Genomic DNA, 57,553 nt, shown 5'->3' with positions numbered 1-57,553 from the left:
CCTCGTCGGCGCGGCGATCATGCTGTGGCCGCGGGCGCCGCGACGTTAGCGCCGCGTCGCCCGGATCCCGCTGATGGGTCTGACGGGGAGAATTTGAACCGCAGAGGCACAGAGGGCACAGAGGGGAGAAGAAAGAGATTCGTTTCTGTCACTCTGTGACTCCGTGGCTATTCTATCGATGACATCGGGGGACGAGCCTGGGGCGGTGCGGTGCTGGCGAGTCGCTCCTCGACTCCCCACCTCGAAACATCCCTCGCAAGGTCCCCTGCGCCCGGGCCTCGTGACGGCGGGCGGGTGAATAAGCGCGACAAGAATCATGGACGCCGTCGCTGCACGCCCGCAGCGCTCCGAGCTGCCGGCGCGGCGCTTGGCGAACTCTGGCGCAGGGGCCTGGATCAATCCGTCGAGGGTGCCAACGGCGCGAGAACGCCAGCGAATCCCGAATTTTCTTATCTCGCGGTGCTCTGCGCGCCCTGGCGCCGTCGCGTAAAAATTCTTTTCCTGACGTCCTGATCGCCTCGGTTGGCTCGTATCCGCGCCGTCCAGTCACCGCGTCCGACGACCGGCGAGCCTGGATTTCTGCAGCCGCTGGGGCGCGCGATGACCTGGTCGCCGGCGGATCCATTTGGTCGCGTTAACGTTCTCATTTCGAACGAGGCTCAAGCAGTTCAATCTCACGGGCGGCAGAGCCCGTCTGAGCCCCGGTCGATGTCGGATATTGCGCTACCCAACATCACCCAAAAAACGCGGTTGTTGTGACTTCGGAATAGTCACGTCGGCTCGCAAAACACCGCGAAATGCAGGTTCGCCTTGACGGGCTAGCCAACATGAAACAATAACTATCCTCGTCGCAGTGCCTGACCGAACACGGACCGAGCCCACTCGCTCCGTGGACCTCGAGAGCGAGATTCACCGGAGGGCAACCGCGGCGGTACCTCGGCAGCCTTCACCGCGCGGCGAGCGCATCCGATCAACGAAGGGCAGCGTCGAGCTGTAGAGAGATCGGCTTTTTACCTGGTTAACATAATGAGGAGAATCACATGAGATTCGCATCCAGGCAACTCTTGCTTGCCGCCGCGACGGGCCTTCTCGCCGTGTCCTGCGTCGGCCTGGCGGAGGACTACGAGGACGAGGAAGGCGGCGTGCTCGACGAGGGCCTCACGATCGACCCGAGCGCGGTCTACACGATGGTCGGCGTGCAGAGCAACAAGTGCGTGGAGATCCGCGGCGGGAGCACGGCGAGCTCGGCGGCCGCGCAGATCGCCTCGTGCCGCAGCGGCGACACGAGCCAGCAGTTTCGGGTGGAGTCTGCGGGGAGCAACTACTACCGGCTGCGCAACGTGAAGAGCGGTCTCTGCCTCGGGGTCAACGGCTCGTCGACGTCGAACGGCGCCACCATCGTCCAGTCCAGCTGCGGCAACGCCACGAGCCAGCAGTTTTCTATCACGGACGTCTCCTCGACCGTCCAGCGGTTCACGAACCGCGCCAGCAACAAGGTGCTCGACGTCATGGGGCGGTCGACAGCGGATGGCGCCAGCCTCCACCAGTGGAGCTGGGCCAACGGAGACAACCAGAAGTTCTCGCTCAAGGCTGTGGGGGGCTCGTCGAGCTCCTCGACGTCGTCGAGCTCGTCGAGCTCGTCGAGCTCGACGACGACCTCGAGCTCCTCGACCACCGGGACCGGCGGCGCTGGCGGCGCTGGCGGCGCTGGCGGCGCTGGCGGCGCTGGCGGCGCAGGGGGTGCCGGGGGGACCGGCGGCGGCACCGGCGGTTCGGGCGACGTCGGCGTCGCCCCGGCGTCCGGCTGCGGGCTCGGCTACAGCCAGCTCCCGAACGGCAAGGGCGGCGTCAACGTCGAGCCCGTCTGCATCCCGAAAGAGATGAACTTCAATATGGCCGCGTCGCTGGAAGCCTTCAAGACGACGGTCTATCCGCTGCTGCAGACCAACTGCTCTGGGTGCCACAGCTCGACGGGCAAGGCCCAGGCGCCCCTCCACTCCGACGTCGATCCGGCGCTGGCCCACGAGTACGCGCTCACGCGCGTGAACTTCAAGAAGCCGGCGGACTCGAAGCTCGTCGTCCGGATGGGCATCGACCGGCACAACTGCTTCGGCTCGAGCTGCAGGGACGCGAACACGCAGATGCTCTCCGCCGTCACGGCGTGGGCCAACGCCGTCGCGCCGAGCCTGCCGACGACCCCGCGCCCCGTCGCGGCCGGCGAGCAGGTCACCGAGGCCCAGGTCAAGTCGTGGATCGCGACGGACAAGGCCACCGTCCCCGCGGCGGACGCGGAGTTCATCAAGTACGCCTCGCTGCACGAGATCCACAACAAGGGCGCCACGGCGGAGGAGATGAACGTGGCCCGCGTCGGCCTGTCGAAGGCGCTGAACTCGACGGCGCGCTGGGCTCCCAGGATCGTGAACCCGGTCGACATCAACGGGAAGGGCATCGTCTACCGCTTCGATACCCGCAGCTACTGGGGCTACAACAAGGGCGTCACGAAGCTCCACTTCGGCGGGTCGGACGACGACGTCTTCTTCGGGAGGACCAGCGTCAACTACCTGGGCGAGCCGGTCGGCTCCGACGTCACCTTCCGGGAGAAGTACCGGTATACGTCGGACGTCCAGGTGGATCCGAGCTTCGCGCGGCTGGTCTGGGGGCGCGTCCTCGCCGGCAACGTCGAGGGCGCCACGGACGGCGGCGTGCTGCCGCCCTACGTCGACGGCTTCAAGACGGATTACATCGAGGCGAGCCAGCTCGTCTACACGCTGACCCGTCCGGACGTCTACAACGCGATCATGGCGATCCCCTGGTATGCGCACGACCTCGAGACCGAGCTCGGCGTCATCAAGGACCAGGGGATGAAGTCGTACGAGTACATGCTCACGAAGCAGGCCATCACGGTCGACTCCCGCATGTACTTCAGGGCCAAGACGCGGCGCGGCGGGTACTACTGGAAGACCTGGGACGTCTTCACCGGGCAGCTCGACGGCGGCGTGAACACGATCGAGCAGGCGTGGGAGACGGGCCAGATCCGGTTCCCCTTCTGGGCGCACCCGATCCCGAAGTTCATCAGCGGGACCGGCATCGGCGGCTCGGCGAACAACTGGAGCTTCATCGCGACCCTGGCTCAGCCGCAGGGCACCGAGCCGCCGGGGTGCGATGGGCAGCCGAGCTACGCGGGCGGCGGCTACGTGAACTGCCGCTACTACACCGGGACCGACGGGCTGCAGCAGTCGGCGGAGGAGGTCATCTGGGATCTGCCGAACGGCCTGCAGGGGTACTCGCTGTGGGGCGGCTTCAACCAGCGCCGCGTGGACGCCTTCGTCAACATCGTGCGTGATCCGCGCATCCAGCGGAACGCGTCGGACGCGCAGATCAACAGCACGGTGGGCTTCGCCACCCAGGACCGCCGCCTGAACACCGGCAGCTCCTGCATCGGCTGCCACGCGGACGGCATGAACCGCGGCAACAACGATCTGCGCGACTGGCTGGACGCCGGCGGCGAGCGCCTGCCGAAGGGCGAGCACGGGGTCGACGGGTGGATCAACGACGCTGCGGTCGTGTCGCAGGTCAAGGAGCTGTACCCGCCCTCGAGCGTCATGCGGTCGCGCATGGAGGACGACCGCCGCGTCTTCCTCGCGGCGATGGCGAAGATCAAGAGCGAGATGGTCCTCGGCGCGGACAAGAACGTGTACGTGGAGCCGACGATCTGGACCATCGAGTGGGCGCAGAACTTCTACAAGTACGCGCCGACCCGCTCCAACTGACGCAGCGAAAGGCCCTGTCGGACGGCCGCCGCCCGGCGGCTCGTCCGGCAGGGCCCAGCCCGCCGTCGCTGCATCGACCCCCCATCAATTCATCGATCCTCCGTCCGGCCGACCGCGAGCAGCGCCGAGCGCGCCCGCGAGCCCTCACCTCGCCGCTGGCTCTGGCGCGAGGTCGCTCCCGTCGCTGCGCCACGTGGTGATGCCAGGACGAGCCATGCGTCTGCGGCCGCGCTGCCGGCGCACGATTCGAGGAGCTGCTCCGGCTTCTACAGGTAGTCCAGGCGGGCCGCGAGATCGTGCACCGGACGCCGCGCGGCCCTGACCGCCCCCGACGATTGCCGCTCAGCGCGGCTCTCTTTATGTTTCTCACGAGCAAAGCGCAGCGGCCAAAAGGCTCGCCGCGCAGGTTCCGGGCTCGACCACGGAGCGGCGCTGCGGCGGGGCTGTAGAGGGGGCGTCATGGAGGTCAAGGGCTTCGCGAGTGCGGCTTCGAGCGGGTTCATACGTCGCGACGTCTACAGCCTCTCCCCGGAAGGCCCTGAGATCGCGGCGCTCAGGCGGGGGATCGCCGAGATGCAGCGTCGATCTCGGGTCGATCGCCGCGATCCGACCGGCTGGGTCTACCAGGCCGGGATTCACGGGTGGCCAGACGGTGGAAATCCGCTCCCCGGATGGAACGCGTGCCAGCACAGCAGCTTTTTCTTTCTCTCCTGGCACCGCATGTATCTCTCCCGATTCGAGCGGATCCTGAGGTCCGCCTCCGGAGATCCGGGCTTTGCGCTCCCGTACTGGAACTACTCCGCCGCCGGCAATCGCGCGATACCGGCCGCGTTTCGAAAGCCCGGGGATGCGTCCAACCCTCTCTACGCCGAGGAGCGCGCGGCGGGCATCAACCAGGGAGCCCTTCTCCCCCCGTCTGCGGTCACGTTTTCGTCGGCCTTCCGTTTGACCAACTTCAGCGCTCGGCCCGGGACGCGCGTGAGCTTCGGTGGGGGTGCGCTCCGGCAACCCGGGCAAGGCGGAGCTCGCGCCGGGGAGCTTGAGCGGCAGCCGCACAACGTCGTCCACGGCATGGTGGGCGGTCAGGATGGCTGGATGAGCTACACGGACACGGCCGCGCAAGATCCCATCTTCTGGCCGCACCACGCGAACATCGACCGATTGTGGAAGCGCTGGCTCGACCAGGGCGGAGGGCGCGGCTACCCAGGACGCTCGGAGGACGAGGAGGCCTGGTGGCGCCTCAGCTTCGATTTCGTCGACGAGAACGGCAGCCTCGTGCGGATGACGGGCGAAGAGATCACCGACACGGTCCTCCAGCTAGGCTACCGCTATGACGATGATCCGCCGCCGCTCGCGACGGTTCGCCTCGCTGGAGAGAGCAGCGCTGCTGCCAGGAGCCCGGAGCTCGCCGCGGCCGTCCGCGGGACCAGCAGAGCGCCGATCGCGCTCGGGGCCGAGCCGGTCTCGGTGCTGGTCGAGATGTCGCCCGAAGACGTCGCCGTCCTCAGGACCCTCGCGACGAAAGAGCTCGTCGAGACGCAGATCGTCCTGAGCCTCGAGGACATCGCGTTCGAGCGGAACCCGGGCGTCACCTATGAGGTTTACCTGAACCTCCCCGAAGGGACGCCGCCGGACTACCAGAGCCATTACTACGTCGGCAACATGGGGTTCTTCGTCGCGCGCGGCCACGGGCACCTGCACGGGCCGGCCACCGTCGACCAGGCCTTCGACGTCACGGCCCACGTGCGCACGATGGCCGAGCGCGGCGAGTGGGCGGACGTTTCACCGAAGGTGAGCTTCATCATGCGTGAGCTCATCCCGCCGGGTGGCGCAGAGAACATGTCGGCCGCAGCCGCGGGGAGATCCACGCCAGTCGTGCGCGTAACTATCCGGCGCGTGGTCATCGCGACCGCGTGAGCCCTCGGGAGGTCGCGCATGGGCACCATGGAATCCTCGGTTCGGAGCGCCGCACCCTGCGCGAGCAGTTTCAGGTCCTCGCCTATCGGTCGCTCGTCCGGTGACCGTTCCGGGGACGGCCTAGCGCGGCGGTGCGCGCGGCCGGAGCTCGGCGTCCCGCGCGCCGGCTACAGCGTCAGCTCGGCCTCGACCCTGTGCCGGGTCGCCTGCTCGTAGTCATAGGCATACCCCAGCAGGCGGGGCTCGCTCCAGAGGGGGCCGACGAAGATCAAGCCGAAGGGGGCGCCGTTCTCGTACTGGCCAGCAGGCACGACCACCCCGGGCAAACCGGCGATGTTGATCGCCGATTCCGTGGTCGCCGCGTAGGTGTCCGCGCTGAAGAGCTCCGGGATCACCTCGTAGGTCTGCGGAAACGCCAGGGCATCCAGATCGTGCTCGGCCATCACGGCGTCGAAGAGGCTCAGGTACTGGCCCCGGAGGGCCCAGAAGCTCGACAGATCGGGCGGATCCTCCGGGTGAAGCAGCGAGTCCGCGAGGACAGGGAGCTTCTCGACGTACCAGAACAGCGGGCCGCCATCCTCTTGAAACGGAGATACCCCCGCGATGAGCGACAGCTCGTCGATCGAGCCGACCACGCCCCCGTCGAACGTCAATCCCGCGAGGTATCGCTGGAAGTCGTGGGCGAGCGACTCCGTGCCTCGCATGTCGTAGGGCTCGCCGGGCAAGGCCAGCTCGGCGAACCCGCTGCCGGCGAAGGGATCGTCGACGACCGTCGCGCCCTGGCGCTCGAGCTCCAGGACGGCGCGCGCGTAGAGATCCTCGGTCTCCGGCGACAGGGCGCTCGAGCGAAAGCCCGGGCCGTACAGCCCGATCCGCTTCCTGCGAAGGGCACTCTTGCTGAGCTCGCTCGTGTACCCGCGCGGGGGCAGCCGGCCATCGGAGGCGCTCGTCTTGGGGTCCTCCGGGCTGTAGCCGGCGAGCACGTCCATCACCAGGGCGGCGTCGAGGACGGTCTTCGCGATCGGCCCTGCGACGTCCCTCGTGCTGCCGGCCAGCGGCACGATGCCCGCCGTGGGGACCAGGGCGAACGTCGGCTTGACGCCGACGAGGCTCTGCGCCGCCGCGGGGTTCTGGATGGAGCCCCCCGTCTCCTCCGCGAGGCCCAGCACCGCGAAGCTGGCGGCCACCGCCGTGGCGGTCCCGCTGCTGCTCGCGCCGGGAGCCAGGTCCCTGTCGACGGCGTTGTACGTGGGACCTGCCCAGCTGCTGTTGGCCCGGGTCCCGTCGTCGCTGAAGGCCGGGATGTTTGTCTTTCCGAGGATGATGGCGCCCGCTCGAATCAGCCGCTCGACGACGACGGCGTTCTCGATCGGGAAGAGATCGACGCCGCCCGCCGCGGCGCTGAGGGGCGCCCAGCCGGCCGTCGACGGCAGTCCGACGACGTCCATCGATTCCTTGATGACCACCGGGATCCCCGCCAGCGGGCCGAGCGGCTCGCCTTTCCTCCGCTTCCTGTCGATCGCGCGCGCCTCGTCGAGCGCGCCCGGGTTCAAGAAGGTGAAGGCGTTGTAGGACGGCTCGTACTGCTCGATCCTGTCGAGGTAGGCCTGGGTCAGGGCCTCTGCGGTGTAATGTCTGTTCCTGTACGCCTTCTGGATCTTCGAGATCGTGAGCTCGGTCACGTCGATGTGGTGGGCGCGGACGGGGCCCGACGCCGCGCCGGCGTCGCCGGGGTTCCCCAGGACGACGCCAAGCAACATGGCGGCGATCCACTCGCCGCCTGGACGTTTGTGCTTCTTCATGAAGGATCGCTCGCTCTCGGTTCAAGACGCAAAGCGCGTCAGTTTATCGAGCTGTACTCTACAAGAAAATTCGTTCCGAGGCTGCTCGACTTTCGACGCGTACGTCCAGCGGCCCGGCGTCACTTGATGATGGCCGGGTCCTCGATCGTGAAACACTCGATCGAGGACGCCGCGTATTTCAGCGCGTTGTACCAGAACTGCGAGATCTGAAAGACCTGCGCCGCTGATCTCTCGTAGCAGGGGCTGTTCGGGTCCATGTACATCTGGGGATTGATGCACGCCGCCGTCCCGAGCCACTGGCCCGAATAGGTCACCCACTCGTCGCCATACGCGACGACGTGGCCTTTGCCGACCTCCTTGTGGACCGCGAAATTGTTCGTGCCGTCGGTGCAGTCGACGGTCGCCGTCGTCGATTTGATCGAGCGCGCGATGTAGGCGCCGACGCTCTGGATGTCCTTGCCGATCGGCGTGTCCTGGTTCCAGGTGCCCACGCTCCCGGGGAGGGGGCCGCCGAGCGGCACCGGGCCGCCCCAGCAGTTGCAGTTCGCGCAGTTGGTCCGCGCAGGATCCAGCACGCCGTCGGCGTTGAACTCGATGTCCGTGAACGAGAGGAGCTGGTTGGTCGCCGTGACGTCGTGGATCATGCACCCCTGTCCATTGCACTGATAGCCGCTCAGCGCGATGAGACCACCTCCGTTGTTGACCCAGTCCTCGAGCGCCTTCACCTCGTCAGGCGTGAACTGCCAGGGCTGCCCGTCGTCGTTCTGCGCGCCCTTCGTCACCATCCACTGGAGGAGGATCACGTCGTACTTGGCGAGGAACTCCGGCGTGAGCGTGGGCTTCTCCATGTTGTAGTTGTCGACCTGGGCCGTGCTCTGCGTGTTGAGCCAGTTCTGGAGCGCCGTGGTGCTGTCGCTGCTGCACGGGCCCCAGACGCCCTCATGGCCGATCGACGCGATGTTGATGCAGGTGCAGTTGCCCTCGTCATCGCAGGTCGTCTGATGCCCGGCGTCAGCCGGCGGCTCGCCGCCCGGACCCGAGCTCGTCAGCCCGATCTCGCCGCCAAAGTCGCCGCTGCTGCTGCTGACGGCGCCGGGGCCGCTCGCGCCTTGCCCGCCCTCGCCATTTCCCGTGTTGTTGCCGTTGCCGCCGCCGCTCGCCGAACAAGCGATGACCGGCAGCCAGGAGGCCGTGAGCGCAGCGCAGAAGCGAGTCACGAAACGAAGTCTTGCCATGATCCAGAGACTATCATTCCCGCGCTGGCCGGAGGCCTGAAAGCGCGAGGCAGCCCTCTGCCCGCAGCGGCCCCGCCAGCCCCCCCGCGCGGCAGCTCCGGCGTGAGCGCTGCCCCATCCTCTACCGACCGGAGTTGCGGTTCGGCAGCGTCACGAACATGGCGGTCGGTCTGCGCGGCGCGTCAGACGAAGAGTTGCGCGCGGGTGGTGTGGGTGAAAGAAATTGACGCGAGAGGAACGGTCGAGAGGGTCCGAGGAGAATTGAAATTCAACGAGGGGGCTGCCGAGAGGGTCCGGGGAGAATTGAAATTCAACGAGGGGGCTGCCGAGAGGGTCCGGGGAGAATTGAAATTCAACGAGGAGGCTGCCGAGAGGGTCCGGGGAGAATTGAAATTCAACGAGGAGGCTGCCGAGAGGGTCCGGGGAGAATTGAAATTCAACCCGACGCCGCCCCGCGGCGGGGCGGCGCTGGCCGACCGCCTGGTCGAGGCGCGCGCGAGGGCGCTCCGCGTGCAACGCCCATAAATCAATGATTCCAATGGCTTGCGCGGATTCCACGGCCGGCCGCGGCCCGCGCCGGGTTCCGGGGGAGCCGCCGCGGCCTACACTGCCGTCGCATGTCCCCCGCATCGCCCACGCCGCCCGCCGGGGCCGACGCGATCGCGCTGCTCGAGCGCGCCCGCGAGCTCGCGGCGCTCGTGCTCGCGCCGGCCGCGAACGCCACGGATCAGGCCGACAGCGTCCCCCGCGAGCACCTCCGCGCGCTCGCGGGCGCCGGTCTCCTCGGGATCGCGACGCCCGCGCGCTACGGCGGCCTCGGGGCGTCGGCGCGGGTCGCGCGCGAGGTCCTGGAGATCCTCGCCGGCGCCTGCGGGGTGACCGCGTTCGTCCAGATGCAGCACGCCACCGCCGCGTGCCCGCTCATCGCGCGCGGCGACAACGAGGCGCTCAAGGAGCGCGTCTTGCCTCGCCTGGCCTCCGGAGAGCGCCTCTGCACCGTGGGCTTCTCGCACGTCCGCCGCCCGGGCCCGCCGATGGTCCGGATCGAGCCCGACGGCGACAACGTACGACTCGACGGCACCGTGCCGTGGTTGACCGGCCACGGGCTCGCCGACGACGCGGTCATCGCCGGTACGCTCCCCGACGGCCGCCTGATGTACGTGCTGACGCCGCTCTCGGCCGGAGACTCCATCGAGGCGTCCGCGCCGCTCCGCCTGAGCGCGATGAACGCCTCGGCCACGGTGTCGCTGACGCTGCGCGCGCTGCGCGTCGGCCCCGAGCAGGTGATCGCCACCGTGACGCGCGAGCAGCAGGCCGCCCGCGACGTGGCGGGCCTGCTGACGCCGGCGGCGCTGTCCCTGGGCGCGGCCGGCGCCGCCGCCGCCCTGCTCGCGTCGCTGGCCGAGCGCCGCGGCGACGCGCAGCTGGCCGGCGCCGCACGGGCGCTCGAGGAGGAGCGGGAGGCCGCCCGCGCCGAGGTGAACGCATGGGCGGACCAGCCGGAGGCCGAGGGGTACGCCGAGCACGCGGTCCGCGCCCGCGCCTCGTGCGTCGATCTCGGCGTCCGCGCCGCGCACGCGGCGGTCGCCGCGACCGGCGGCAGCGCGAACCGCCTCGACCACGCCGCGCAGCGCCTCTTCCGCGAGGCGATGCTCTACTCGCTCACGGCCCAGACGCGCGATCTGCAGGCGGCGACGGTGCAGCGGCTGCTCGGCCGGGGCGCCGGCGCGATGGACCGCGCGCGGCCGTGAGGGCAGGGGCCGCGCGGCGCCCTACGCCGGTTCCTGGGGAGCCGCGCGACCTTCTTCGATGCGGTCCGCGCCGCCTTCGGCGTACGCGCCGACGAACTCCCGCAGCTTCCGGGTCTGGTAGCCGCGCGCGAGCGAAGTGAGCTGCTCGATCCAGGGCGTGAGCCGCGGGTCGTGCAGCCGGAGCCGCTCCGCCTCTTCCAGGATCCTGTGGACGAGCCCCTTGCTCGCGAGCGCCGACAGCGTGGCCAGGTCATCGGCCGAGGGCGGCGTGAGGCGCCCGCCGTCGCCGTCGCCGTCGGCGGCCCGCTCGGCCGGCGAACCCTGCGCGGGCGCCTCGTCGCGGCGGAGCCACTCGACGCCGAGGAGGCGCGATATCTTGTCGAGGAGGGCGCCCGCCTGGATCGGCTTGGGGAGGAAGTCGTCGCAGCCGGCAGCGGCGCACTTCTGCTGCTCGGCCTCGGAGACGCTCGCCGACGAGGCCAGGATGGCGACGCCCCGGAGCTCGGGCATGCGCCGGAGGCGGCGCGTGGCCTCGCAGCCGTCCATGCCCCGCATGTACACGTCCATCAGGATGAGCGCCGGCGCGCGCTCGGCGGCCACGCGCAGCGCCGCTTCGCCGCCGTCCGCTTCGCACAGCTCGAAGCCGAGCGGGCCGAGGAGCCCGCGCGCCACGGCGCGATTCTGGGGGTTGTCGTCGACGATCAGGATCGTGCGGCGCTCCCCCCGATAGCCGACGATCGCGTCCCACCGCCGGGCCTCGCCCGGGCTCGCCGCCTGCTCCGCCGGTCGCGCCTCGGCGAGCGGGAGCGTCACGGTGAACGCGCTGCCCTCGCCGACCTCGCTCTGCACCTCGATCGCCCCGCCCAGCTGCTCGACCAGCTTCTTCGTGATGGCGAGGCCGAGCCCGGTGCCCTCGCTCCTCGCGCCCTGCTCGCCCACCTGCTCGAAGGGCTCGAAGATGCGCGACAGGTGCTCCGCGGCGATCCCGGGACCGGTGTCCTCGACGCGGAAGCGCACCATCCGCCCCGCGGGGACGCGCTCGTCCAGCACCTCGACCCGGAAGAGCACGCCGCCGCGCTCGGTGAACTTGATGGCGTTGCCGAGGAGGTTCAAGAGCACCTGCGTCAGCCGCTTCTCGTCGGCGCGGACGGCCTCGAGCGCCGGGCCGCGTAGCTCGTGGGTGAACGCGATCCCCTTGGCCTCGGCGCGCACCCGGCACAGGTCGACGACCATCTGCACGAGCGCAGGCAACCGGACCACCGTCACGACGGCGTCCATCTTGCCCGCCTCGATCTTGGCCAGCTGCAGCAGATCGTTGATCAGCGAGAGCAGGTGCTGGCTCGATTTCTGGATGACGCTCAGCCCGTCCCGCCACGCCGGCGGGAGCTCGGGCGTCCGCTCCAGGATCTGCGCGTAGCCGATGATGCCGTTGAGCGGCGTGCGCAGCTCGTGGCTCATGCTGGAGAGAAAGTCGCTCTTGGCCTGGCTGGCGCGCTCCGCCGCCTCCTTGGCGACGCGGAGCTCGGCGGTGCGCTCCTTGATCTTGGCCTCGAGGTCCCGGTAGAGGAGGGCGTTCTCCACGGCGATCGCGGCCTGCGCGGCGAGCATCGACAGGAGCTCCACCCGCCGCTCGGGGAACGCCGCGGGCACCTCGCGGTGCTCGAGGTAGAGCACGCCGAGGAGCCGCCCTCGATGCGAGAGCGGCAGCGAGAGGAGCGAGAGGACGGGGTGCGCGGCGAGGTACGGGTCGGCCGCGAAGCGCGCGTCGGCCCGGGCGTCGTCGGCCACGACCGGCTCGCTCGTGCGCGCGACGTAGTTCACGACCGTCCTCGCGATGTCCGCGCTCTGCGAGAGCGGCTCGGACAGGCCCGTCTCGATGCGGCCTCCGTGGACCGAGAGCCGCGCCACCAGCGAGAGCTCCTCGCCCTCGGCCAGCAAGAGGGCGCCGCGCTGCGCCCCGGCGCTCTCCAGCACGAGCTCCATCAGCCGGCCGACGACCCGCTCGGGGTCGAGCTCGCTCGACAGCGCCCGCGCCGCGCGCACCGCGGTGTTCACGTCGAGCTGCGCGCCGCCGGCGACGCCGGTGGTGGTCAGCGTGGAGACGCCTGTCGCGAGGCGGCGCTCCGCGGCCGAGGGCTGGGCCGGCGCGCGCAGCAGGGCGGGCCACCTCGCCTCCAGGTGGGCGACGACGGCGTGCGCGCCCCAGCGGAGATAGGCGTCCCGGGCCTCGCGCAGGTACAGCGCGCCGATGCGGCGCCTGCCCGCCTCCAGGTGGAACTCGGCGGAGAGCTGGGCCGCGAGGGCCTCGATGTGCAGGAAGCGCTGCCCGCGCGCGAGCTCGATGGCCTCGTCGTACCTGGCCATGGCCTCGTCGGTCTTGCCTTGCACGCGGGCGTGCTCCGCCTCGAGGAGGCGCAGCTTGTGGAGGAAGTTGTCCGCGCTCCCCTCGGCGAAATACCGGAGTCGCGCGAGGCCGTGCTCGATGTGCTCGCGGAGCCTGGCCCGCTCCTCCGCGTCCGTGACCTCCAGCCAGCACCTCGCGGCCGCGAGCGCGAGCCAGAGCGGCACGTCGGTCACCGGCGGAAAGCCGAAGATGGACATGCGGAACTGCTCGGCCTCCCGAGCCCGCGCGAGCGCCATCGGAGCGGCGCCCGCGGCGAGGAACAGGTGGGCCTCGAGGATGCGCGCAAGCTCGGCCGCCATCACGTCCCCGTCGGCCAGGAGGGAGCGGGACCCTCGTGAAAACGGCTCTTCCGAGCGGAGCCTCCCCGCGCCGTCCGCGGTCGACAGGAGGCCGCACCACGAGGCGACCGCCTCGAAATAGTGGGTCCCGAGCGCGGTGCCCGCGCGCTGCATCAACCCCCAGCGGGCCGCGCGGTGCGCCTCGATCTGGCCGAGCGGCTGGCCGCGCCACACCCGGTAGTAGAACAGGTCGCCTTCGAGCCCCCAGCTCGCCCCCTGGAACGAGCCGACCTTCAGGCCGGTCGCGCAGGTCCGCTCGAAGATGGGCGCCATCTCGTCCGCGGGGCGGACGTAGGCCGTGTACTGGCCTTCGAAGGACAGGCACTCTGCGAGGAAGGGGGACGCAACGCGCTCGGCCGCGCGCACGCCGGGCCCGACCCAGCTCGCGGCGCGGCGATAGAGCCCCGTGGTGAGCGACCACACGTTGGCGAAACAGACGATGATGAAGGGAGAGACCGGCGTGAGCACGCCCTGCCGCCGCACCCGGTGCACGGCGCGGACGATCACGAGCGCGGACAGGATCGGCTGGCCGCCGATCGCCGCGCAGACCATCAGGTGCATCGTCAGCGCGTCGACGAGCACGTGCGCCGGCGATGGATCGGGGGGCATCCGGTCGAACGCCTCCGGATCGCCCTCGAACCATCGATCCAGCTCGGCGGACTCCTCGAGGAGCGCGGCGCGGCGGGCCTCGTCGGTGTCCGGAAACACGACGTCCTGCTCCGCGAGCGCGGCGAGCCCCAGCTCCACCCCGCGCGCGAACTGGCCTGCTGCCTGGATGCAGCGGACGCGGAGCTCCTGCACCGAGAGCCTGGCGAGCGCCGGCAGGGGCATCGCGAGCAGCCGCGCGGACCGCGCCTCGACGTCGTCGAACTCCCGCATCAGGAAGGCGGCCTCGAGCCGCTCCAGCGCGAGCTCCGCGGACAGCGCCGGGTGCTCGCGCCACGCGTCGTCGCCGAGCAGCGCCTGCCCCGCCTCGGCGAGGCTGGCGAGGAGCCGGTGCGAGCTCGCCGCCTTCGCGGCGCGCGCGGCCTCGAGGTTCAGGCGCGCGAGCGACGCGCGCTCGTCCTCGGCGTCCATCCGCGCCGCGCCCAGGTTCAGGTGCCGCACAAGCTCCAGGAGCTGCTGCGGTGTGCCGCCCTGCGCCCGGTGCCGCGCCCAGAGCCGCCGGCCGATCTCCAGGTGCGCCAGGACGCGCTGCTCCGGCGAGGCGCGCTCGTAGCTCGCCTGTTGCACGCGGTCGTGCAAGAAGCGGTATTCCGCGTCCGGCGCGCCTTCTCCGCTCTGCCCCAGCGCCTGCGCCGTCCGGTAGGCTCCGTCGGCCGGCACCAGGAGCTCCTCCTGCAGCGCGGGCCACAGCGCCCCGGTCACCCGGGCGCGCTCCCACCCGCTGAGCCGCTCCAGATCGTGGAGGTGGAACGTGTGCCCCGCGCACGCCGCGAGCCCCAGGAGCTGCTGGGTCGCCTCGGGCATCTCGCGCACCTTGTCCGTCAGGAAGGCCACGACGTTGTCGGTGATCTGCGCCTGCTCCAGGTCCTTTTGCTCCCAGCGCCACGCGCCGCTCTCCGGGTCGCGGACCACCTTGCCCTGCTTGTGCAGCGAGAGCAGCAGCTGCTCCATGAAGAACGGGTTTCCTCGGGTCTTGTGCCACAGCACCCGGGAGAGCGGCTCGACCCCCGTCGCCTCGCTGTCGAGCGCCCGCGCCGCCCACGCCTGCACGTGCGCTTCCGACAGGGGGCGCACCGACATCCTCGACACCCTCGCTCCGCTGTCTTCCACCGACGAGACGAGCCTCCACAGCGGGTGCTCGGGGGGCGCCTCGTTGTCGCGGTAGGCCGCGATCACCAGGAGATCGCCGCGCTCCGCGTCGGTGAGCAGCGTCTTCAGGATCTCGAGCGTGGCGCTGTCGGCCCACTGCATGTCGTCGAGGAACATCACGAGCGGCGCGTTCGGCGCCGTGACCGCCCGCACGAAGTCGAGCCAGGTGAGCCGCTGGCGGGCGAGCACCTGATCGCCCTGCACCGGCGGCACCGGCGCGAGCTCGCCCATGATCCGGTCGAGCTCCGGCACCACGTCGGCGATGAGCCGCGCGTTCTCGCCGACGTCGGCCTCGATGCGCTCCCGCCACGCGCTGAGCACCGGCTTCGGGCTCGCCAGCCACTGCTGCATGAGCGCCCCGAACGCCTGCGCCATGGCCGCGTACGGCGTCGACCGCGCGAGCTGGTCGTGCTTGCCCGAGATCAAGAGGCCGCGCCCTCGGGCCGCGATGTCCCCGTAGACGGTGCGCACCAGCGCCGTCTTGCCGATGCCGGACGGCCCGCCGATGAGCACGAGCTCCGCCGCGCCCTCGGCGGCGCGGGCGAAGCACGCGCCGAGGAGCTCGCGCTCGCGCTCTCGCCCGACGAGGACGTCGGGCAGCCGCAGCTTGTGCGAGAAATCCCTGCTCCCGAGCGGGAACCGCTCCACCGCGCCGCGCTCGCGCCACAGGCGGAGCGCGCGCTCCAGGTCTTCCGCGGCGCCCCGGGCCGTCTGGTACCGCCGGTCGGGGTTCTTCGCCAGGAGCCTTCCCGCGATGGCCGCGACGCCCGGGGGCACCTCCGGGGCGACCAAGTCGAGGGCGGGCGGCTCCCTGGCCAGGTGCGCGTGCACCAGCGAGAGGGGGTCGCGGTCGGTGAACGGCAGCCGGCCCGAGAGCGCCTCGAAGAGCGTCACGCCGAGCGAGTACAGGTCGGTGCGCGCGTCGATCGCCCGCGCCGTGCGGCCCGTCTGCTCCGGCGACATGTACGCGAGCGTCCCCTCGAGCCCTTCGGGGATGCTCGCCGCCGTCGCCTCCAGCGGCAGCGACGAGGCGATGCCGAAGTCGAGCAGCTTGACCTGCGAGTACGCCGCATCGACGAGGACGTTCTGCGGCTTGACGTCCTTGTGGGTCACGCCCGCCGCGTGCACGGCCTCGAGGACCCGCGCGAGGAGCGCGCCGAGCCTCAGCCCCGCGTCCACCGGCAAGCGCCCTCGCTCGGCGAGGACGCGATCCAGCGACCGGAGGCCGGGGTCCTCGAGCGCCAGGCCGACCGCGCCGCCCTGCTGCACGAGCTCCCGCGCCCGCGGCACCCCGGGCACCGCCCCGAGCTGCGTCAGGATGTGATGCTCATGCAGGAGGCGCCCCGTCACGCGCGAGCTCGGCTCGGGCGTCGCAGGGAGCTTGAGCACCACCCTGTCGCCCGAGGGGCGATGGACCGCGCGGCACACGCGGGTCTCGGTCCCTTCGTGCAGCACCTCCCCCACAGCGTAGTCTCTGAGATCCATCCCGGTTCAGCTCCTCTTCGGGTCCGGCGGAGATGCCGGGGAACGACGATTCATCAGGACATCAGAGCTCGCGCTCGCGTCGACGCCGGCCGCGCGTCCGCAGCGCGTGCTCCACGCCCGACTGCAGGGTGGCCTTGGTCACGACGTGATCGAGGTGGAGGTCGAGCCGCACGAGCGTCTGCGCCGCCTCGGCGCGGACGCCGGTGACGACCGTTCGCGTGCCGAGCAGCGACAGCCCCTTCGCCGCTTGCACGAGCATGTGCGCGACCGTCTCATCTACCGATCTGACGCCGGTGATGTCAATGATGAGGTGGTCCGCCCCGCGCTCGTTCGCGCCGTGGAGCGCGGTCTCGACCGCCTGCCTGGCGCGCTCGACGTCCACCGTGCCGACGAGGGGCATCACGAGGATGCCATCGATGATCGGGATGAGCGGGGCGGAGAGCTCGAGGAGCCGCTCCCGCTGGGCCGCGATGATCTGATCTTGCAGCGCGGCCCGCGCGGCTTCGGCGCGCTCGCTCTGGAGCAGCTGGTCGGAGAGCCGAGCGTTCGTGTCGCGCAGCGTTTGCACGGCGTCCGCCAGCGCCTCCTCGGCCCTGGCGCGCTCCCGGATCTCCTCCGAGAGCCTCCGATTCTGCTCCTCGACGGCCCGCGTCGCGCGCCGGAGCGAGATCTGCGTGTGCACCCGCGCGAGGAGCTCGGTCTTCTCGAACGGCTTGGTCACGTAGTCCACGGCGCCCACGCGGAAGCCCTGGATCCTGAACTTCGCTTCGGCGAGCGCCGTCATGAAGACGACGGGGATGCTCCGCGTCGCCGGGTCGGCCTTGATGCGCTGGCACGTCTCGAACCCGCTGAGGCCAGGCATCAGCGCGTCGAGCAAGATGAGATCTGGCTGAGTCAGGCCGGCCAGCTCGATCGCCTCCTCGCCGTCGCACGCGACGGCGACCTCCAGCCCATCGGAGATGAGCGCGTCCGACAGCACGTTCAGGTTGTCCGCGCTGTCGTCCACGATGAGGACGAGCCCGGCGGGCCGAGATTCTTGCGCTTGCATAGGTGTCTGCCAGTCTCAGGGGGCCCGAAGGCGCCTCCTGGGCTTGGCCGGCGAGTCCCGCCGGACGGCGAGCGAGCAAACGCACGCGCGGTGAGCTGGCATCCCTGTCACGGAAGGCATCTTTCTGGCATCTTGACGTTCGTACCATGGGATGGCCGGCGTTAACACGTCTTTTGTAGGCTGTAGGCGGCGGGCGATTGGGCGGGGGTAGGCTGAGTCACACCGGGCGTCCCATCATGCACGCACGCCCACGTCGGTCACGCGTCGGTGCGCTGCTGCCGGCTGACCTCGGCGTGGCCAGTGCCGAGGCGGTTCGGACGCCCAGCGCGGCCTCATTGCCGTCGCGTGTGGCCGCCGCAAAGATCGGCTGTCGGCTGATCGATGGCGTGGGTCAAGGTGGGTGCGAGAGCGCTCGACCCCATGAGCCGATCGAGGGGCCGGTGGGCCTCGACGAATCAGGGGATCGCCGCATCGCCGCGTCCCGCAGCCGACCGCGAACGATGCCGTGGGCACGAGCGGGATAGAGAATGGGTCGAGTGCCATGCTCGCGGGGTCCCGCTCGGTCTGGTTCTCTTCAAACGCTTCTTGGTCTCTCGCTGTGGCGGAAGTGGGGTGAGGTGAAGCCGGACGGGGTTGAGGGCAGGCGTCTGTTCATGGTGCGATGCGGCGTGCTTCGTAGATGTCGCTCCCGCCGGAGCGCTCCGAGGAGAAGAAAAGGATGGACCCGTCCGGCGACAGGTAGGGATCGTTCTCGCGCGCGTCGGGAACGTTCACCTCCTCCAGCGGCTGCGGCGGTTCGAAGGCGTCGTTGGTCCCCGGCCGTCGCGCCCAGTACAGGTCGTCCCCTGAACGGAACAGGATCTGCCGGCCATCATCGAACAGGAAGGGCGCCAGCTGGTCGCCCGCGTCGTTCAGCTCGGCGAGCGGGACGAACTCGCCCCATTCGTCCTGCGGGCGCTCGCGGGACGCGATCGCGAGGTCCCAGCCCTGGGTATCAGGCCCGTTCAGCCCGACCACGACGCGGAGCTCGGGCAGATCGACGTGCGGGTTCATCGCCTGCGTGCCGTCGTCGTGACCGGGATTGAGCGCGTCGACGTAGGAGGGCTCGCCCCAGGGGGCGTCCCGGCTTGCGCGCTCGGACATCCAGATGCCCGCTCGTTCCGCGCTGCCGCGAAAGAACCACATCCTGAGCCCGTCGTTCGAGATGGCGGGCGTGTCGTCATTGTCCTCGGTGTTGAGGTTCTCCGCGAGATCGAGGGTCGGCGTCTCCCAGGGCGAGTCCAGGCCCGCCCGGCGCGAGATCCAGATATCCTGGCTCGTGCCGCGCTCGGACATGAAGTGGATCTCGAGCAGATCGCCCGTCAGCGTCGGGTCTTCGTCCCTGGCGATGTCGTCGTTGAGCGTTGCGACCTTCTGCGGCGCCGTGAACCGCGGTCGGTCCGGCGCGAACACGCCGATGACGACCTGCTGATCCTCACAGGCAACCCCGCCGAGCGCGAGCGCCAAACGCCAGGACAACCGCCAGGACGCGCCGAGCCAGCGGGAGCGCCGCGCCGACGAGGTGCATTCGGGCAGATCGGCGGAGGGGGTGGGCCGAGCGGATTTTTGTTCGGACATGGAAATCTGGAGGCTTCAGGCACAAGGAGCATAGGACGCCTGCCCACGATGTGCGCCGCAGATCTTGCTGGAGCCGACCTGACCCAGGTTGGGGTGAGCCGACCCAGGTTGGGGTGAGCCCAGATCTTGCTGGAGCCGACCCGACCCAGGTTGGTGTGAGCCGACCCAGGTTGAGGCCGGGGGCACCCGGCTTCCCAGGTTGGGGCGCGGGGGCGCGAGCAGACGGCGCTGCGACCCCCTGATGAAGGAGCCATCCGCGACGTTCGTGCGGCTTCTGGAGCGCTCGTCGGTATCGGCAGAAGCCCGCGCCGGATCCTCGGGCCGTACTGTTCTCCGGGGTGAATGCGCGCGCGCGTCGCGGCATCTAGCACCTCGTCGCCTGAGCTCCGCCCGCGTCCAGGAGCGGGGTAGCGCTCGGGATATCTGTTGCCAATCAGCGAAAGATGGAGCGCATGGGATACGAAGGCACCGGGGTGTGGCATGGGCTCAGCGGGGCCGCGATGCTAGGAATGATGCTGGCGATCGGCTGCACGATCGAAGTGGGGGGCGGCCAGGGCGGCGGCGGCGGAGAGCCGGCGACGGGCGGCGGCGGCCAGGGCGGCATCGGCGGCGGCGACGGAGAGCCGGCGACGGGCGGCGGCGGCGGCGAGCCGGCTACCGGCGGCGGCGGCGGCGGAGAGCCGGCAACGGGCGGCCAGGGCGGCGGCGGAGGAGAGCCGGCGACCGGCGGCGGCGGCCAGGGCGGCATCGGCGGCGGCGGAGGAGAACCGGCGACCGGCGGCGGCGGCCAGGGCGGCATCGGCGGCGGCGGAGGAGAACCGGCGACCGGCGGCGGCGGCGGCGGCGGAGAGCCGGCGACCGGCGGCGGCGGCGGCACAGCTGTTTGCGTGCCGGGGTCACAGCAGAGCTGCTACTCGGGGGGCCCCGGGACGCAAGGGGTAGGGCTCTGCACCGCCGGCGTCCAAACCTGCCTGCCAGACGGCTCTGGCTATGGCTCGTGCACCGGCGAGGTCACGCCATCGGCCGAAGACTGTACCACGAACGCCGACGAGGACTGCGATGGCATCGGGCAATGCTCGCCTGCGCCGCTGTGGTCCGCCGGTCTGGGCGGCGCTGGCAGCGACGCCGCGTACGCCGTCGCAACCGACGCCGCCGGCAATCTCTATGTGACGGGCTGGTTCGAGGGGACGGTCGATTTCGGCGCGGGGCCGCTCGTGAGCGCAGGAGCCAACGACGTGTTCTTGCTCAAGCTCGACCCGGCAGGCCATGCGATATGGAGCAGGCGGTTCGGCAGCAGCGATTACGGGGAATCAGGAACCAAGATCGCGCTCGACGCGAGCGGCAACATCCTCCTCGGCGGGAGCTATGGCGGCGCCTTCTTCGACGGTCCGCCGCCCGTCGACTTCGGCGGCGGCCCGCTCCCCTGGAACTATGATTTCTCCACGAGCGCCGTCTTCTTGGTCAAGCTCGATCCGGACGGGAACCACCTCTGGAGCCGCGGGCACATCGTCCCGACCGGCGCGTTCTCGGTCAACCTACGAGACATCGCAGTCGATGCCGCGGGCAACTCCGCTGCACTGCTCGCCTACCCGAGCTCCGTCGATGACGGCATGAGCTTCTTGACGTTCAACGCGGCGGGCGAGTACATGTGGGGGTTCACCCATCGGACGTTCGTCAGCTCTCCAGGCGGCGTCGCCATGGACAGCGCCGGCAACGTTCTGGTGGCCGTGGCGCACGCGTCGGGCGCGGGGACATGTCCCTGCGACTACGCCTTCCGCGTCGAGAAGCGGGCCCCTGCGGGCACCGTGCTCTGGCGAAAGGTCGTGTCCGGACCGGACGCCTGGGACGACGGTGGCGAGGCAAAGGATATCGCCGTCGATCCCGAGGACAATCTCCTGATCGTGGGCCGCAGCCTGGGAAATCTGGATCTGGGCGGTGGACCAATCCCCGCCGGGACGCACTTCGTGGTGAAGATGAGCCCGCTCGGCGACTACATCTGGCACCGAGAGGCACCGAGTGACGCCGTGTTCGCGGACTCCGCCGGGAACGTCATTGTCCTGGGAGAAGGGTCGCTCGTCAAGCTCGATGCTTCCGGCGCGGAGCTCTGGCGCCGCACGTTCACGGGCACGCCCGCCACGATTCGAGGCCTGACGACCTATCACGACGACGGACTCGTGCTCGTCGGCGACTTCACGGGTACAGTCGACTTCGGCGCCGGCCCGCTCACCGCCGCAGGCAGCGACGGCTTTGTGACGGTCCTAGCTCCCTGACGTACGCGATCGCGCTTGCGTCAGGGGTGACGGATCCTGGTGTCCGCGAGCTCCCACGACGCCTGAGCTGGCGCTCGCTGCGCCATCCCACCCCGCGCCGTCCTGCCAACCTGGGTCGGGTCGGCCAACCTGGGTCGGGTCGGCCAACCTGGGTCGGGTCGGCCAACCTGGGTCGGGTCGGCCAACCTGGGTCGGGTCGGCCAACCTGGGTCGGGTCGGCCAACCTGGGTCGGGTCGGCCAACCTGGGTCGGGTCGGCCAACCTGGGTCGGGTCGGCCAACCTGGGTCGGGTCGGCCAACCTGGGTCGGGTCGGCCAACCTGGGTCGGGTCGGCCAACCTGGGTCGGGTCGGCCAACCTGGGTCGGGTCGGCCAACCTGGGTCGGGTCGGCCAACCTGGGTCGGGTCGGCCAACCTGGGTCGGGTCGGCCAACCTGGGTCGGGGCGCGGCCAACCTGGGTCGGGTCGCGGCCAACCTGGGTCGGGTCGCGGCCAACCTGGGTCGGGTCGCGGCCAACCTGGGTCGGGTCGCGCGCACCACTGCACACTTCCAGCCTGACCAAGCTGGCGATCCGCGATCCCCGCGCATCCCGAGAAAGCGCGGACTTCGAGCGCGCGCCGAGGAGCCCTCCAGGCAGACCAGACGCCGCTCGGCCGGGGGAGGGGGGGCAGGGTGAGCGAAAGGGCGCGCTTCTTGACGAAGTAGGTTAGAGTGCGCGCCATGCCTGATTTCGCCAAGCTCGCCGCCGCGTGCACGATGGCCCGCGGCCTCGCCATGGACGCCGTCCACGCCTGCTCCTCCGGTCACCTCGGCCTGCCGCTCGGGGCCGCCGAGATCGGGGCAGCTCTCTATGGCGACCTCCTCCGTCACGACCCGAGCGAACCGCACTGGCTGAACCGCGACCGCTTCGTCCTGTCCGCCGGCCACGGCAGCATGTTCCTGTACGGCTGGCTGCACCTCTCGGGCTACCCGGTGTCCATCGACGACATCCGCCGCTTCCGGCAGTGGGAGTCGAAGACGCCCGGCCACCCGGAGTACCACTACACCGAGGGCGTCGAGGCGACGACGGGCCCGCTCGGTCAGGGCGTGGGCAACGCGGTGGGGCACGCGGTGGCCGCCAAGATGCTGGCCGCCCGCTACAACACCCAGGAGCACACGATCTTCGATCTCACCGTCTGGTGCCTCGCCGGCGACGGCTGCCTCCAGGAGGGCGTGGCCGCCGAGGCGGCCGCCTTCGCGGGACACTTCAAGCTCGACAACCTGATCCTCATCTACGACGCCAACGACGTCACCCTCGACGCCATGGCCGTGAAGACCCAGAGCGAGGACACGGCCAAGCGCTTCGAGGCCTACGGCTTCGAGGTGCTCCACATCGAGCAGGGCAACGATCTGCAGGCCGTCCACCGGGTGCTCGGCCAGGCGCGGGCGTCGAAGAGCGGCAAGCCGAAGTTCGTCGTGGCCCACACCCTGATCGGCAAGGGGATCCCCGAGGTCGCCGGGACGCAGAAGGCGCACGGCGAGGGCGGCGCCAAGTTCGTGGACGCGGCGCGCAAGAACCTGGGGCTGCCGCCGGAGCACTTCTACGTGAGCGAGGAGGTCAAGCAGTTCTTCGCGAAGCGCAAGGAAGAGCTCGGCAAGGCGCGCGCGGCGTGGGAGTCGACCTTCCAGGCATGGCGCGCGAAGAACCCGGAGCTCGCGCAGAAGCTCGACGAGGGCACCTCGCGGAAGGTTCCCGCCGATCTCGACGCGCGCGTCCCCGCCTTCGCCGCCGGCACCAAGGTCGCCACGCGCAAGGCCGGCGAGACCGTGCTGCAGGCCGTCGCCGAGGCGGTGCCCGCGCTCATCGGATCGAGCGCGGATCTCTACGGCTCGACGTTCAACTACATCGCGTCGAGCACCGACTTCGATCCGGAGCACCCCGGCGGCCGGAACATCCGCGCGGGCATCCGCGAGCACGGCATGGGGGCGATCCTGAACGGCATCGCCTACCACGGCGGCCTGCGCCCGAGCGGCGCCACGTTCCTCGTGTTCGCGGACTACCTGCGGCCGAGCATCCGCCTGGCCGCGCTGTCGCACCTGCCGGTCATCTACATCTTCACGCACGACTCGGTGGGCGTGGGCGAGGACGGGCCGACGCACCAGCCCGTCGAGACGGTCGCCGGGCTGCGCGCCATCGTCGATCTCGACGTCATCCGGCCGGCGGACGCCGAGGAGACGGCCGGCGCCTGGATCGCCGCGCTGGAGCGCACCGACGGGCCGACGGTCCTCGCGCTCACGCGGCAGGCCGTCCCGATGCTGCCGGGCGACGCCGCCGCGAAGCGCGAGGGCGTCCGGCGCGGCGCCTACGTCCTCGTCAAGGAGACGGCGGCGCTCGAGACGATCCTCATCGCCACGGGCAGCGAGGTGCAGCACGCGGTCGAGGCCGCCAAGCGGATCGGCCCCGGCGTCCGCGTCGTCTCGATGCCGTGCGTCGAGCGGTTCGCGCGCCAGGACCGCGGCTACCGCGAGGCCGTGCTGCCCGCGGCGTGCACGCGGCGCGTCTCCATCGAGGCCGGCGTCACCTTCGGCTGGCACCAGTGGGTGGGCTCCAAGGGGCTCGCCCTCGGGATCGACCGCTACGGCACGAGCGCCCCCGGCGACATCGTGATGGACCGGCTGGGCATGAATCCGCAGGCCGTCGTGCAGGCGGTACAGGACCTCGTGCCCTGAGCCTCGGGAGCGCCGCTCGCCGAGACGCCAAGGACGCCAGGGAGCAGCGCTCTCTCGGCGTCCTTGGCGCCCTTTCCTCTGCTGTTCCGCCGGTCGCCGGCCGGCTATAGTCCGCCGCGGTGCGCTGCCGGCTCTGCGCTTCACCGCTCGCTTACATCCATGGTCACGCCGCCTGCGTGAACGGCCGCTGCCCGATGTTCGGCGCCAACCAGGCCGAGTGCTGCAGCGGCGAGACCGCGGAGAGCTGCCCTGCCGCGGCCGACGACGGCGCTGCGCCGCGGTCGCCGACCGGGAGTCCGGGAGGGCGCTCGCCGTGAGGCGAGCCGCTCGATCCATGAGAGCGCTGGACGCCGCGCTCCGCGGAGCTACATGCCGCCCGTGCCGTCGGGCGACCTGATCTCGCAGCTCCTGGCGCTCTTCGCGGTGCTCGGGGTCGGCGTGCTGCTGCGCGCGCTCGGCCGCGGCGGCCAGGCGGACGCGGCCGTGCTGAACCGGCTCGTCGTCGACGTGACCACGCCGGCGCTGATCGTCTCCGTGCTGCGCCGCTCCGGCATCGGCCACGGCGCGTGGGGCGCCGTCGCCGCATCGACGATCGCGCTCTTCGCGTGCGCCCTCGCGGGCGTCGCGGTCGCGCGCGCCCTCGGGCTCCCGCGCGCCACGCAGGGCGCCGCGGGCCTCGTCGGCAGCTTCTCCAACACCGGGTTCCTCGGCGTCCCCGTCGTGCTCACCCTCTACGGGCGGGCGGGCGACGCGGCGGGGACGGCGATCCTCGTCGACAGCATCGTCACGATGCTGATGCTCTGGACCTTCGGCGTCGCGCTCGCCGCGCGCATGGGCGCGGGCGGCGACGTGGACGCGCGGAGCTTGCTCCGGGTGATCCTGCACCCCAACGTGCTGTCGATCGCCGCCGGGCTCGCGCTTTACGCGCTGCCGATCCCCTTGCCGACGTGGGTGGAGCGCGCGCTCGACGCGCTCGGGAGCGCGACCCCCACGCTCGTGTTCCTCGCGCTCGGCCTGAGCCTCGACCTGCGCTCGCTGCGCGGCCGCGTGCGGCCGCTCGTCGCCGTCGCCGCGGTGAAGCTGCTCGTGGCCCCGGCGGTCGCGCTCGGCGCCGCGGTCGCGCTCGGCCTCCGGCGGCCGGTGTCCGAAGTGGCGGTGCTGCAGTCGGCCATGCCGACGTCCATGGTGTCCGTCATCGTCGCCGCGCGGTACGGCTGCGATGGCCAGTTCGCCGCGGCCACCGCGGTCGTGACGACGCTCGGGGCGCTGGCGACCCTGCCGGCCGTGATCGAGGCGCTGCGCCGGCTCCTCGCGTGACGCGCGTGACGCGCGTGACGTCGGAGGATCGCGGGCGAGGCCGCTTCAGATGGCGATCCTCGCCCGAGGTGCTGCCCCGGTAGCGCGGCGCCGTCCAGCGAGGGCTCGGCGCGCGCGGCCGAGATCAGCGTGGATGCCTCCAGGCCGCAGCCGGCGCGCTCACGCGCCGACCTGATAGACGCGCTGGTAGCCCGCCTCGACGTCGGTGATCGTCACCTCGACGATGCCGTGCGAGGTGATCGCGTACTGCTCCTCGATCAGCGGCCCCTCGTTCGTCATGCGCTGCACGGGCACGGCGGCGAGCTCGGCGGCGCGCTCGCGGAGCCGCCGGTCGAAGGGGAACACGACCTCGTTGAACGCCGTGATGTCGCCGTGGGGCACGCCGAGCCGGTCGAGCGCGGCGCACTCGACGAACCGGTAGCGGCCGACGTTGTGCGCCGCGCGGTACACGCGCCGCGAGACCAACGGCGCCTCGTGGCTCGACGGGACGCGCGCCTCCCGGTCGAAGATCGGGTCGAACACCACCTCCTCCCCGCCGCTGCTCTCCCGGAACACCCCGAAGTGGCGCGACAGCCGGTCGGACAGCTCGAAGCCCGCGTCCTCGTCGACGGCGATGGCGAGCCCCATCGCGATCGCCGCCGAGGGGTAGGGGGAGCGATGGACGCGGCGCCCGAAGCGCTCGCGCAGCGTCCGCGCGACGACAGGCAGCGAGCTCGCGCCGCCGACGACGTAGATCCCCGCGATGTCGGCGAGCGCCTCGCCCGCGCCGGCGTCGAGGCGCGCGATCACCGGCTGCATCGCGGTGATCGTCGCCTCCACGAGCGGCACGCACCGGTCGTAGAAGTCGGAGGCCGAGATCGTCACCTCGTGCGCGGGCGCGAGCTCGCCGAGGCACGCCTCCAGGTCGATCACGATCCGCCGGGAGTTCGGGTTGAGCCGCTCCTTCGCCTCGCGGCACTGGTCCGCGAGCGCCGTGAGCGCGCGCGCCGGCAGCGCCTCGCGCTCGATCTTGGCCGCGGCGAGCGCCATCTCGCTCAGCGCGGCGTCGAAGTCGTCGCCGCCGAGGTGGTTCAGCCCCGCGGTCGTAACGGCGTCGTGGCTCCGCCCGGTCATGTGGACCAGCGAGGCGTCGAACGTGCCGCCCCCGAGGTCGTACACGACGATGTGCTCGCGCTTCGACGTGATGGTGCTGCGGTAGCGGTGCGTGTACTCGAAGCCGGCGGCCGAGGGCTCGTTCAGGAGCGCGATGACCTCGAAGCCGGCGCGGCGGAAGGCGTCGAGCGTCACGAAGCGCTGCGTCCCGTGCGCGTTCGCCGGGGTCGCCACGACGCAGATGAGGCGCCCGTCGTCGTCCTTCTTCTTGGGCCGGTTCGACCGGTGCAGCACGGCGTCGCGGAGCGACCTCAGGAACAGGGTGAGGAGATCGAGCACCCGGAGCTTCGTCCCGCCGATCTCGACCTCGAAGTCGGGCGACGCGCGCGGGCCCGAGAGCACGCGCTTGAACGAGCGGAGCACGGTCCACTCCGGGTCCGAGGCGACCGCGAGGGCGTCGAAGCCGAACCGGAGCTCCCCCTGCCGCTCGGCCGCCACGGAGGGGTAGAAGTCCACGGGGTCCCCCGCCGTGTCCTGGAAGCTGATGACGGGGTAGTTCCCGCGGTCGCAGCACGCGACCACGGTCCGCGTGGTCCCAAAATCGATCCCGAGTCGCAAGGCGGGTCTCCTCCGGCCCGCATGCTGCCACACTCGGCCGCCCGCGGTGCAGATCACCGCCCGAGCGCGCGGCGCCCCGCGCCGGATCAGGCCCGGCTCAGCACCGTAGGTTGGCTGCGCGCGCGCCGCGCGTCCTCGGCATGCCGGCCTTCGACGTCGCCCTGGGCGCCAGGCGGCTCTTGGGCGGCGCTCCTCGCGGCGAGCCGGTTGCAAGTTGTAAAATTCTCGTAAGATGAAAACGAACGCTGAGCGAGCGCGGGGTCGCCCAGGTGTCACAGGCGGGGAGGCTGGATCGTCGTCAGGTGGAGGGGCCCGCGGGCCCCGGACAAGGAGAACCACCGTGAGCGACAGGACCGCTGTGAAATACGAGCAGGAGATCCCGGACGTGCTGCAGGCGCTGGCCGGCGTGCACAAGGCGATGGACAAGCACGGCTTCGACAGGAAGATCATCCACCTCGTGCAGCTGCGCGCGTCGCAGATCAACCAGTGCGCCTTCTGCGTGAAGATGCACACGCGGGAGGCGCGCCAGGACGGCGAGACGAACGAGCGGCTGGACCGGGTGATCGTGTGGGAGCACGTCGGCGATTTCAGCGAGCGCGAGCGGGCCGCGCTCGCCTGGACCGAAGCGCTGACCGTCCTCGATCGTCGGACCGACTATGCGGCCTTGCGCACGCGGCTGCGGGAGCACTTCTCCGAGCAGGAGATCGGCGTCCTGACCTCCGCCGTCGCCATGATCAACCTGTGGAACCGCATCCAGGTGTCGAGGCACTGAGATGACCCAAGAGGACGACGTCGCGGCGTTCGAGGCCACGAGGCCCATGCTCCTCGGCCTCGCCTACCGCATCCTCGGCTCGCGCGCGGAGGCCGAGGACGCGGTGCAGGACACGTTCCTGAAATGGCAGAGCGCCGACAGGAGCGCGATCGAGAACCCGGCCTCGTGGCTCACGACCCTGTGCACGCGCCGGTGCATCGATCTCCTGCGGGCCGCCCGCAACGCCCGTGTCGACTACGTGGGAGCCTGGCTGCCAGAGCCGATCCACGCGTCGACGGCGGGCGAGCCCGGCGAGCGGCTGTCGCTCGCGGCGTCGCTCCAGACGGCGTTCCTGCTGGTGCTCGAGCGCCTCACCCCGAAGGAGCGGGCGGCGTACCTGCTCCACGAGGTGTTCGACGTGTCCTATCCGGAGATCGCGGCGACGCTCGGCCTCCAGGAGACCACGTGCCGCAAGCTTGTCTCGCGGGCGCGCGCCAACGTGGCGCAATCGAAGGTGCGGCACACCACCCCGCTGGACCGGCAGGAGCAGCTGCTCGCCGCCTTCCAGACGGCCGTGGCGAGCGGCGGAACGGAGCAGCTGTCGGCGCTGCTCTCGGACGAGGTCGAGCTCTGCGCCGACGGGGGGGGCAAGGTGCCGACCCTGCGCGAGGTCCTGCGGGGCAAGGCCGAGGTGCTCGAGTTCGTCGGACGCGCCCTCCACGCGTACTGGGGCGACTACACGTGGGAGGCGACGGACATCAACGGGGGCCGGGGCGTGGTCCTGTGGAAGGACGGCTCGGCCGTGGGTTGCGTGTCGTTCGCCTACGACGAGCAAGGCGCGGCGACGAACGTCTACATCGTGCGCAACCCCGACAAGCTGGCCCACCTGGGCGAGGGCGGCGGCGTCGTGCGGGGCGAGGGCGGAGGCGGGGTCGCGCCGGGAGGCGCGGGCGAAGCCGGCTGATCGGGCGGATCAGCGCCTGGGCGAGCGGCGCGCCAGGGCTGTCGGCGTGACGCCGAGGACGCGGCGCATGCACCGCGCCATGTGGCTCTGGTGCGCGAACCCCGCCTCGATCGCCACCTGGCTGGCGGGCAGGTCGCCGCGCGCGAGCAGCGCCTTCGCGCGCTCGACCCGGCGCTGGACGACGTACTCGTGCACCGGCAGGCCCGTCGACCGCTTGAAGAGGGTCTTGAGGTGCGAGGCGCTGATCTCGGCGACGTCGGCCAGCCGCTCCAGGGACAGGTTCTGGTCGAGGTGCTCCTCGATGTAGGCCGTGACGCGCCGCAGCTGCTGCGGCGACAGCCCGCGTTGCGACCGGGCCGGCGCGGCGAAGCGGCCGAGCAGGTGCACGGCGAGGGCGAGGCCGAGGCTCTCCGCATAGAGGAGCCCGTTCGGGTGGCCGGCCATGCGCTCGGCGTCGAGCGCCCAGGCGATGTGCTCGATCTGCGGATCCCGGAGCTGGTGGCGCAGATCGAGGCCGGCCATGTCGGGGTCGCGCCCCATGTCCATGGCGGCGCGGCGCACGAGCGACGCGGGCAGCTCCAGCAGGAGCGAGGTGTTCGGGTCGTCCTCGTGCCAGACGTCCGCGAACCCGGCGGGGAGGACGTCGGTGTCGCCGCGCGTGTAGAGGAACCGGTGGACGCCGCACGAGCCGCGGACCGGCGGGCCCGTGAGCATCCTCAGCCGGTGGTTGGACGAGGGCTCGAGGGCGACCACGCCGCCCGGGGTCTCGAGGACATCGACGCGCGGCCCGAGGCGAGGCCGGGGCGCGCTCGCCGCGTGGTCCTGTGTGCCGGTGGCTCGCATCGACGGCGAGTATCCACCGGCGTCCGGCCGCGCGCCAGGCCACCGGCGCGCGGGCGCCCCTCAGCGCGGGCCGCGCGGGGCGACCCGCCGCTGGCCGAACGTGCTCTCCGCGCGTCCAAACGTGCGCGACGGGCCGGCGCGCGGACCGCATCCATGGCGAGCACCAACGCCCGCCATGGACGGCGGGCGCGCCAACGGAGGACATCCTATGAGTGAAGTCTCGGTTATCGGCCTGGGTCGCATGGGCATCGCGCTCGCCGGGGCGCTGCTCCGGAGCGGCGCCCGCGTCACCGTCTGGAATCGGACGAGCGCGAAGGCCGAGCCGCTGGTCGCGGAGGGGGCGGCGCTCGCGTCGAGCGTCGCAGCCGCCGTGCAGGCGAGCTCGGTCGTCGTGGTCTGCGTCGCCGACTACCAGGCCACGTACGGGCTGCTGGAGGCGACCCAGGTTGCCGCCGCCCTCGCCGGAAAGGTGCTCGTTCAGCTGAGCACAGGGACGCCGAAGGACGCGCGCGACGGGGAGGCGTGGGCGAAGGCGCGAGGGGCCGATTACCTCGACGGCGCCATCCTGGCTATCCCGAGCCAGATGGGAAAGCCCGAGAGCAGCATCATCGTCTCGGGTTCGGCCACGGCGTTCGAGAAGAGCAAGGCGCTCCTCGAGCGCATGGCCGGCACCGTGTCGTACCTCGGCGGGCAGGTGGGCTCGGCGTCGGCCCTGGACCTGGCCTTCATCTCGTTCGTCTTCGGAGGGCTGGTCGGCTTCTATCACGGCGCTCGCATCTGCGAGAGCGAGGGCCTGCGCGTGGGCGATTTCGGTTCCATGATCGCCGACGTCGCGCCGGCCGTGGGCGGGATGATCAAGCAGGACGGCGACGCGATCCAGGTCGGGACCTACGAGAGCCCAGAGAGCTCGCTGGAGATGTGCGCGCGAGGCGCCGAGATCGTCCTGCGACAGGCCCGGGAGGGGAGGATCGACGCCGTGATTCCGGCGTTCACCCAGGGGCTCTTCCGGAAGGGCGTGGCCGCGGGCTACGGCGCCGAGTCTCCGGGCGCGCTGATCAAGGTGCTGCGGGCGGCAACCTGAGTTGCTGAAAGGACGGGTCATGAAGAGCTACGCAGGGAAGAAGGCGGTCGTCACCGGTGGGACCCACGGCATGGGGCTTGCCACGGTCAAGGCGCTCCTCGACGGAGGCGCCGAGGTGTTGCTCACCGGCAAAAACGAGAGGAATGTCGAGGCGGCGCGGCGCGAGCTCGGTTCGAGGGCGAACGTGGCGCGATCGGATATGGGGAGCATGGCGGACATCGACGCGCTCTTCGCGATCGTGAGGGACACGCTCGGGCAGATCGACTTGCTGTTCGTCAACGCCGGTGTCGCGAGCCTGGAAACGCTGGACCAGGTGACCGAGGCCTCGTACGACTGGACGTTTGGCGTCAACACGAAGGGGGCGTTCTTCACGGTACAGCGGCTGGTTCCGCTGATGCGGGATGGAGGAGCCATCGTCTTCACGACGTCGATCGCCAACGAGGGCGGCAGCCCCGGCATGAGCGTCTACGCGGGATCGAAGGCGGCGCTGCGGTCGTTCGCGCAGGTCTTCGCGGCGGAGCTCCTGCCGAGGCAGATCCGCGTGAACGCGGTGAGCCCCGGGTTCATCAAGACGCCGACCATGGGCATCGCGGGCGCATCCGCGGAGGCGCTGGCGGCCTTCGAGCAGGAGGGCCGCGAGGTCACCCCGATGAAGCGAATCGGCACGCCCGATGAGGTGGCTCGCGCCGTGCTGTTCCTAGCCTTCGAGGCGACCTTCACCACGGGCGTCGAGCTGCCCGTCGATGGCGGCCTCGGTCAGGGCATCGTGACGCCTCACGCGTCACCTGCCCCGGTCACCTGACCCCGTCACGTCACCTGACCCGGGTTCACCCGCCTCCCGCCTACCCGACCCAGATCGCCTACCCGACCCCGCCTACCCGACCCAGGTTGGTTGACCTGACCCAGGTTGAGGTTGACCCAGGTTGAGGTTGACCCCAAGGTTGAGGTTGACCCCACCCAGCCTGGTGCGCGTCACCCGAACCGAGGGGTACCCCGCGGGCGAAACCCCCGACGGCGGCGCGGCCGGCCCAGGGCAACCCATCAATCCGGGGGCTTCGACCGGCGGCGGAACAGCCGCTGTCGGTCAAGCAGAGACGCGGCGGCTTGGCTCCGCGCCATGCTGACGTGGCGCGGCATGACGCATGCGCAGCCATCCTCGGAGCGCTTCACCGCGGACCCGCCACCCGCTCCGCCCCCATCACACGCACGTTCCCCAGGACCATGCGGAGAGGTGTCCCTCTCCAACCCGTCGCGCGCGCTCTCTCTCCGCGTGCGGTGCTATCCCGTGCTCACCGGGTCATTGACGCTGGCGCCGTGAAATGTGCACATCCACCACGTCCCCATCGGGAATAAAACGCTGCGCACGCCAGCACGCCATCGTTCGAGCGCAGCACGGTACGACGCGCGAAACGCGCGCACGGCGGCAGCAGCGGTTCGCCAGGCGTCGCCCTGGTCACGGCCGACGGCAAATGTCGGATTGCGCCCGCGCAGGCCCTCGGAGCTTGTGGCTCGCTCATAAGGGGATCTCTTGGTGACTTGCTCGGCGCCCACGAAGCGGATCCCTCTCCGCTGCATGTCCGCATGCGCAAGCTCTTCCTGGCGCTCGAGCTCCGTAGCGACCTGACGGCGAAGGCTCTCCGCATCCTCCGGCGCGATGTCCGGCGGTAGCGCCAGCGGCAGCGTCGCTTCCTCGACCCACTGCGGGTTCGCCGGGTCGAGATACACCGAGGGCCGTGTCGCGCGCAGCACGCCACGGCCGAGCTCACCCACATGTACCTTGACGCCCGGCCATTCCGTCGCATGCCGGACCAGACCAGCGGCCACAGGGTTCGCGAGCACGTAAGCGATTTTTTCAACCACCGCGGCCGGCGTTATCAGCCGTACCACGCTCGTGGCCTCGTGGTCCCATACGGGCCCTTCCCACTCGCGCAGCACCTTCGTCCCCAGAGCGACGAGGCGGTGGAAATACTGCAAGAAGCGCGGCAGTACGCCGTGCACATCGGTCACCACGAGGTGCAGATGCGTCGACATTGCGCAAAGAGCGTGAACTTCTACGCCGTAGCGGCGGGTTGAGACTGCGAGGGCGTAGACCAAGAGCTGGTTGATGGCCGCATCGGGGCGCAACAGGAAATGACGGCGTAGGACGCGACGGGTGACCAGGTAAGTTGCGCCGGCAGCGATCTCGCGAGGCTGGCTCATGGTTGGAGTGCAGAAGCAAGCGTTGTACCGTGAGCCGGTGTGAATTATTTCAAGGGGTTGCCACCGCGCGGTGGGTGGCGGCCGCGGATTCCGCCGCTTTCCGCCACCCTTGGCTGAAGCGCGTCGGCATGGCTATCCGCGCTGCGTCGCGTTTCGCAATCCGCACGCGCTGAGGCGTTGCCAACCTGGATCGCGTCGCCAATTCGGTGTTGCCGACCTGGGTGGGTGGTCGCTGCCGACCTGGGTTGGGTGGTCGCTGCCGACCTGGGTTGGGTGGTCGGTGTGACGCGACACGAGGTCAACCCGGGTCGGAGTGCCCCACACGAGGTCAACCCGGGTCCGGAGCGCCGCCCGGAGCGTCCAACCCGGGTCGGGTCCGGGTCCGCTATTTCCTCTCGCCCGGCTTGTCGCTCTTGGCGTCGCCGCCGCCGCCGCTCTCCTGGATGGAGGGCGGCGGGTCCGACTGGACTGTCTTCGCGTCGCCGGGCTCCAGCGTCACCATCATCGTCCGGTTGCCGCGCTCCAGGTCCACGAACGTCACCTCGTGCGTTCCCGGTGCGACCTTGCGCCCCGTGATCGGCGTCGTCCCGATGGGCTTACCGTCCAGCAGGATCTCGGTTGGTTGCGCCGAGACCACGTCGAGCATCGGCGCGTCGTCCAGCGGAGGCTCGGGCTCAGGCTCGGGCTGGGCCGCGATCGGCGCGGGCTGCGGAGGCTCCGGCGGGGGCTTGGGGGCCCCGCCGCAGCCGGCGAGCGGGATGACGAGGAGAAGAGCGGCGACACGGAGCATGCGCCGGAGGCTAGACACGAAATCTCGCGCGAGGAAATGGCTCGGCGACATCGCGCACGCGCCGCGAGCGCCCGGGAGCCCGGACGTTGCCTTGTCCGCCCGGCCCAGGTACCTCTGGTCGCCATGCCGACCGTGGCGATCCGCGGAACGGGGAGCCCGCGACAGCCGGCGGAGCACGTCGACCGCGCGTTGACCGAGAGCCCCAGCAGGGCCCGCGAGCAGCCCGCGGACGCTCGCATCCCATTTCCGATGGCGCGGCACATTTCGACAAATCCCGCCGCGTACCTCAACCTCGACCGCGACAGCGGCCCGCGCACCACGATCTCGGCGATCCGCGCGCGGCGCCTTGCGCTCGAGAACGCCTGCGTCACCGGTCAGACGACGAGGGGCGACGGAGGGCTCTGATGGCAGCGCCGTCCTCGTCGTGGCTCCGGGTGATGGGCGGCCTCGCCGCGGTGGCGTTCGTCGTCCACGGCGGCAACCACGTGCGGCGGGGCTCACCGCACGACCTGCTCTGGATGTGCAACGTCGCGCCCCTCCTGCTCGCGGCCGGCTGCTTTCTCGCCAGGCCAAACCTCCCCGCGATCGCGGCGCTGTGGCTCGCCTTCGGCACGCCCATCTGGCTGCTCGACATCGCGACGGGCAGCGGGCTCCTCCTGACCACGTTCCTGCCGCACGTGCTCTGCCCGATCCTCGCCGTCCTCGCGGTGCGGGAGCTGGGCCTCCCGCACCGCGCCTGGCTCAAGGCCACCGCGGCGCTGCTCGCCCTCGTAGGGCTCACGCGCGCGCTCACGCCGCCCGAGACGAACGTCAACCTCTCCCACCGCGTCTGGGCGGGCTGGGAGGCGCTCTTCCCGCGCTACGATCTGTTCCTCGCCCTCGTGGCGGCCGCGGCGGCGCTCACCTTCCTCGCCGTCGATCGCGCGCTCGCGGCGTGGCTCGGCCCGCAGCGCCGGCGCGCCGCGGGCGGCGCGACCCGCGGGGCGAGCACCACCTGACGCGCGACCTCCTCCTCGTCCTCGACGCAAGCACGTCGTGCGAACCCAGCCGCACCGCGCGAGCCGAAGGCGGCGACCCTGCTCGACGAGGTCCCGCTCGCTCGCTTCCGACGCGGTGATCTCGCGACCATCGCTTCCTCGACGAGGTCGGCTTCCCGCCGAGCGCGCGAGCGCTCCATCGACGCGACCCTCCAGCCGAAGACGCCGCACGTCGATCGCCGGACCGATCGCGGCGCCCCGCTGGTCGAGCTCGCCACCGCTCGGGATGCTCACCCCGGCGCGCGCGTCCCTGCCTTGCCGCGCGCGCCCGGCCGCGTCACGACCCAGCCATGCGTCGCGCGTGCGAGCTCCAGCAACCTCGCGCATCGGCCGACGCGGTCCGACCCGAGATCGCGTCAGCCGTCGACCGCGACACGGGCGATGATCCCGTTTCACCGTGACGCGCCGCTGTGAACGCCTGAGCCGGAACCAACAGGAGCCACTCGATGAAGAAGAGCCTGCCTGACGATGATCTCCGCCTGCCGGTGAAGCTGGACTCCACGAGCAACGGTGAGTACTGGCCGCGAGCCCCGGACGCGGCGCTGCGCGAGGCGCAGCGGAGCGCGATGGAGAGCGCGCTCGACAACGCGCGCAGGCTGGGGATGAGCCGGCGCGAGTACCTCGCCAGCACGTGCGGCGCCGCGACCGTCTTCCTCGCGCTGAACCAGCTGGGCTGCGGGGGCGGGCGCTACCAGGTCACGAAGGAGTTCACGCTCGACCCCGCCGCCGCGAACGAGAAGCTGACCGGCAAAGAGTTCATCTTCGACGTGCAGACGCACGAGGTGAGCGCCGACCGGGTCTGGTGGAAGGAAGGGCAGCCGTCGCTCGCGGATTTCCTCAAGACGACGCCGCAAGCGGACTGCGGCGCCCCGGCCTGGGCGCGGTGCTTCACCGATGACGTGCTCATCCGCGAGGTCTTCATGAACAGCGACACCCAGCTCGCCGTGCTGACCGGCCTCTGGGGCGATCCGCTGCCCATGCTCACCGAGGAAGCCGCCCGCACGCGGGAGAAGGTCGCGCAGCTCGGGCGGGATCGGCTGCGCATCCACGGCGTCGTCCAGCCGACCATCGCGCCCTGGGAGAAGATCGCCGACGAGATGCGCAGGCAGGCCGAGACCATGAAGCTCAGCGCGTGGAAGCTCTACACCGTGTGGGGACCGACCGGCGAGGGCTGGTGGCTGAACGACGAGGTGGGCCGGAGGACGATCGAGCACGGCATCGCCCTCGGCATTCCGATCTTCGCGGTGCACAAGGGGCTCCCGCTCTCCGGAATGAACCCGGAGTACACGCGGCCGAAGGACGTGGGACCGGCGGCGCGCGCGTTCCCGAAGGCGACGTTCCTCATCTATCACTCCGGCTATGAGCCCGACATCACCGAAGGCCCGTACGACCCGAAGGCCACGCGCGGCGTGGACGCGCTGATACGCTCCCTCGAGGAGAACGGCGTCGGGCAGAACGGGAACGTGTACGCCGAGCTCGGCTCCACGTGGCGCGAGGTGATGAAGAAACCCGACGAGGCGGCGCACGCCCTCGGCAAGCTGCTCAAGCACGTGGGCGAGGACCGGATCCTCTGGGGGACCGACGCCATCTGGTTCGGCTCGCCGCAGGATCAGATCCAGGCATTCCGGGCGTTCGAGATCACCCCCGAGCTCCAGGAGCGCCACGGGTACCCGGCGCTGACCCCGGAGCGGAAGGCGAAGATCCTCGGCCTCAACGCCGCGCGCGTGTACGGCGTCGACGTCGCCGCGGTGCAGGGCACGCAGGCCCGCGACGAGGTGAGCCGCGTGCGCGCGGAGTACGCGAACGCGCCGATGCCTTCGTTCCAGACCTACGGCCCGCGGACCCGCCGGGACATGCTGCGCCTGCTCGATTTCACGCGCGGCCTGCCGGACTAGCGGCGAGGCCTGCGCGCGGCGCGCGCGGCGCCCACGCCGTACGAGCGGCTGCGCGCGTCGAGCCCTCTTCGCGACGTATCCCCGGATGCGGCGCCGGATTTCTGTGGTGCGTTCGGAGCGGGAGCGAGCGAGCTCGGCAGCTCAGGGCTCGTACGCCTGCGCGATGGTCTCGATCATCCGCGGGATGGCGACGGAGATGAGGATCCCGAGGTTCGCCCGCTTGTTGTCCACCAGCATGCCCTGGAGCAGCTTGCCGTGGTTGACCACCACCACCGTGTGGTTGCCCGCCATGTCGAGCATGTAATACCGCCCGAGGGGCGGGAAATTCGAGTCGCGCAGCGAGCTGTCCAGCTCCTCGGTGATGCGCGTGAAGAGGGCCACCGCCACGGGCTGCTGGTTGAAGCCGGCGAGCGACAGGCCCGCCGTGCGCTCCCAGATGTCGCTGGCGAGCAGCCCGTCGCGAAGGATGTTGCGGAGGTCGTGGACTGCCGCCTCGAGGACTTTGGTGTCGATCATCGTGCTTCCGTCGCTCCTGGGCGCGCGCGCCCGCATTGAAAATCCGGATGTATCACAGCCCGCGCACGGTCGTCTCGAGCGCCTCCTTCAGCTGCTCGAGCGCCCGCGTGGAGAGAGCCTCGTCGCCTACGGTCCCGAGGCAGAAGCCGCCGCGCGCCGTGCGCGTCTCGACCCAGGACATCATCTGCGCGCCCAGCCAGAGCGCGCCCGCCGTGGCGTCGACGCCAGGGACGGTGCGGACGCCGACCAGCGCCGAGAGCAGCGGGCCCACGAGGGACACGTGCGCCTCCGAGATGCCGTGCGCCGCCAGCGTGAGGCCGTTGTCGTCGGCGACGAAGGCGCCCGCGCACGCGTGGTGGGCGAGCGTCCAGGCGACGAGCGCGTCGAGCCGGTCGGCCGGGTTGTCGGAGGTCTGCACGAGGCGCGGCACCTCCTTGGGCGCCTTGGGCGCCGCCTTCGCCGGCGCGGGCGGCGCCTTCGCGGGCGCGCCGGCGCGCGACGACCCCATGGCGCTCACGAGCGCCGCCGGCTCGCGCGCGGGCGTCGCCGACACCCGCGCGAGCAGCGAGCTCACCCGCTGCGCGTCAGTCCACGAGACGGATCGGACCGTCATCCTCGCCTCCTGCCGTGGTGCCAAGGCGCTCCTCGATCTCGGCCACCAGCTTGTCGAACACCGCCGAGACCGCGGGCGGGCGGCGGCTGAGCAGGCCGAGCGGCACCCCCGCGCGGCTCGCCTGGAGGAACGTGCTGTCGCGCGGGACCGCGGTGTCGAAGACCTGGTCGCGGTAGAGCGACCACAGCTCCTCCAGCGAGGCCAACAGCACCGGATCGCGGAACGAGCTCATGGTGCCGACCACGCCGAGCAGCGAGCAGGCGGAGCCGATGTCGCGGAGCCGCGCCAGGAGCTCGAGCAGCCGGGGCAGGGCTCGCAGCGCGAGCGGCTCGCACTGCGCCACGGCGACGACGTGGTCCACCTCTTCGAGCGCGAGGCGCGACATCCCGCCGAGCCCGGCCGGCGTGTCGAAGAGGATCAGGTCGAAGTCGCGCTGGCTCTGCTCCAGGATGCGCCCCACGAGGTTGGCCTCGCGCGCGTTGACCGAGAAGCGATCCTCGTCGAGCGCGTCGACGGGGCCCATGGGCAGGAGACAGAGCTCCGGGAGCCGCGTCTTGACGAGCCCCTCGAGCGGGGGGCCGCCGCGCGCGAGGCTCGCGGCGAGGCCGGGGCGGTCGCTGACGCCGTCGAGCGACATGCCGATGGCGCCCTGCAGATCCGTGTCGACGAGGAGGGTCCGCGCGCCGCGGCGCGCGAAGGCGAAGGCGCAGTTGAGCGCCACGGTGGTCTTTCCGACTCCGCCCTTCAGGCTGGCGAATGCGATGGATCGGGTCATTTGGGGTATCCGAGCTTGCGTAGCTGTTCCAGGTTAGCGCGCACGAGACTGGATGCGGGGTCGAGGGTGGAGAGGTCGGTGAGGACGCGGGCCGCCTCGCTGTAGCTGCGTTCCATGAGGAGGCGCCGCGCGTCGGCGTTGAGCTGCTTGACGCGGGCCGCGCGCTGCTCGGGCGAGAAGAGCGCGACCTCGATCCGCCTCGAGGAGATCGGCGGCGGCATCTCCACGCAGCCCTCGTCGATCCGGCGGAGCGAGTCGAGCACGAGCTCCGCGAGATCCTTGAAGATGGTGCGCTCCTTCGTCGAGCTGACGGTCGGGTTGACGCGCACGCGCATCTCCGGGCGGATGAGCCGCGCGAACGCCTCCTCGCCCACGCCGAGGCCGTCGAACGCCGTCCACACCTGGCCGCGCCGCACCTCGATGAGGCCCACGTCGCCGCTCTCGTTGCTGACCACGAGGACGTGCGAGTCGCCGGACATGCAGATCATCTGCAAGAAGTCGACGGGCACGAAGTACATCCCGATCGGCGCCGACTGCGCGCCCGCGGCGTGCCCCATGAGGACGAGCGTCTCCTCGGCGATGGGCCACGTCACGCGCGTGACGTTCATCGCCCCCGGGACCTCCACGCCCTCGTTCACGGCGAGCACGAGGCGCGCCGTGCGGCGGAGCAGCTGCGCGACGGCGTCCTCCGGCCCGCCCGGGAGCGACGGCGCGTAGATGATGAGCTCCGCGCTCTCGGCGCCCTCGAGCGCCTGCTCCAGCTCCTCCCACGTGGCGGCGCCGATGGCGCTCACCGGCGTCTGCCCCGCGATGACGCGAATGCACCGCATGCGCTCGCGCAGATCGGGATCCGCGACCACGACGATCGGCATCAGCCTCCGAGGTCGCGCCGCGCTCGGCGCAGCATGACGGACGACGCCGAGTCGCCCGGACGCATGCGCGCGCAGGCCTCGAAGGCCTCGATCGCCTCGTCGTAGCGGCGCTGCACGAACGCGGCGGTGCCGCGGGCGAACGCCTCGCGGTAGCGCCGATCCTCCTCCGTCTCGTAGACCCGCGGCGTGAAGGGCGCGCTGGAGGGCGCGCTGGTCGGGGCGGGCGGCTCCGGCGCTCGCCGCTGCAGCCCGCGCTCGGGCATGGTCGGCGGCCCCGGATCCGAGCTGACCGCGGACGGCAGCGTGTCCATCTGCCGGCGCCAGGACTGCGGTGTCTTCTCGCTGAACGGCGACGCCACCTCCCGCCCCGTGTAAAGGCCGACGAGCACCTGCAGCGTGCGGAGCCGCCCGAGCGGGCACATTTGCACGATGTCGTCGAACGTCGACGAGCCATCGATGTACCGCGCCACCAGGAGCGCGTCGGGCGAGCGACCCGCCGACACCGGGATGGGCCCCGCCACCTGATCGAGGCCGCCGAGCCGCTTGGCGTAGGCGCCGGCGAGGAACTCTTTGATCCGCTCGATGCTGGTCTGCAGCTCGCGGTCTTCGGGCGCCTCCGCGCGCGCGCGGTACAGCACCGCCAGCGCCTCCTCGTAGCGCTTCTCACGGACCAGCCGCACGATCTCCGCGCGCACGGGTGTGCTCTTCGGGACCTCGCGGCTTTCGGGTTCCATCATCCAGGCCGATTCGTGTTGGTCTTTCACGGCACAACTCGGCAAGCTACATGCCTCGACCGCCGACCTTCAAGCGGTTTGGTAGCGCCTCCGCGGCCGCCGCTCCGGCGGCGCTGTCCACACCGGGATCGCCGTCGTTCAGGTGCGAGCGTGTGGGACCAGTCAGAGCCCCACTCTGAGAACATGGGTGCTGCGACATGGGCCCATGTGGAGGCCATGGAGGCTCTTACCCGCGCGACTCTGCCCATTTCTTCAATGCGTGGCGGGTCGGCCCGCCGGCGCTCTCGGACGCCTGCCGAATAAATCGCCGCGCAATCACCATAAGAGGAATAGGTGTCGCACATGGGCGCCCATTCGCCCACCCGGCTACCGAGCTCGATTTCGGTGGAGATCGCTGAAGATACTGGATGCAGCTTACGCGGAACTTGCGCTAGAGTGGGTTCACCGAGTGGAAGCACCCCCCAACGTTACGTAACGTCTGAGGTGGTTCGTGGGAAATTCCAAAAATCAAGCTCGGAATGCAGCGAGGGGGGGTCGTGCAGGATTTCAACCAAGGTGAGATCCAGCCGCAGCGTCCATGGGGGGTACGCCGTGGTCTTGTCTTGTCGCCTCACGAAGCGCATACGACGCTTGGCTTACGCAAACAGAGGGATCGTTCGATCAACTGACACCACCAGCCGAAAGGAGATCGCTTATGCGGCAGGTCTTGCGGCACATCTTCCAGAAGAAGCAGGCATACGCTCGTCTACCCCTGTTCGAGCGCATGCGTGATGAGCGGCTCGATCCGAGCGAGCGGCTCGCCTTCTATCCGTGCATGGCTTTCTTCATCATGAGCTTCGGTGATCTGAACAAATTCGTGCTGAGAAAGGAGCCCGCGGCGGACGAGTACCAGGAAATGGTGAACGTCCACACCCGCGAGGACGACCATCACTGGCCGTGGTACCTGGAGGACTTGACCAAGCTGGGCTACGACGTCGAGGGGCGGAGCTCGGACCTGATGCACTTCCTCTGGGGCGAGGAGACGATCGAGAATCGGATCCTCACCGCGCGGCTCACCGAGCTCATCAAGGGCACGACGGGCCTCGAGCGGCTGGTCATCATCGAAGCGATCGAGGAGACTGGCAACGTCCTCTTCAGCGCGATGCTTCCCCTGGCGGAGGCGCTGGAGAAGCGGCTTGGAACGCAGCTGCGCTACTGCGGCCCGTTCCATTTCGAGCGCGAGTCGGGCCACACGGTGGACGCCGATCACGCCGCGCTCGCGAGCATCTCCCTCGACGCGGAGACGCGCGCGCGCTACAAGGCGCTCGCGGACGAGGTGTTCGCGCTCTTCGAGCCGTGGACGCACGAGCTCCTGCGCTATGCCGTCGCGCACCCCGCGGCCATCCCCGCGGCCGACCCCGAGACGGACGGCGTGAGCCAGATCATGACCCGCTCGTCAATCCTCGCCGCGTGAAGCAGCGCGGTTGAGCTCTCCAGCTTCGCCTTCGCGGCCCGCTCCACGATATCCATTCCATCGCGCTCGCCACGCGCCGCGCTCTCTGCACAAGACGCTGCGCATGGCGCTGACGCCCTCGTTCCCCCATGGCGGTGAGCGCCCCCATGGCGGTGAGCGCCCCCATGGCGGTGAGCGCCGTCCGACGAACGTCGAGGTCGAGCGCCGCCGCTCGGCGCTCCGACGCGATCGGCGCCGGCCCGCAGGGGGGGCGGCGCGCCGGGATCAGCCGCCGCTGCCGTAAGGACGGGTGATGATCTCGAGGTAGTGCCCGGCGGGGTCGGGGAAGTACACGCCGCGCCCGCCGTCGTGATGGTTGATCTCGCCGGGGCGCTGCGCTCTGGGATCGGCCCAGTACGGCAGGTTCCGATCGCGGATCCGGCCGAAGATCTCGTCGAACTCGGCCTCGCTGACCAGGAACGCGTAGTGCTGGGGGTGGACCTCGTCAGGGGTGTCGATGAAGTCGAGCGTGACGTCGTTGTCGAGCCGCACCGTGAGGAAGTGTCCGAACGGCTCCGGGGCGGGGAGGCCCAGGATCTCCGTCATGAAGGTGGCGGACACCTTCTTGTCCTTCGCGGCGACGATGGTGTGGTTCAGCCGGACGGTCATGCGCGCGTCTCCCTTCCGCGGCGCTCGAGCAGGCCTCGCGGCCGCTCGGGCGAGGCCATCATTTCACGCGTCGGCCTGGTGTCGTTCATCTCTCTGTGCCCTCCATCCAGCCGAGCCCCGCCGACCGAGCCGCTGCACGAGGCCCGCCGCGCGTGCCCGCCCGGGAACAGGGCGAGCCTGCCACGGTGGGTTCACGCGAGCAACCTCGCCGGCCTGCGCGTGCCGACCGGCGCGCCATCCCGTCTTTGCTGTTCTCCTCCGCTCGTCGGTCACGTGACCTCGTCACTGCCGTATCGTCGCGGTCACCTGTCCGAGCGGCGCGGGGGCCCGCGGCGCTCGAGCGGAATCGAGGACGGTTTGCACGGGCGATGGCCTCACGCGCGGTCGGGGGAGGGGAGGGCGAGGCGGCTGCAGGGGAGGTTGGGGATGCGGTGGTGGCGCTCGTGGTAGCCGAGGCTCAGCGCGATCGGCGAGCGGGTGAAGGCGAGCCGGCGCGCGGCGGCCAGCATCCAGGCCGGGGCGTTGTGCGGGACGTGCGCGGCCCACACGGCCATGGTGAGCTGGAGGCACGTCGCGGTGGCCGCGACGGCGAGGAGCGCCGGCCGCCGCGAGGCGAGCAGGAGGGCGAGCGAGGCGAGGTTGAGCGCGGTCTCGGCGAGCTGGCAGCGGCGGCCCGAGGGGCCGGCGGCGCGGAACGCCTCGACGCGGAGGGCGAGGGCGCTGAGCGGGGCGCCGAGGAGCGCCCGCGGGAGGGGCAGGCGCGCGGGGGCGCCCTCGGCGTCGTCGGGCGCGAGAGGGCGAGCGTGATGGCGCAGGTGCATCAGCCGCAGGGCGTGGCCGCTCATGAGCATGAGCGCGGCCGAGAGGGTGAGGGCGAGCTCGTTCGCCTTGCGCGGCAGGCGGAGGGCGCCGTGGGCGACGTCGTGCATCAGGGCGAAGGAGGCGAAGAAGAGCGCGCCCTCGAGGGCCGCGGCGAGCGTCGCGCTCTCGATGCGCGCGGCGAGGCCGACGCCGGAGGCGCAGAGGCTGACACGGGCGATGTGCAAGGCGAGGTCGCCGAGGCGAGGTTGCATGGCGCCCTCGGGGTGCGATCGCCGTGCCAGGGAGCGCGGGCCGGCGCGGCGCGGGCCGCGGCTGCGCGTTCGATGCACGCGGCGCGCGCGGCGCGACCTCCGGTGTCCACGCGGGCGGCAACCCGGGTGTCCACGGCGTGGACAGCCACGAAGGCGTGTGGACAGCGAGGGGCCGAGGCGCGCGCGATGGGGCGGCGCGCGTCGGTGGTTCCAGCGGTTGGTGAGCGGCTTGCACGCGCGGTGGCCGGGGCGGGCGATCTCGCTCGCTCGGGTCGTTTGGGTTCAGGGATGGGTGCCCCATGGTCACCGCGTCATTGTTGCTTGCTGTCGTTTGCCTCCTCGGCGCGTTCGATATCGCCTACTTTCACTGGCATCGGTGCCGTCTCGGGGACCGCGCCGAGTCGCGGGCCGAGGTATGGATCCATGTGGCGCGCGGATTCATCTATGCGCTTCAGCTCGCGCTCGTGCCCAATGTCCAGTTTCACGGCGCGTTCTACGCGTTCTTCGTCGCGCTCTTCGTGGCCGATATCGGTGTGGCGATGGTCGATGTTGCCGTCGAGCCGGCGTCGCGGCGCAGCCAGGGAGGGCTGCCCGCCGGGGAGTACCTGATGCAAGGTCGGGGCGTGGAGTTCTCGACGTCGTATACGTACGAGGTGCGCTGGGGGGCGTTCGGACGGTGGTTCGATCGGGCGGTGTTTCGGCCGCTGTTTCAGCGCGCGACGGAGTGGAGCTTCCGGCGGCTGGCGGAGCGGTATTTCCCCGAGGGGGCGTCGCGGGTCGCGGGGGCGCGCGGGAGGAAGCCGGTGCACTTTCTCGGCTTCGGAGGCGAGCCGGCCGGGGGACGCGCTCGCGGGCTATCAGGGATGGTGCCGTCCGACTCAGGTTGAGCGACCCGGCCGAGGTCGGGGTGGCCCGGGGTGGCGCAGGTTGGGTGGGCGCCTTGGTCAGGAGCGAGCGCCTCGAAGCCGCGCGCCGACCCAGGCGCACGGCAGCGCGATCGCGATGTTCGCGAGCGAGTACCACGCGGGGCCGTGCTCCCACATCATGAAAGCGCCCAGGGTAGCGAGGGCGAGGCCGACGAAGCCGAGGGCGAGCGCGTGGCGCATCGGGCGAGCCGGAGCGAGCCGGGCCGCGACGTAGCAGCCGGCGGCGTTCAGCGGGATGCGGTAGGCGAGCGCGAGCACGAACAGCACGTCGGCCATCCGTTCGCCGTGCGGCGGGAAGACGCCGGATGCGTGCAACGCCAGGTCCACGACGGTGGTGAGGACGGCCGTCGAGACGAGACCGCAGAGCACCGCGCCGACGCTACGGAACATGGTTCTAGTCCGGGCGGAATCTGTCGTGACGGTGAGCGTTGCTTGAAGAGTTTCGCTGGTGTTCATGGGGTCCTCGTCCGGGTGATGGAACGCCGTCCTCGGCGCTACATGGGGACGTCGGAGCCGCCGGCGCCCGCTCGACATCGGCGGTGACGATTTTTCGACGACCCTGGGCGACCGACCCGACCGGCCGATCTGACCCGGGTTGAGGGTGGCCGACCCGGGGTTGCGGCGACCCGACCCGGGTTGCGGCGACCCGACCCGGGTTGCGGCGACCCGACCCGGGTTGCGGCGACCCAACCCGGGTTGCGGCGGCGACGACCCAACCCGGGTTGGGTGCTTGCTCCGCCCACAGCTCGACCTCCACGTTCGGGAGCCGGAGCGCGTGCATCGGTCACGCCACCCGGGACTCCATGGCGTCCGGCAGCTGAACCGATCACGGCTCGGTGATCTGCTCGCGCCGCGGGGATCGGTACAACGCCATCGATCCCAACGTCATCGTCGATCAGGCAGGCACGCGACCTTGAGCGATGTCGCGGCGAGTGGGCATCCTCCAGACCGACGTGACGGCGTGAAAGGGGCGGAGTTTGCCGCATGTCAGCCCTTCGCGAGGCGGCACCCCGAGGATTGCTCGAGCGGCCGAGCGGCCTTAGAGGCCCCACCAGGATCGCGGCGCCGAAGCGCACCCCGCGCCCTCTGCGCGTCCGGGGTGGGGGGACCCTCGCACGCTGGAGCTGCCCGCGATCGAGGAGCGGCGGGAAATGGTGCGCATGGTTCCGGTGTTGGTCGTCGCCTTGCCGTGCGGCGCGCTCGCGCTCACGGCGGCCTGCTCCGATCCCAGCCCTCCGCCGCGGCCGCGGCCCGGCTCACAGCCCGCGGCGGAGGAGGCCCAGAGATTCATCGAACAAGCGGAATCGGAGCTCCACGAGCTCAGCACCCAGAACAACCGGGCCGCCTGGGTCGCGTCGACGTACATCACGGGCGATACGCAGGTCCTCGCGGCCGCGGCGAGCGCGAAGCTGCTCGGCGCGCAGACCGACTACGCCAAGCGCGCGGCCCGCTACCGCGATCTCGATCTGCCCTACGACGTCCGCCGGCGGCTCGATCTCCTGCGCACCTCGCTCACCCTCTACGCGCCCGCCGACCCGGCGAAGACCCAGGAGCTCGCGACGATTGCGTCGGGGCTGGAGGCCACGTACGGCGCGGGCAAATACTGCCCCTCGGCCGGCCAGTGCCTCGATCTCCAGGAGCTCAGCAGGATCATCGCGAAGAGCCGGGATCCCGAGGAGCTCAAGCGAGCGTGGGTCGGCTGGCGCACGGTCTCCGCGCCGATGCGCGGCGACTTCACGCGGCTCGTGGCGCTGGCGAACGAGGGCGCCCGCGAGCTCGGATTCAAGGACACCGGCGACGCCTGGCGCGCGAAATACGAGATGCCGCCAGAGGCGCTGCCCCGGGAGGTCGACCGCCTCTTCGGGCAGGTCAAGCCGCTCTACGACGCCCTCCACTGCTACGTGCGCGGCCGCCTCGCCGCGCGCTACGGCGAGGACGTCGTGCCCGGCGCGGCCCCGATCCGGGCCGATCTGCTCGGCGACATGTGGGCCCAGGACTGGAGCAACATCCACGATCTCGTCGCGCCCCAGGGGGTCGCGCCCATCTACGATCTCGACGCCGCGCTCCGCGCGAAGGGGTTCACGCCGATCGAGATGGTGAAGACGGGCGAGCGCTTCTTCGTCTCGCTCGGGTTCGATCCGCTCCCGGCCACCTTCTGGGAGCGATCGCTCTTCGTCAAGCCGGCGGATCGCGACGTCGTCTGCCACGCGAGCGCGTGGAACATCGACGACGAGGAGGATGTGCGCATCAAGATGTGCATCGACGTCACGGCGGACGACTTCCAGACGATCCACCACGAGCTCGGCCACACCTTCTATCAGAGGGCGTATAACCACCTCCCGTGGCTGTACCGAGACAGCCCGAACCCGGCGTTCCACGAGGCCCTCGGCGACACCATCGGGCTGTCGGTCACGCCGGCGTACCTCCAGCGGATCGGGCTCGTGGACGAGCTGCCCCCGCCGTCGAGCGATGTCTCGCTCCTCCTCCGCGAGGCCCTCGCCAAGGTGGCCTTCCTGCCGTTCGCGGTCCTCGTCGACCGGTGGCGCTGGGGCGTCTTCTCCGGGGACATCCCGCCGGCGGAGTACAACAAGGCCTGGTGGGATCTCCGGAGGAGATACCAGGGCGTGACGCCGCCGGTGCCCCGCTCCGAGGCGGACTTCGATCCCGGCGCGAAATACCATGTGGCGGCGAGCGTCCCGTACATCCGGTATTTCTTCGCGCATATCCTCCAGTTCCAGCTCCACCGCGCGCTCTGCGAGGAGGCGGGGCACAAGGGGCCGCTCCACCGCTGCACGATCTACGGCAGCGAGCAGGCCGGCGAGCGGCTCCGGCGGATGATGGAGATGGGGCGGAGCCGGCCGTGGCCGGAGGCGCTCGAAGCGGTGACCGGATCGCGGCGGATGGATGCGGCGGCGATGCTCGACTACTTCGCGCCGCTCAGGGGCTGGCTCGATCGGCAGAACCGCGGCAGGACGTGCGGATGGTAGGCTGCGGCCGACGCGGCACGCGCGCGCCGCCCGGGCTTCAGGCCTGCGGCGGCGTGTAGAAGGCGAAGCGCGTGACCGCGCGGTAGCCCATCCCCTCGTACACGGGACGTCCCATGTCCGTCGCGTGGAGGACGGTCCTCTGGATGCCCGTCTCGCTCAGCGCGTCGTCGAGGCAGCCGCGCATCACCGCCTCGGCGTACCCTTTGCGCCGGTGCTCGGGCGCGGTGACGACGAAGCCCACGTAGCGGATCCCCTCCACGATGAACGTCGCCGCGGAGCACACGGGTTGTTCGCCCACGTAGCCGACCCGACCGAACGCCCGGTCGCCCCACATCGCCTCGTGGGCCACGGAGGCGCGCCCCGCCGGGATCGGGACGCTGTAGGCCGCCGCGTTGAGATCCGCGATGGCGGCGCGCGTCTCGGCGTCCGCGACGCGCCGGAGATCGAGGCCGGAAGGTGTGCGCCGCGGCGGGGTGATCGCGTCGGCCACCATGCCCAGGAGCGACACGGCCGGCGTGAAGCCGAGCCGGCCGAGGAGCTCGGCGGCCGCGCCCCCGTCGCCGCCGGGCGACCAGCTGTCGGACAGCGCGAAGAGCCACGGCACGCCGCCGGCCCGGGCGAGCTCGACGGCCCTGCGCGCCCGGCGCTCGAGATCCTGGAGGTCGGTGGCCGGCGAGGAGAGCGTGGCCATGTTGATCAGGATCATGTCCGTGCCCGAGAGGACGACGGTGACGCCGTCGGTGTGCTCGATGCGATGGCCGGGGAGACCCTGGCTGAAATAGGTCCAGGCGGCCACGAACTGAGCGTTGGACTCTTCGATCTCGATCGGGTCGGGCATGCGAAACCTCCTCGGAACGGAGAGTAGCCGGAACTGGGCGTCCGGGAATAGGGCCGCTGTCGCGCTGCGTGTGGAGCGATGGTGCTGGGCCGCCGGTCGCGGTGGGGCGCTCCGTCGGAGGAGATGAGGTGGCCTGTCCGGTAGGAGCTCTGAGAGGGGGCGGCTCGGCACCACGACGCGCGCTCGCAAGGGCGCAGACCGGGGAGAGATCGCGCGCGGCGAGATCGCCGGGATCCGCCGTGGCTCGCTCACGCCTCGGGCCGCCTCACGGCTCGATTTCTTCGAGCGTGTGGCAGTTGTTGCACGAGAACTCGCCCGTCATCGTCGTCGGGTCGAACCTGGGGACCTGGAGCAGGTCGGCCATTGCGGGTACGACTTCGTTGAACATGAAATCGGTCCACTCCTGGCGCTCCGGGTGCTCCGGATCCCCCACCCACTCGAGGAACCCTTCCTCGCTGGCCGGGAGCGGGGCGATCGCCGGGCTCGGCATCGCGTAGGCGCGCTCGACCGCGTCGTCCCCGTGGCACGTCGTGCAGTCGAAGGTCTCGTACTTTGCGTCGTACGCGACGAAGACCTCCTTCATCCGGGGCATGACGACGGTGGTCATGTACGCGGTGCGCTCCTCGAAGGTCATGTCCTTCCACGCGACCTGATCGGGCTCGCCGCCGCCCGCGCCGCCGTCGCCCGCGCCGTCCGCGCCGCCGCCGCCCGCACCGTCCGCGCCGCCGCCGCCCGCGCCGCCGTCGTCCGCGCCGCCGTCGTCCGCGCCACCGCACGCAGCGACGAACAGGCACGCCGCCATCGAGATGCGCCTCATGACCGCGCGGCCTCTTCTCGTCCAGCGATCGGACCGTGTCGCGTGATCCGGGGGCTGCGCGTCCGTCCTCGCCTCGTTCGTCGCCGGTTCCGCGGTGTTCATGGATCGCATCGTCGTGTCTCCTTGGGCTCGAAGCAGGCCGTCCGGCCGTTCCGGACCGGATGCGCCCTGGTTCTATCGTCACGACGAACGGGCGGACGCAGGATCGACACGCCTCTCGATCTTTTTTATATTCTCTTAAATGTAAGAATTCATTGACTTTTTTGCGAGAGCGCGGCGCCCGGCTGCGGCGGGGCGGGCCCGCGATCCCGGGATCGCGCCGTCTCCGCGGCCGCCTGGCCTAGGACGACGGCAGGGTCGCCTCGATCTCGCGCCGCAGCGAGCGATCGAAGACGAACGTCCCGAAGGGGACGATCGACGACACGAAGGCGAGCAGCGAACGCCCGAGCGACCACCGGCGCCGGACGGCGGCGTGGGCGAGCGCGGCGAGGAACAGCACGAAGAGGAGGCCGTGGGCGCTGCCGACGACGCGAACGGCGAGCGGCTGGCCGGCGAGGTACTTGAGCGGCATCGCGATGAAGAGCAGGAGGAGATACGACAGGCCTTCGAGGATCGCGATGAGGCGGAGCTGGCGAAGCGCGGTCATGACGGCAACGTAGGGCAGGGGGCAGGGGCTCGTGGAGTTCTTCATCGAGCACCGGCGTCGTGCTCGCGCCTTGACGTAGGCGCGGCGTGGCGAGGAATCCAGGGGCGAGGCTACGCCGGAGCGTCCGGGCCGGCGATGGCCGAGCGTCGGTGCGGCCGAGCTACGCCGGGGCGTCCAGGTCGGCGATGCCCGCGGGGGCCGCGGGCGGCGCGGACAAGAGCGCCTCTGCGCACGGCGCGATGACCTCGCGCACGGCGTCGAGGTGGCAGCGCGCCCGCTCCGCCTCGGTGAGCCGGCCGTGGTCGTGCCACGCGGCGGCGTCGATCCCGGCGCGCTCCGGGCCCCGGGCGGCGCGCACGGCGGCGAGCGCCTCGTCGAAGGCGCGGGCCACGGCGGCGCGCACCGGCTCGCCGCCCCGCGCGACGGCCCAGCGCACGAAGGCCCACGCGAGCTCGGCGTGGGCGGCCTCGTCGGCGGCGATCCGGTCGAGGGCGCGGCGCACCTCGGGGTCGCGGGCGCGGCTCCGCTGCGCGCCGGCCTGGAGCGCGGCGAGCGTCTCGCCCACGCAGCCCTCGCGCACCGCGCTGGCCGCGGCGCCGGCGAGCGTGGGCGCGTCGAGCGCGCCGTCCAGCGCGAGCGTCCCCGGGCCGAGCGACCGGCCGGCGTAGCGGCTCGCGAGGGTGAAGCAGGCCCGGGCGTGATGCAGCTCGTCCGAGAGGGCGCGCTGCGCGGCGTCGATCAGGGCGGGCGGCGCGCCGAGGGCGAGCAGATCGAGGGTGAAGCGCGCGAAGGATGCGACCGACGCGTGCTCGAGGCGCGCGTCGGCGAGCCACGCTTCGGCGAGGGCGGCGCGCGTCGCGGGGTCGAGCGCGAGCGGCGCGTCCGGCGCGGCGGCGAGCACCCAGTCGGCCCGCGCCTCGACGCCCGCGAGGCGCGGCTCGCCGCCGACGAAGAACGGGCGGCCGCAGGCGCCGACGCCCAGGTTGTTGGTGTCGTAGCAGCACTGGCCGTCCTCCAGCCGGCCGTGTTCGTAGACCACGCAGGACACGGGGTTCGGGTGGTACTGGCTCGGGCAGGTCGCGGCGCTTCCCCCCGCGCCGCCGGCCCCGCCAGCGCCGGCGTTCGCGCGGACCTCCTCCGGCGGGAAGCACCGCGTCTCACCGACCTCGCCTTGTCCGCCGGAGCCGCCCTGTGCGCCGGCGCCGCCCTGTGCGTCGGCGCCGCCCTGCTCGCCGGCGCCGCCGGTTCCTCCCGCCCCGCCGGTCCCACCTGCGGTCTCCGCGCCGCCGCCGCCGCCGTCCTGGCAGCCGAGCGCCAGCGAGAGGCCGGTGAACACGCCGGCTCCCACGATATGCATGATGCGCGCGCGCAGCTCTCTGTTCATGGCGCTGAGCCTCCCTGCGACGTGCCGTCGATCGGCACCGGAACCCTTCTTATACCTATACCTCTCAAACAGACGACCGGCGTCGTCTGCCAGGTCGTCAGCGGGCGTCGCCGAGCGCGGTGGTCCGTGCGGTCGGGCCCGCAGGGACGAACGCGCGGATCTCCGCGATCATCACCTCCGCGGCGTCCTCGAAGAAGAAGTGATCCGCGTCGGGGAGCTCGATCGTCTTGTGGTCCGGGAAGGCGGCCTCGAAGCGGGCGAGATCGCTGCGCGGAAACCCGACGTCCTTGAGCGCCCAGAAGATGAGCGCTTTTCTGTCCGCGAGCCGGGGCAGGCCGGCTTCGACCTCCGCGAAGTACTCGGTCGCGGCCGTGATTTGCCCCGGATAGAAGGCCGCGATGCCGCGGCGATCGAGCGGGAGAAACGGCCGGAGATAGACGTCGGCGACCTCGGCGGGCAGCTCCCGCACGATCCCGTTGTCGATCCCCAGCGCGGCGAACCCGTTGAAGTTCACCTGCGCGAACTCGCCGATCGGCCCGCCGACGATCCTCGAGAATTTGCCGCGCGGCGTGCTCGCGCTGGTCGGCCAGGCCCACGTGCTCCCGAGGACGACGCGCCGCACGAGCTCGGGCCGGCGCCCGGCGAACCCCAGGCCGATGGGGCCGCCCCAGTCCTGCATGACCAGGGTCACGTCGCGGAGGCCGAGCCGATCGACGAGCTCCTCGACGACGCGGCTCTCCTCGCCCGGCGTGAAGCCGAATCCGGCGGGCGCCTCGGACAGGCCGAAGCCCGGGTAGTCGAGCGCGACGCACCGGTACGAGCCCCGGAGCCCGTGAATGAGCTCGCGCCACTGGAACGACCACGCCGGGTTGCCGTGCAGGAAGAGGAGCGTCTCGCCCTGACCCTCGTCCACGTAATGGACGCGCGCTCCGCTCGGGAGCTCGACGAACCTGTGATCGACGTCGAACATCGCGCGCGGGATCTCGAACGCCATGCCTCGCGGACCGCGCGGCGCGGCGCGTTCGCTCGAGAGCGCGCCGGCGACGCCGACGAGCTCGATCGCGCCGAGGATCGCGACCGCCGCGGCGGCGGCGCGCGAGGAGCGCGGCCGCTCGACGAGGCGAGGGACGAGCAGGGCCAGCGCGACCGCGGCGCAGGCCACGGCGGGGAGCGCGGCGGCGGCGAGGCCGCGCGGCCCCGCCAGGATCATCCCCACGAGGACGCTCGCCGCGAGCCCGGCGAGGCTCGCCGCCAGGATCGAGCGCGGCCGCGCCGAGCGCTCGGCGAGGGCGCGGTAGAGGAACGCCGCGGCCACCGCGACGAGGGCGCACGCGGGGGCGACGACCGCGTACCGGAGCGCGGGGAAGAAGGCGATGCCGCGCGCATGCGGCACCGCCAGGACGGCCATCGTGGCCAGCAGGACGACGCAGACCGCCGCGGCCAGCCCGGCCCGAAGGACGCGCAGCACCTCCGCGCCGGTCCATCTCCTCGTCATCGTGTCGCTCGGAGTCGCTCGTGCTTCGCTCTTCATCGTTTCCTCCCGTGGGTCGAGGCGGCCGTGGCCGCGGCGGACGCGAGGCGCACGCCGACCGGGCGCGCTGTGTCGCTCGCCGCAGGACATCGCGCGATCACCGCGGATCTCTCGGCGCTGGGCCGGCTCAGCCGGCGACGGACCGCCGCGCCGACGAGCCCATCATGTGCCCGGCGACGTCATGTCTCCAATACATGGTATTCATCTGAACCATGCAGGATGGACATGACGCGCGCGATCTCTCCGCCGTGGACCTCAACCTGCTGGTGGTGCTCGACGCGCTGCTCGACGAGCGCCACGTCACCCGCGCCGCCGCGCGCCTCGGCATGACCCAGCCGGCGTGCAGCCACGCGCTCGGCCGGCTGCGCCGCGCGCTCGGCGATCCGCTGCTGGTGCGCGGAACGGGCGGCGCGATGGTGCCCACCCCGCGCGCCGAGGCCCTGGCGCCCGGCCTGCGCGCCGCGCTGCGCGGCCTGGCCAGCGCGATCCGCGGCGAAGCGCGCTTCGATCCCGGAGCGGCGCGGCGCACCTTCCGGATCGCCACCGGCGACTACGCGGAGCTCGTGCTGCTGCCGCCGCTGCTGTCGCTCCTGGCCCGGGAGGCGCCGGGCATCGACGTGTGGATGCTGCCGCTCTCGCTGACCCAGGAGGGGGTGGTCGCGCAGCTCTCCTCGGGCGCCGTCGACGTCGTGATCGGCCCTCCTCGCCGCGGCTGGCCCGAGGGCCTCTACCTCCGCCCGCTCTTCGACGAGCGCTTCCGCTGCGTGGTGCGGCGCGGCCATCCGGCGGCGCGCAGCGCCCTCACCCTCGACCGCTACTGCGCGCTCTCGCACCTCCTCGTGGCGCCGCGCGGCACGCCGGGCAGCCTGGTCGACGACGCGCTGGCGGCGCTCGGGCGCAGCCGGCGCGTCGCCGCGACCGTCTCGCACTTCCTGGTGGCGCCGCACGTCGTCGCGGCCACCGACCTCATGGCCACCCTGGGCGCCCGCATCGTCGACGCCGCCGCGGCGCCGCTCGGGCTCGCGGTGTTGCCGCCGCCGCTCGAGCTGGCGGGCTTCTCGTTCGCGATGATCTGGCACGAGCGCACGCACCACGATCCGGCGCAGCGCTGGCTGCGCGACCAGCTCGCGAGGGCGGCGTCCTGACCGCGGGAGGCGGCGGCTGGACGCCGCGCGGGCCTCCGTGAGGCCCGCCCTTTACGACATGTATGTGAGCGGCGAGGCGATGCCGGTCCGCGGCGGCATCTGACCGGCGCGCGCCAGCGCCGCGTCGCTCTCGACGCTCTCGACGTCTCCGCTGCGCAGATCGCCGAGCCGGCGCGGCGTGAAGCGGATGTCGTCGAAGACGGCGGTGCAGCCGTCGCCCGCGGGCGACTGGGCCGAGAAGCCGACGGCGAGCTCGGTCGTGCTGCGGAGCGAGAAGCTGCGGAGCAGGTGCCAGCTCGCCCCGTCGGTGGAGGCGTGGAACGCGCACAGGCGCCCGAGCCGAGAGACGCGCAGCCAGACGTGGTCGCCGTCCACCGCGAAGGATCTGCGGTCGTCCGACAGGCCGCGGGTCACCACGGAGGCGACCGTCGGCACGCGCTCGGGCGACAGCTCGAAGCAGAGCTTGGCCCACGCGCGCTCGTGCGCCCAGAGCAGCAGCACGCCCGCGTCGTGCGCCGCCGCGAAGCCCACCGTCACCCGCGCGCTGGCGAGGAAGTCCCCCTGCGGCGTCCCGAGCAGGCGCGGCGCGTTCAGGAGGCCGGTGGTGCGCTCCGGATCGAGGAACAAGTCGGTCTTGCCGCCCGCCGTGACGGTCAGGCTCGATGCCTTACCGGTGCTCCAGCTCCTGGGCGGTACCTCCCAGCGGAGCGGCGTCGGCAACGGCGCTAGGTGTACAGGCTCACTCACCTTGTATGCCTCCCCCCTTCATGGCAACCATAGTACCGGAGTCTGTTCCTGTCTTGTCGTCGAATCGTTCCGGTGTGTATGCAGGATCTCAGGTCCATGCGAATTACCGCCCTTCTGGTGTCCTGCTGTATGGCTGTAAGCCTGGCCGGTTGCTTGAAGGCGAGGCGCGGTCCGCCCGAGTTCCTGGTGGGCGCGCCGCCCGTGACCTCGGCGGGGGGCGGCTCCTCGTCGGCGGGCGGCTCCTATGCGGACGCGGCGGCGGTGCTCGCCGCCGCGGCCGGGGCGGCGGCCGTGAACCGCGAGATCTACGACACCTGCTACGCGATCTGTGAGCCCGGGACGGCGTGCGATCCTGCGACGGGGCTGTGCGTGCGGTTGCCGTGCGGCGGGAAGTGCCCTGCCGATCGCCGGTGCAAGGTGGTGGAGGGGAAGGAGGCCTGCGTCCTCGGCGAGCCCGACCGCGGCGTCGTGCCTGGTCCGGTCGCTCCGGGGGCAGGGCACGCCGGGCCGGGAGAAGCGATGGGCGAGTCGGCGGGGGCCGCGGCGGCAGCGGGCGGCGCCGAGGGGGCGGGCGCGAACTGACGACAGGGGGCGGGAGCGCGGCTCGTCGGGCGGTGATCACCGTCGCCGCGACAGATCGAGCAGCGCCCTCGCGCGCGAGTACGCGATGTACGGGTTGTCCCCGGAGCCGCCGAGATCGTCGCTGTCCTCGCCCGCGCCCTGCGGCCTCACCGGGATCCAGAGGTAGTCCGGGTGCAGGGCCTTGCCGTTCACACCGTTGGCGAAGGCGGGGTTCTTGATCCACTCGCCGCCGAGCACCGTCAGCCGATCGTCGAGCTCGAGCACGTAGTGGAGCTCCGAGTTGAGGATCGGGACGTTGCGCAGCGCGGGCGGCCGGAGGAGGTCGGCGGCGCTCACCTCGTCCGAGATCATCCCGTAGCGCGCCCCGACGCGGACGAAGCGCCTGGCGTTCGGGTTGAAACGGTAGTTGTAGCAATCGGCGCCCTGGTACCCGCCGTTACAGACGAGCCGCGCCGCCTCCTGCGCGCTCACCTCCGCCATCGTGTCGATGGTGAACGAGGTGACCGGGTAGCTCCACACCTCGCGGTGCCACGTGTAGTCGACGACGAACGAGCGCTGCGCTCGCCCGCTCGACGCGGAGCTGATGGAGCTCGCGCCGAGCCCGAGCAGGCCGGTCATGGCCACGTGCATCGTCCCCGGGTTCAGGTCGCGGCACGCCGGATCGACCGGCCTGCCGTAGACGTCGCGCAGGACGAGGTCTTCCCGCGTCTCGCAGCGCCGCCCCGACACGGTGGCGGAGTCGTGGTGGTACACCTCGGTCATGAGCGCCTCGATGTCCGCCGTGCGGAACAGGATGCACCCGCGCTCGACCGACGCGCACTCGACCAGCGTGCTGCCGGAGACCTTCACCCGGATGTCGCGCAGCGGCGGGCCGCCGCCCTCCGCGACGACGTAGGCCGCCCAGCCGTTGCAGTGTCCCCACCAGTACTCCGGGGTCACGCCCTGGTACAGGCCGTGGTGCGTCAGCTCCCAGTACGTCGTCGGCCCTGCAACCCGCGTCGCCCGCGGCGCCGCGCGCGCGCCCTCCGGCAGGCCCGCCTCGCCGGCGGCGGCGCCCGCGGGCGGCTCCAGCGACCGCGCCTGCCCCGCGTAGAACAGGAGATCGTACTTCTCCGCCGGCGAGAGGTTGTCCGGATCCGACGTCAGATCGCCGTAGTTCTTGACCGCGGAGTTCCAGCGGTCGGCGATGCCGTTCCTGTTCTGGGGCCACCACTGCGAGGCGAAGGGGCCCGTGGACTGGCCTTGCAGCAGGGTCGAGTTCAGCGCCGCGTAGGTTCCCCGGAGCTCCGGGTGCAGTCTCGTGGGGAGGTTCGCGGCGTCCATGGGCTCGCGCGTCCCGCTCAGGGGGATGAGGAGCGTGTGCGAGCCGCCGAGGATCTGCCCGGTCTCCGGCGAGAACCCGAGCACGTACGGTACCGAGCCGCCCTCGATGAACCGCGCCGCTGCCGGCTCCGCGCCGCTCTGGAGAGCGGCCGCGCCGTCGCGCAGCGGCTCTTGCCGATCCGGATCCATACAGCCCAGCGCGAGAACCGCCGAGCTCACCGCCACCGCCCCGATGCGCATAGTCATGGCTGCTTCCCCCTCTGCCGCCTACCTTCTGCCACCTGCGTCGCCGATGTCTGCAGAGGTCAGGCCAGCGGCGAGGTGGACGCGTCGCGCAATCGATGCACGCGCGCGCAGCCGAGATGCGTCGATGGGCAGCCGAGCTGCGTCGGTGGGCGCGTTCGTCCTTTGCGTTCTCCTTCGCGCTCGCGCGATTGCGCCCCAGACGGCGGCGCGTGCGCTCGCGCACCGCTGGCGCGTTCATGTCGCGCGGCCGCGGCGGCCTTTCGTCAGAGGAGCTCTCGCGCCCTCGTCACGTCCTCATTCTGGATGGATGGGAACCCGTCCCCGACGAGGTGGGTTCGCTCGGCGGTCGATCGGCGCCGCCCCGGTCGGCCCTCGCGGTGCGGCGCCCCCCCCCCGCAGCCGCGCGCCACGCCGCGGCATGGCGGCCGGACACATCGGCATTTGCACGCTGGGGTCGCCAGCCGCGCGACCGATCGCGCCAGACCTGCCGGCGGGACGGCCGTGGGCGCTCCTCGTCGCCGTTGACACCCTCGCCGGACATCAATAACTTGGTCCGCACGACGGGCGGACCAGGGAGCTGGGCAGCAGACGCGCTGCGACCCTGGGCCACTCGGCCGACGCATGGGTCGACCCCTCGAAAGAGGCTCGAAAGAGGAAAGAGGGTTGACAGGTTCGAGGCAGGCCGATAGAAAGCCCGCCCCGAACGGCGAACCGGAGAGCCGAGCAGCGAAGGCGCTGCAACTCCGGCTCGCTCGGTCGGCGGGTCAGCCTTCTCAAAAAGAAGGTTGACAGGTTCGAGGCAGGCCGATAGAAAGCCCGCCCCGAACGGCGAACCGGAGAGCCGAGCAGCGAAGGCGCTGCAACTCCGATTGGCCTGGCTGGTGAGTCGACCTTCTCGAAAGAAAAGGTTGACAGATTCAAGGCAGGGCGCTAGAAAGCCCGCCCCCGA

General features: G+C 71.2%; 44 protein-coding genes (1 of these 44 only partly in view). 20 read left to right on the top strand and 24 right to left on the bottom strand.

The window, feature by feature from the left end; translation table 11 throughout:
• The 3 genes from WMF33_RS23985 to WMF33_RS23975 all read left to right on the top strand — a co-directional run.
• Positions 1-49, top strand: the final stretch of a protein-coding gene (locus WMF33_RS23985; RefSeq protein ID WP_437339291.1) for a YnfA family protein. The gene continues 284 nt to the left of window position 1, outside the view; the window shows 49 of its 333 coding nt (coding positions 285-333); its start codon lies off the left edge, out of view; the stop codon is at positions 47-49.
• Positions 50-1,040: 991 nt separating this feature from the next.
• Positions 1,041-3,770, top strand: coding sequence for an RICIN domain-containing protein (locus WMF33_RS23980; protein WP_437339290.1), 2,730 nt, complete (start codon positions 1,041-1,043; stop codon positions 3,768-3,770).
• A 459-nt stretch (positions 3,771-4,229) separates the two neighbouring features.
• The gene (locus tag WMF33_RS23975) at positions 4,230-5,687 is read left to right on the top strand and encodes a tyrosinase family protein (protein ID WP_437339289.1); all 1,458 of its coding nucleotides are present in this window, start codon (positions 4,230-4,232) and stop codon (positions 5,685-5,687) included.
• A 167-nt stretch (positions 5,688-5,854) separates the two neighbouring features.
• Here WMF33_RS23975 and WMF33_RS23970 read toward each other — a convergent pair whose 3' ends face one another.
• Positions 5,855-7,489, bottom strand: a complete 1,635-nt coding sequence (locus tag WMF33_RS23970; RefSeq protein ID WP_437339288.1) for an amidase — start codon at positions 7,487-7,489, stop codon at positions 5,855-5,857.
• 119 nt (positions 7,490-7,608) lie between these two features.
• Positions 7,609-8,724 (bottom strand): hypothetical protein, encoded by a 1,116-nt coding sequence (locus WMF33_RS23965; RefSeq protein ID WP_437339287.1) that lies wholly within the window; start codon positions 8,722-8,724, stop codon positions 7,609-7,611.
• A gap of 204 nt (positions 8,725-8,928) precedes the next feature.
• On the opposite strand from WMF33_RS23965, the gene WMF33_RS23960 reads away from it, so the two are divergent.
• Positions 8,929-9,249, top strand: a complete 321-nt coding sequence (locus WMF33_RS23960; RefSeq protein ID WP_437339286.1) for a hypothetical protein — start codon at positions 8,929-8,931, stop codon at positions 9,247-9,249.
• Positions 9,250-9,341: 92 nt separating this feature from the next.
• Positions 9,342-10,475 carry an acyl-CoA dehydrogenase family protein gene (locus WMF33_RS23955; RefSeq protein ID WP_437339285.1) on the top strand — a complete coding sequence of 378 codons (1,134 nt, stop codon included), beginning with the start codon at positions 9,342-9,344 and terminating at the stop codon, positions 10,473-10,475.
• 21 nt (positions 10,476-10,496) lie between these two features.
• Here WMF33_RS23955 and WMF33_RS23950 read toward each other — a convergent pair whose 3' ends face one another.
• The 3 genes from WMF33_RS23950 to WMF33_RS23940 form a co-directional block, all read right to left on the bottom strand.
• Positions 10,497-16,517, bottom strand: a complete 6,021-nt coding sequence (locus WMF33_RS23950) for an AAA family ATPase (protein WP_437339284.1) — start codon at positions 16,515-16,517, stop codon at positions 10,497-10,499.
• A gap of 61 nt (positions 16,518-16,578) precedes the next feature.
• Entirely contained in the window at positions 16,579-17,565 is a 987-nt protein-coding gene (locus WMF33_RS23945) for a response regulator (RefSeq protein ID WP_437339283.1), read from the bottom strand.
• A 651-nt stretch (positions 17,566-18,216) separates the two neighbouring features.
• Complete coding sequence (locus tag WMF33_RS23940) at positions 18,217-19,182, bottom strand: TolB family protein (protein ID WP_437339282.1); 966 nt, start codon at positions 19,180-19,182, stop codon at positions 18,217-18,219.
• A 452-nt stretch (positions 19,183-19,634) separates the two neighbouring features.
• Here WMF33_RS23940 and WMF33_RS23935 point away from each other — a divergent pair, with 452 nt between their 5' ends.
• From WMF33_RS23935 to WMF33_RS23925, 3 genes are all read left to right on the top strand, one after another.
• The gene (locus tag WMF33_RS23935) at positions 19,635-21,452 is read left to right on the top strand and encodes a hypothetical protein (RefSeq protein WP_437339281.1); all 1,818 of its coding nucleotides are present in this window, start codon (positions 19,635-19,637) and stop codon (positions 21,450-21,452) included.
• Positions 21,453-22,172: 720 nt separating this feature from the next.
• Positions 22,173-24,161 carry a transketolase gene (gene tkt / locus WMF33_RS23930; protein ID WP_437339280.1) on the top strand — a complete coding sequence of 663 codons (1,989 nt, stop codon included), beginning with the start codon at positions 22,173-22,175 and terminating at the stop codon, positions 24,159-24,161.
• Positions 24,162-24,530: 369 nt separating this feature from the next.
• Complete coding sequence (locus WMF33_RS23925) at positions 24,531-25,478, top strand: AEC family transporter (protein ID WP_437339279.1); 948 nt, start codon at positions 24,531-24,533, stop codon at positions 25,476-25,478.
• A gap of 159 nt (positions 25,479-25,637) precedes the next feature.
• Here WMF33_RS23925 and WMF33_RS23920 read toward each other — a convergent pair whose 3' ends face one another.
• A complete protein-coding gene (locus WMF33_RS23920) occupies positions 25,638-27,188 on the bottom strand; it encodes an Hsp70 family protein (RefSeq protein ID WP_437339278.1) in 1,551 nt (516 codons plus the stop codon).
• A 340-nt stretch (positions 27,189-27,528) separates the two neighbouring features.
• Here WMF33_RS23920 and WMF33_RS23915 point away from each other — a divergent pair, with 340 nt between their 5' ends.
• Together WMF33_RS23915 and sigJ are read left to right on the top strand one after the other, a co-directional pair.
• Positions 27,529-27,960, top strand: coding sequence for a carboxymuconolactone decarboxylase family protein (locus WMF33_RS23915; RefSeq protein ID WP_437339277.1), 432 nt, complete (start codon positions 27,529-27,531; stop codon positions 27,958-27,960).
• Position 27,961: 1 nt separating this feature from the next.
• On the top strand, positions 27,962-28,903 hold the full coding sequence (gene sigJ, locus WMF33_RS23910) for an RNA polymerase sigma factor SigJ (protein ID WP_437339276.1): 942 nt from the start codon (positions 27,962-27,964) through the stop codon (positions 28,901-28,903).
• A 9-nt stretch (positions 28,904-28,912) separates the two neighbouring features.
• Here sigJ and WMF33_RS23905 read toward each other — a convergent pair whose 3' ends face one another.
• A complete protein-coding gene (locus tag WMF33_RS23905; RefSeq protein WP_437339275.1) occupies positions 28,913-29,746 on the bottom strand; it encodes a helix-turn-helix domain-containing protein in 834 nt (277 codons plus the stop codon).
• 208 nt (positions 29,747-29,954) lie between these two features.
• On the opposite strand from WMF33_RS23905, the gene WMF33_RS23900 reads away from it, so the two are divergent.
• Both WMF33_RS23900 and WMF33_RS23895 read left to right on the top strand, forming a co-directional pair.
• Positions 29,955-30,827, top strand: coding sequence for an NAD(P)-dependent oxidoreductase (locus WMF33_RS23900; RefSeq protein ID WP_437339274.1), 873 nt, complete (start codon positions 29,955-29,957; stop codon positions 30,825-30,827).
• Positions 30,828-30,846: 19 nt separating this feature from the next.
• A complete protein-coding gene (locus WMF33_RS23895; protein WP_437339273.1) occupies positions 30,847-31,629 on the top strand; it encodes an SDR family oxidoreductase in 783 nt (260 codons plus the stop codon).
• Positions 31,630-32,105: 476 nt separating this feature from the next.
• Here WMF33_RS23895 and WMF33_RS23890 read toward each other — a convergent pair whose 3' ends face one another.
• Both WMF33_RS23890 and WMF33_RS23885 read right to left on the bottom strand, forming a co-directional pair.
• On the bottom strand, positions 32,106-33,026 hold the full coding sequence (locus WMF33_RS23890; RefSeq protein WP_437339272.1) for a transposase: 921 nt from the start codon (positions 33,024-33,026) through the stop codon (positions 32,106-32,108).
• Between the two features lie 385 nt (positions 33,027-33,411).
• A complete protein-coding gene (locus tag WMF33_RS23885) occupies positions 33,412-33,816 on the bottom strand; it encodes a PEGA domain-containing protein (protein WP_437339271.1) in 405 nt (134 codons plus the stop codon).
• Between the two features lie 249 nt (positions 33,817-34,065).
• Here WMF33_RS23885 and WMF33_RS23880 point away from each other — a divergent pair, with 249 nt between their 5' ends.
• The 3 genes from WMF33_RS23880 (at position 34,066) to WMF33_RS23870 (ending at position 36,748) form a co-directional block, all read left to right on the top strand.
• Entirely contained in the window at positions 34,066-34,221 is a 156-nt protein-coding gene (locus WMF33_RS23880; RefSeq protein WP_437339270.1) for a hypothetical protein, read from the top strand.
• Positions 34,221-34,814: a hypothetical protein gene (locus tag WMF33_RS23875; protein ID WP_437339269.1), complete on the top strand. Its 594-nt coding sequence runs from the start codon at positions 34,221-34,223 to the stop codon at positions 34,812-34,814. Before WMF33_RS23880 ends, WMF33_RS23875 begins: the two co-directional genes overlap by 1 nt.
• Positions 34,815-35,299: 485 nt before the next feature.
• Positions 35,300-36,748 carry an amidohydrolase family protein gene (locus tag WMF33_RS23870; RefSeq protein WP_437339268.1) on the top strand — a complete coding sequence of 483 codons (1,449 nt, stop codon included), beginning with the start codon at positions 35,300-35,302 and terminating at the stop codon, positions 36,746-36,748.
• 141 nt (positions 36,749-36,889) lie between these two features.
• On the opposite strand, the gene WMF33_RS23865 is transcribed toward WMF33_RS23870, so the two are convergent.
• From WMF33_RS23865 to WMF33_RS23845, 5 genes are read right to left on the bottom strand one after another with little or no spacing between them, the layout of a single operon-like run.
• Positions 36,890-37,264: a hypothetical protein gene (locus WMF33_RS23865; RefSeq protein ID WP_020736711.1), complete on the bottom strand. Its 375-nt coding sequence runs from the start codon at positions 37,262-37,264 to the stop codon at positions 36,890-36,892.
• 52 nt (positions 37,265-37,316) lie between these two features.
• Positions 37,317-37,877, bottom strand: coding sequence for a hypothetical protein (locus WMF33_RS23860; RefSeq protein ID WP_437339267.1), 561 nt, complete (start codon positions 37,875-37,877; stop codon positions 37,317-37,319).
• Positions 37,849-38,652, bottom strand: coding sequence for a ParA family protein (locus tag WMF33_RS23855; protein WP_437339266.1), 804 nt, complete (start codon positions 38,650-38,652; stop codon positions 37,849-37,851). The genes WMF33_RS23860 and WMF33_RS23855 overlap by 29 nt, the downstream gene beginning before the upstream one ends.
• A complete protein-coding gene (locus WMF33_RS23850) occupies positions 38,649-39,524 on the bottom strand; it encodes a DUF4388 domain-containing protein (RefSeq protein WP_437339265.1) in 876 nt (291 codons plus the stop codon). The genes WMF33_RS23855 and WMF33_RS23850 overlap by 4 nt, the downstream gene beginning before the upstream one ends.
• Positions 39,524-40,261, bottom strand: coding sequence for a tetratricopeptide repeat protein (locus WMF33_RS23845; RefSeq protein ID WP_061623772.1), 738 nt, complete (start codon positions 40,259-40,261; stop codon positions 39,524-39,526). The genes WMF33_RS23850 and WMF33_RS23845 overlap by 1 nt, the downstream gene beginning before the upstream one ends.
• A 691-nt stretch (positions 40,262-40,952) precedes the next feature.
• On the opposite strand from WMF33_RS23845, the gene WMF33_RS23840 reads away from it, so the two are divergent.
• The gene (locus WMF33_RS23840; RefSeq protein ID WP_061623771.1) at positions 40,953-41,711 is read left to right on the top strand and encodes a hypothetical protein; all 759 of its coding nucleotides are present in this window, start codon (positions 40,953-40,955) and stop codon (positions 41,709-41,711) included.
• Between the two features lie 264 nt (positions 41,712-41,975).
• On the opposite strand, the gene WMF33_RS23835 is transcribed toward WMF33_RS23840, so the two are convergent.
• Both WMF33_RS23835 and WMF33_RS23830 read right to left on the bottom strand, forming a co-directional pair.
• The gene (locus WMF33_RS23835; RefSeq protein WP_437339264.1) at positions 41,976-42,359 is read right to left on the bottom strand and encodes a VOC family protein; all 384 of its coding nucleotides are present in this window, start codon (positions 42,357-42,359) and stop codon (positions 41,976-41,978) included.
• A 374-nt stretch (positions 42,360-42,733) separates the two neighbouring features.
• Positions 42,734-43,432: a fatty acid desaturase gene (locus WMF33_RS23830; RefSeq protein ID WP_437339263.1), complete on the bottom strand. Its 699-nt coding sequence runs from the start codon at positions 43,430-43,432 to the stop codon at positions 42,734-42,736.
• A gap of 299 nt (positions 43,433-43,731) precedes the next feature.
• Here WMF33_RS23830 and WMF33_RS23825 point away from each other — a divergent pair, with 299 nt between their 5' ends.
• Complete coding sequence (locus WMF33_RS23825) at positions 43,732-44,319, top strand: hypothetical protein (protein WP_437339262.1); 588 nt, start codon at positions 43,732-43,734, stop codon at positions 44,317-44,319.
• Positions 44,320-44,376: 57 nt separating this feature from the next.
• Here WMF33_RS23825 and WMF33_RS23820 read toward each other — a convergent pair whose 3' ends face one another.
• On the bottom strand, positions 44,377-44,748 hold the full coding sequence (locus WMF33_RS23820; RefSeq protein ID WP_437339512.1) for a hypothetical protein: 372 nt from the start codon (positions 44,746-44,748) through the stop codon (positions 44,377-44,379).
• A 761-nt stretch (positions 44,749-45,509) separates the two neighbouring features.
• On the opposite strand from WMF33_RS23820, the gene WMF33_RS23815 reads away from it, so the two are divergent.
• Positions 45,510-47,345, top strand: coding sequence for a M2 family metallopeptidase (locus WMF33_RS23815; protein ID WP_437339261.1), 1,836 nt, complete (start codon positions 45,510-45,512; stop codon positions 47,343-47,345).
• Positions 47,346-47,382: 37 nt separating this feature from the next.
• Here the strand turns inward: WMF33_RS23815 and WMF33_RS23810 are convergent, their stop codons facing one another.
• The 5 genes from WMF33_RS23810 to WMF33_RS23790 form a co-directional block, all read right to left on the bottom strand.
• On the bottom strand, positions 47,383-48,183 hold the full coding sequence (locus WMF33_RS23810) for a GNAT family N-acetyltransferase (protein WP_061623766.1): 801 nt from the start codon (positions 48,181-48,183) through the stop codon (positions 47,383-47,385).
• A 265-nt stretch (positions 48,184-48,448) separates the two neighbouring features.
• Positions 48,449-49,102 carry a hypothetical protein gene (locus WMF33_RS23805; RefSeq protein WP_437339260.1) on the bottom strand — a complete coding sequence of 218 codons (654 nt, stop codon included), beginning with the start codon at positions 49,100-49,102 and terminating at the stop codon, positions 48,449-48,451.
• A 238-nt stretch (positions 49,103-49,340) separates the two neighbouring features.
• Positions 49,341-49,646 carry a DUF3817 domain-containing protein gene (locus WMF33_RS23800; RefSeq protein WP_437339259.1) on the bottom strand — a complete coding sequence of 102 codons (306 nt, stop codon included), beginning with the start codon at positions 49,644-49,646 and terminating at the stop codon, positions 49,341-49,343.
• Between the two features lie 160 nt (positions 49,647-49,806).
• Entirely contained in the window at positions 49,807-51,030 is a 1,224-nt protein-coding gene (locus tag WMF33_RS23795; RefSeq protein WP_437339258.1) for a ferritin-like domain-containing protein, read from the bottom strand.
• A gap of 97 nt (positions 51,031-51,127) precedes the next feature.
• Positions 51,128-52,525: an alpha/beta fold hydrolase gene (locus WMF33_RS23790; RefSeq protein ID WP_437339257.1), complete on the bottom strand. Its 1,398-nt coding sequence runs from the start codon at positions 52,523-52,525 to the stop codon at positions 51,128-51,130.
• Between the two features lie 248 nt (positions 52,526-52,773).
• On the opposite strand from WMF33_RS23790, the gene WMF33_RS23785 reads away from it, so the two are divergent.
• On the top strand, positions 52,774-53,706 hold the full coding sequence (locus WMF33_RS23785; RefSeq protein WP_437339256.1) for a LysR family transcriptional regulator: 933 nt from the start codon (positions 52,774-52,776) through the stop codon (positions 53,704-53,706).
• A gap of 51 nt (positions 53,707-53,757) precedes the next feature.
• Here WMF33_RS23785 and WMF33_RS23780 read toward each other — a convergent pair whose 3' ends face one another.
• A complete protein-coding gene (locus WMF33_RS23780; protein WP_437339255.1) occupies positions 53,758-54,453 on the bottom strand; it encodes a DUF1349 domain-containing protein in 696 nt (231 codons plus the stop codon).
• Between the two features lie 129 nt (positions 54,454-54,582).
• Here WMF33_RS23780 and WMF33_RS23775 point away from each other — a divergent pair, with 129 nt between their 5' ends.
• A complete protein-coding gene (locus WMF33_RS23775) occupies positions 54,583-55,035 on the top strand; it encodes a hypothetical protein (protein WP_437339254.1) in 453 nt (150 codons plus the stop codon).
• Positions 55,036-55,071: 36 nt separating this feature from the next.
• On the opposite strand, the gene WMF33_RS23770 is transcribed toward WMF33_RS23775, so the two are convergent.
• Positions 55,072-56,604: a hypothetical protein gene (locus WMF33_RS23770; protein WP_437339253.1), complete on the bottom strand. Its 1,533-nt coding sequence runs from the start codon at positions 56,602-56,604 to the stop codon at positions 55,072-55,074.
• Positions 56,605-57,553: the final 949 nt, after the last annotated feature.

The sequence above is a fragment of the Sorangium sp. So ce394 genome, assembly GCF_051474665.1.
GTDB lineage: Bacteria > Myxococcota_A > Polyangia > Polyangiales > Polyangiaceae > Sorangium > Sorangium cellulosum_D.
The sequence above is the reverse complement of the archived record's forward strand: the minus strand, read 5'-3'. Positions and strand labels throughout refer to the sequence as shown.

Coding starts and splice junctions, on each gene's coding strand:
- WMF33_RS23980 (WP_437339290.1), top strand. CDS start 1,041: ATGAGATTCGCATCCAGGCAACTCTTGCTTGCCGCCGCGACGGGCCTT.
- WMF33_RS23975 (WP_437339289.1), top strand. CDS start 4,230: ATGGAGGTCAAGGGCTTCGCGAGTGCGGCTTCGAGCGGGTTCATACGT.
- WMF33_RS23970 (WP_437339288.1), bottom strand. CDS start 7,489: ATGAAGAAGCACAAACGTCCAGGCGGCGAGTGGATCGCCGCCATGTTG.
- WMF33_RS23965 (WP_437339287.1), bottom strand. CDS start 8,724: ATGGCAAGACTTCGTTTCGTGACTCGCTTCTGCGCTGCGCTCACGGCC.
- WMF33_RS23955 (WP_437339285.1), top strand. CDS start 9,342: ATGTCCCCCGCATCGCCCACGCCGCCCGCCGGGGCCGACGCGATCGCG.
- WMF33_RS23950 (WP_437339284.1), bottom strand. CDS start 16,517: ATGGATCTCAGAGACTACGCTGTGGGGGAGGTGCTGCACGAAGGGACC.
- WMF33_RS23945 (WP_437339283.1), bottom strand. CDS start 17,565: ATGCAAGCGCAAGAATCTCGGCCCGCCGGGCTCGTCCTCATCGTGGAC.
- WMF33_RS23940 (WP_437339282.1), bottom strand. CDS start 19,182: ATGTCCGAACAAAAATCCGCTCGGCCCACCCCCTCCGCCGATCTGCCC.
- WMF33_RS23935 (WP_437339281.1), top strand. CDS start 19,635: ATGGGATACGAAGGCACCGGGGTGTGGCATGGGCTCAGCGGGGCCGCG.
- tkt (WP_437339280.1), top strand. CDS start 22,173: ATGCCTGATTTCGCCAAGCTCGCCGCCGCGTGCACGATGGCCCGCGGC.
- WMF33_RS23925 (WP_437339279.1), top strand. CDS start 24,531: ATGCCGCCCGTGCCGTCGGGCGACCTGATCTCGCAGCTCCTGGCGCTC.
- sigJ (WP_437339276.1), top strand. CDS start 27,962: ATGACCCAAGAGGACGACGTCGCGGCGTTCGAGGCCACGAGGCCCATG.
- WMF33_RS23905 (WP_437339275.1), bottom strand. CDS start 29,746: ATGCGAGCCACCGGCACACAGGACCACGCGGCGAGCGCGCCCCGGCCT.
- WMF33_RS23900 (WP_437339274.1), top strand. CDS start 29,955: ATGAGTGAAGTCTCGGTTATCGGCCTGGGTCGCATGGGCATCGCGCTC.
- WMF33_RS23895 (WP_437339273.1), top strand. CDS start 30,847: ATGAAGAGCTACGCAGGGAAGAAGGCGGTCGTCACCGGTGGGACCCAC.
- WMF33_RS23890 (WP_437339272.1), bottom strand. CDS start 33,026: ATGAGCCAGCCTCGCGAGATCGCTGCCGGCGCAACTTACCTGGTCACC.
- WMF33_RS23885 (WP_437339271.1), bottom strand. CDS start 33,816: ATGCTCCGTGTCGCCGCTCTTCTCCTCGTCATCCCGCTCGCCGGCTGC.
- WMF33_RS23880 (WP_437339270.1), top strand. CDS start 34,066: ATGGCGCGGCACATTTCGACAAATCCCGCCGCGTACCTCAACCTCGAC.
- WMF33_RS23875 (WP_437339269.1), top strand. CDS start 34,221: ATGGCAGCGCCGTCCTCGTCGTGGCTCCGGGTGATGGGCGGCCTCGCC.
- WMF33_RS23870 (WP_437339268.1), top strand. CDS start 35,300: ATGAAGAAGAGCCTGCCTGACGATGATCTCCGCCTGCCGGTGAAGCTG.
- WMF33_RS23865 (WP_020736711.1), bottom strand. CDS start 37,264: ATGATCGACACCAAAGTCCTCGAGGCGGCAGTCCACGACCTCCGCAAC.
- WMF33_RS23860 (WP_437339267.1), bottom strand. CDS start 37,877: ATGACGGTCCGATCCGTCTCGTGGACTGACGCGCAGCGGGTGAGCTCG.
- WMF33_RS23855 (WP_437339266.1), bottom strand. CDS start 38,652: ATGACCCGATCCATCGCATTCGCCAGCCTGAAGGGCGGAGTCGGAAAG.
- WMF33_RS23850 (WP_437339265.1), bottom strand. CDS start 39,524: ATGCCGATCGTCGTGGTCGCGGATCCCGATCTGCGCGAGCGCATGCGG.
- WMF33_RS23845 (WP_061623772.1), bottom strand. CDS start 40,261: ATGATGGAACCCGAAAGCCGCGAGGTCCCGAAGAGCACACCCGTGCGC.
- WMF33_RS23840 (WP_061623771.1), top strand. CDS start 40,953: ATGCGGCAGGTCTTGCGGCACATCTTCCAGAAGAAGCAGGCATACGCT.
- WMF33_RS23835 (WP_437339264.1), bottom strand. CDS start 42,359: ATGACCGTCCGGCTGAACCACACCATCGTCGCCGCGAAGGACAAGAAG.
- WMF33_RS23830 (WP_437339263.1), bottom strand. CDS start 43,432: ATGCAACCTCGCCTCGGCGACCTCGCCTTGCACATCGCCCGTGTCAGC.
- WMF33_RS23825 (WP_437339262.1), top strand. CDS start 43,732: ATGGTCACCGCGTCATTGTTGCTTGCTGTCGTTTGCCTCCTCGGCGCG.
- WMF33_RS23820 (WP_437339512.1), bottom strand. CDS start 44,748: ATGTTCCGTAGCGTCGGCGCGGTGCTCTGCGGTCTCGTCTCGACGGCC.
- WMF33_RS23815 (WP_437339261.1), top strand. CDS start 45,510: ATGGTGCGCATGGTTCCGGTGTTGGTCGTCGCCTTGCCGTGCGGCGCG.
- WMF33_RS23810 (WP_061623766.1), bottom strand. CDS start 48,183: ATGCCCGACCCGATCGAGATCGAAGAGTCCAACGCTCAGTTCGTGGCC.
- WMF33_RS23805 (WP_437339260.1), bottom strand. CDS start 49,102: ATGAACACCGCGGAACCGGCGACGAACGAGGCGAGGACGGACGCGCAG.
- WMF33_RS23800 (WP_437339259.1), bottom strand. CDS start 49,646: ATGACCGCGCTTCGCCAGCTCCGCCTCATCGCGATCCTCGAAGGCCTG.
- WMF33_RS23795 (WP_437339258.1), bottom strand. CDS start 51,030: ATGAACAGAGAGCTGCGCGCGCGCATCATGCATATCGTGGGAGCCGGC.
- WMF33_RS23790 (WP_437339257.1), bottom strand. CDS start 52,525: ATGACGAGGAGATGGACCGGCGCGGAGGTGCTGCGCGTCCTTCGGGCC.
- WMF33_RS23785 (WP_437339256.1), top strand. CDS start 52,774: ATGCAGGATGGACATGACGCGCGCGATCTCTCCGCCGTGGACCTCAAC.
- WMF33_RS23775 (WP_437339254.1), top strand. CDS start 54,583: ATGGCTGTAAGCCTGGCCGGTTGCTTGAAGGCGAGGCGCGGTCCGCCC.
- WMF33_RS23770 (WP_437339253.1), bottom strand. CDS start 56,604: ATGACTATGCGCATCGGGGCGGTGGCGGTGAGCTCGGCGGTTCTCGCG.